The organism is Pseudonocardia sp. NPDC049635 (assembly GCF_040659795.1).
Lineage (GTDB): Bacteria > Actinomycetota > Actinomycetes > Mycobacteriales > Pseudonocardiaceae > Pseudonocardia.
Map to the genome: position 1 here is coordinate 114,704 of NZ_JBFAON010000008.1, position 54,852 is coordinate 169,555.

60 protein-coding genes, 2 tRNA genes and 1 pseudogene (1 of these 63 running past the window's edge) are annotated in these 54,852 nt (G+C 72.8%); 21 read left to right on the forward strand and 42 right to left on the reverse strand.

Annotated elements, in window-relative coordinates; all coding sequences use genetic code 11:
• Positions 1–70: 70 nt before the first annotated feature.
• The 3 genes from AB0J24_RS12625 to folP form a co-directional block, all read right to left on the reverse strand.
• Positions 71–664, reverse strand: coding sequence for a GNAT family N-acetyltransferase (locus AB0J24_RS12625; RefSeq protein WP_358679718.1), 594 nt, complete (start codon positions 662–664; stop codon positions 71–73).
• A gap of 62 nt (positions 665–726) precedes the next feature.
• A complete protein-coding gene (locus tag AB0J24_RS12630) occupies positions 727–1,494 on the reverse strand; it encodes a dihydrofolate reductase family protein (RefSeq protein ID WP_358679721.1) in 768 nt (255 codons plus the stop codon).
• Entirely contained in the window at positions 1,491–2,357 is an 867-nt protein-coding gene (gene folP / locus AB0J24_RS12635) for a dihydropteroate synthase (RefSeq protein WP_358679724.1), read from the reverse strand. Before folP ends, AB0J24_RS12630 begins: the two co-directional genes overlap by 4 nt.
• Before the next feature lie 45 nt (positions 2,358–2,402).
• Here folP and AB0J24_RS12640 point away from each other — a divergent pair, with 45 nt between their 5' ends.
• The 4 genes and pseudogenes from AB0J24_RS12640 to AB0J24_RS12655 form a co-directional block, all read left to right on the forward strand.
• The gene (locus tag AB0J24_RS12640; protein WP_358679727.1) at positions 2,403–2,609 is read left to right on the forward strand and encodes a hypothetical protein; all 207 of its coding nucleotides are present in this window, start codon (positions 2,403–2,405) and stop codon (positions 2,607–2,609) included.
• A gap of 92 nt (positions 2,610–2,701) precedes the next feature.
• Positions 2,702–2,995, forward strand: a complete 294-nt coding sequence (locus tag AB0J24_RS12645) for a type II toxin-antitoxin system prevent-host-death family antitoxin (protein WP_358679730.1) — start codon at positions 2,702–2,704, stop codon at positions 2,993–2,995.
• Positions 2,992–3,411, forward strand: a complete 420-nt coding sequence (locus tag AB0J24_RS12650) for a type II toxin-antitoxin system VapC family toxin (RefSeq protein WP_358679733.1) — start codon at positions 2,992–2,994, stop codon at positions 3,409–3,411. The genes AB0J24_RS12645 and AB0J24_RS12650 overlap by 4 nt, the downstream gene beginning before the upstream one ends.
• 25 nt (positions 3,412–3,436) lie before the next feature.
• Positions 3,437–3,586 (forward strand): annotated as a pseudogene (locus AB0J24_RS12655) (transposase); the annotation flags it as partial.
• A 77-nt stretch (positions 3,587–3,663) separates the two neighbouring features.
• On the opposite strand, the gene AB0J24_RS12660 reads toward AB0J24_RS12655, so the two are convergent.
• Positions 3,664–4,506: a CPBP family intramembrane glutamic endopeptidase gene (locus AB0J24_RS12660; RefSeq protein ID WP_358679736.1), complete on the reverse strand. Its 843-nt coding sequence runs from the start codon at positions 4,504–4,506 to the stop codon at positions 3,664–3,666.
• A gap of 121 nt (positions 4,507–4,627) precedes the next feature.
• Between AB0J24_RS12660 and AB0J24_RS12665 the strand changes: the two genes are divergently transcribed.
• Entirely contained in the window at positions 4,628–4,945 is a 318-nt protein-coding gene (locus tag AB0J24_RS12665) for a 3-keto-5-aminohexanoate cleavage protein (protein ID WP_358680018.1), read from the forward strand.
• Complete coding sequence (locus AB0J24_RS12670; protein WP_358679739.1) at positions 4,849–5,385, forward strand: 3-keto-5-aminohexanoate cleavage protein; 537 nt, start codon at positions 4,849–4,851, stop codon at positions 5,383–5,385. Before AB0J24_RS12665 ends, AB0J24_RS12670 begins: the two co-directional genes overlap by 97 nt.
• A gap of 36 nt (positions 5,386–5,421) precedes the next feature.
• Here AB0J24_RS12670 and AB0J24_RS12675 read toward each other — a convergent pair whose 3' ends face one another.
• Positions 5,422–6,630: an acyl-CoA dehydrogenase family protein gene (locus tag AB0J24_RS12675; RefSeq protein ID WP_358679742.1), complete on the reverse strand. Its 1,209-nt coding sequence runs from the start codon at positions 6,628–6,630 to the stop codon at positions 5,422–5,424.
• A gap of 22 nt (positions 6,631–6,652) precedes the next feature.
• Positions 6,653–7,183, reverse strand: coding sequence for an SCP2 sterol-binding domain-containing protein (locus AB0J24_RS12680; protein WP_358679745.1), 531 nt, complete (start codon positions 7,181–7,183; stop codon positions 6,653–6,655).
• A gap of 97 nt (positions 7,184–7,280) precedes the next feature.
• Here AB0J24_RS12680 and AB0J24_RS12685 point away from each other — a divergent pair, with 97 nt between their 5' ends.
• Positions 7,281–7,937, forward strand: a complete 657-nt coding sequence (locus AB0J24_RS12685; protein ID WP_358679748.1) for a TetR/AcrR family transcriptional regulator — start codon at positions 7,281–7,283, stop codon at positions 7,935–7,937.
• 7 nt (positions 7,938–7,944) lie between these two features.
• On the opposite strand, the gene AB0J24_RS12690 is transcribed toward AB0J24_RS12685, so the two are convergent.
• Both AB0J24_RS12690 and deoC read right to left on the reverse strand, forming a co-directional pair.
• On the reverse strand, positions 7,945–9,369 hold the full coding sequence (locus tag AB0J24_RS12690) for a hypothetical protein (RefSeq protein WP_358679750.1): 1,425 nt from the start codon (positions 9,367–9,369) through the stop codon (positions 7,945–7,947).
• 68 nt (positions 9,370–9,437) lie between these two features.
• Entirely contained in the window at positions 9,438–10,160 is a 723-nt protein-coding gene (deoC, locus tag AB0J24_RS12695; RefSeq protein ID WP_358679753.1) for a deoxyribose-phosphate aldolase, read from the reverse strand.
• Between the two features lie 122 nt (positions 10,161–10,282).
• On the opposite strand from deoC, the gene AB0J24_RS12700 reads away from it, so the two are divergent.
• On the forward strand, positions 10,283–10,876 hold the full coding sequence (locus AB0J24_RS12700) for an STAS domain-containing protein (RefSeq protein ID WP_358679756.1): 594 nt from the start codon (positions 10,283–10,285) through the stop codon (positions 10,874–10,876).
• Here the strand turns inward: AB0J24_RS12700 and AB0J24_RS12705 are convergent.
• Complete coding sequence (locus tag AB0J24_RS12705) at positions 10,765–11,961, reverse strand: GAF domain-containing sensor histidine kinase (protein ID WP_358679759.1); 1,197 nt, start codon at positions 11,959–11,961, stop codon at positions 10,765–10,767. The two genes, AB0J24_RS12700 and AB0J24_RS12705, sit on opposite strands and share 112 nt — an antisense overlap.
• Positions 11,958–12,626: a response regulator transcription factor gene (locus AB0J24_RS12710; RefSeq protein ID WP_358679761.1), complete on the reverse strand. Its 669-nt coding sequence runs from the start codon at positions 12,624–12,626 to the stop codon at positions 11,958–11,960. Before AB0J24_RS12710 ends, AB0J24_RS12705 begins: the two co-directional genes overlap by 4 nt.
• A gap of 119 nt (positions 12,627–12,745) precedes the next feature.
• Here AB0J24_RS12710 and tkt point away from each other — a divergent pair, with 119 nt between their 5' ends.
• The gene (gene tkt, locus AB0J24_RS12715; RefSeq protein WP_358679764.1) at positions 12,746–14,821 is read left to right on the forward strand and encodes a transketolase; all 2,076 of its coding nucleotides are present in this window, start codon (positions 12,746–12,748) and stop codon (positions 14,819–14,821) included.
• A 28-nt stretch (positions 14,822–14,849) separates the two neighbouring features.
• Here the strand turns inward: tkt and AB0J24_RS12720 are convergent, their stop codons facing one another.
• The 17 genes from AB0J24_RS12720 to AB0J24_RS12800 form a co-directional block, all read right to left on the reverse strand.
• Positions 14,850–15,692, reverse strand: coding sequence for a hypothetical protein (locus AB0J24_RS12720; RefSeq protein ID WP_358679767.1), 843 nt, complete (start codon positions 15,690–15,692; stop codon positions 14,850–14,852).
• On the reverse strand, positions 15,689–16,465 hold the full coding sequence (locus tag AB0J24_RS12725) for a DUF6390 family protein (protein WP_358679770.1): 777 nt from the start codon (positions 16,463–16,465) through the stop codon (positions 15,689–15,691). Before AB0J24_RS12725 ends, AB0J24_RS12720 begins: the two co-directional genes overlap by 4 nt.
• Positions 16,462–17,598 carry a hydrogenase formation protein HypD gene (gene hypD, locus AB0J24_RS12730; RefSeq protein WP_358679772.1) on the reverse strand — a complete coding sequence of 379 codons (1,137 nt, stop codon included), beginning with the start codon at positions 17,596–17,598 and terminating at the stop codon, positions 16,462–16,464. The genes AB0J24_RS12725 and hypD overlap by 4 nt, the downstream gene beginning before the upstream one ends.
• A gap of 23 nt (positions 17,599–17,621) precedes the next feature.
• Complete coding sequence (locus AB0J24_RS12735; protein ID WP_358679774.1) at positions 17,622–17,894, reverse strand: HypC/HybG/HupF family hydrogenase formation chaperone; 273 nt, start codon at positions 17,892–17,894, stop codon at positions 17,622–17,624.
• An 11-nt stretch (positions 17,895–17,905) separates the two neighbouring features.
• Positions 17,906–19,018 (reverse strand): hydrogenase expression/formation protein HypE, encoded by a 1,113-nt coding sequence (gene hypE, locus AB0J24_RS12740; protein ID WP_358679775.1) that lies wholly within the window; start codon positions 19,016–19,018, stop codon positions 17,906–17,908.
• Positions 19,015–19,662, reverse strand: a complete 648-nt coding sequence (locus tag AB0J24_RS12745; RefSeq protein ID WP_358679778.1) for an SIS domain-containing protein — start codon at positions 19,660–19,662, stop codon at positions 19,015–19,017. The genes hypE and AB0J24_RS12745 overlap by 4 nt, the downstream gene beginning before the upstream one ends.
• Positions 19,659–20,390: a HypC/HybG/HupF family hydrogenase formation chaperone gene (locus tag AB0J24_RS12750; protein WP_358679781.1), complete on the reverse strand. Its 732-nt coding sequence runs from the start codon at positions 20,388–20,390 to the stop codon at positions 19,659–19,661. Before AB0J24_RS12750 ends, AB0J24_RS12745 begins: the two co-directional genes overlap by 4 nt.
• Entirely contained in the window at positions 20,387–20,638 is a 252-nt protein-coding gene (locus AB0J24_RS12755) for a HypC/HybG/HupF family hydrogenase formation chaperone (protein ID WP_358679784.1), read from the reverse strand. The genes AB0J24_RS12750 and AB0J24_RS12755 overlap by 4 nt, the downstream gene beginning before the upstream one ends.
• On the reverse strand, positions 20,629–23,064 hold the full coding sequence (gene hypF, locus AB0J24_RS12760) for a carbamoyltransferase HypF (protein ID WP_358679787.1): 2,436 nt from the start codon (positions 23,062–23,064) through the stop codon (positions 20,629–20,631). The genes AB0J24_RS12755 and hypF overlap by 10 nt, the downstream gene beginning before the upstream one ends.
• Positions 23,061–24,257 carry an NHL repeat-containing protein gene (locus AB0J24_RS12765; protein ID WP_358679790.1) on the reverse strand — a complete coding sequence of 399 codons (1,197 nt, stop codon included), beginning with the start codon at positions 24,255–24,257 and terminating at the stop codon, positions 23,061–23,063. The genes hypF and AB0J24_RS12765 overlap by 4 nt, the downstream gene beginning before the upstream one ends.
• Positions 24,254–25,159 carry a NifU family protein gene (locus AB0J24_RS12770; protein WP_358679793.1) on the reverse strand — a complete coding sequence of 302 codons (906 nt, stop codon included), beginning with the start codon at positions 25,157–25,159 and terminating at the stop codon, positions 24,254–24,256. The genes AB0J24_RS12765 and AB0J24_RS12770 overlap by 4 nt, the downstream gene beginning before the upstream one ends.
• Positions 25,160–25,211: 52 nt before the next feature.
• The gene (locus tag AB0J24_RS12775) at positions 25,212–26,543 is read right to left on the reverse strand and encodes a hypothetical protein (RefSeq protein WP_358679795.1); all 1,332 of its coding nucleotides are present in this window, start codon (positions 26,541–26,543) and stop codon (positions 25,212–25,214) included.
• Positions 26,544–26,560: 17 nt separating this feature from the next.
• Positions 26,561–26,752 (reverse strand): hypothetical protein, encoded by a 192-nt coding sequence (locus tag AB0J24_RS12780; RefSeq protein ID WP_358679798.1) that lies wholly within the window; start codon positions 26,750–26,752, stop codon positions 26,561–26,563.
• A 60-nt stretch (positions 26,753–26,812) separates the two neighbouring features.
• Positions 26,813–27,631: a hydrogenase maturation protease gene (locus tag AB0J24_RS12785; RefSeq protein WP_358679800.1), complete on the reverse strand. Its 819-nt coding sequence runs from the start codon at positions 27,629–27,631 to the stop codon at positions 26,813–26,815.
• A complete protein-coding gene (locus AB0J24_RS12790) occupies positions 27,628–29,235 on the reverse strand; it encodes a nickel-dependent hydrogenase large subunit (RefSeq protein WP_358679802.1) in 1,608 nt (535 codons plus the stop codon). The genes AB0J24_RS12785 and AB0J24_RS12790 overlap by 4 nt, the downstream gene beginning before the upstream one ends.
• Positions 29,236–29,274: 39 nt before the next feature.
• Positions 29,275–30,246 (reverse strand): hydrogenase, encoded by a 972-nt coding sequence (locus AB0J24_RS12795; protein ID WP_358679803.1) that lies wholly within the window; start codon positions 30,244–30,246, stop codon positions 29,275–29,277.
• 143 nt (positions 30,247–30,389) lie between these two features.
• Positions 30,390–30,917, reverse strand: coding sequence for a DUF1641 domain-containing protein (locus AB0J24_RS12800; protein WP_358679805.1), 528 nt, complete (start codon positions 30,915–30,917; stop codon positions 30,390–30,392).
• Between the two features lie 194 nt (positions 30,918–31,111).
• Between AB0J24_RS12800 and AB0J24_RS12805 the strand changes: the two genes are divergently transcribed.
• The 5 genes from AB0J24_RS12805 to AB0J24_RS12825 all read left to right on the forward strand — a co-directional run bounded on the left by AB0J24_RS12805 (position 31,112) and on the right by AB0J24_RS12825 (position 35,529).
• The gene (locus AB0J24_RS12805) at positions 31,112–32,173 is read left to right on the forward strand and encodes an AraC family transcriptional regulator (RefSeq protein ID WP_358679808.1); all 1,062 of its coding nucleotides are present in this window, start codon (positions 31,112–31,114) and stop codon (positions 32,171–32,173) included.
• Between the two features lie 148 nt (positions 32,174–32,321).
• The gene (locus AB0J24_RS12810) at positions 32,322–32,660 is read left to right on the forward strand and encodes a hydrogenase maturation nickel metallochaperone HypA (RefSeq protein WP_358679811.1); all 339 of its coding nucleotides are present in this window, start codon (positions 32,322–32,324) and stop codon (positions 32,658–32,660) included.
• Positions 32,661–32,662: 2 nt separating this feature from the next.
• Positions 32,663–33,457: a hydrogenase nickel incorporation protein HypB gene (gene hypB, locus AB0J24_RS12815; RefSeq protein WP_358679814.1), complete on the forward strand. Its 795-nt coding sequence runs from the start codon at positions 32,663–32,665 to the stop codon at positions 33,455–33,457.
• Positions 33,458–33,571: 114 nt separating this feature from the next.
• A complete protein-coding gene (locus AB0J24_RS12820) occupies positions 33,572–34,492 on the forward strand; it encodes a class I fructose-bisphosphate aldolase (RefSeq protein WP_358679817.1) in 921 nt (306 codons plus the stop codon).
• A gap of 89 nt (positions 34,493–34,581) precedes the next feature.
• A complete protein-coding gene (locus AB0J24_RS12825) occupies positions 34,582–35,529 on the forward strand; it encodes a calcium/sodium antiporter (RefSeq protein ID WP_358679820.1) in 948 nt (315 codons plus the stop codon).
• Between the two features lie 48 nt (positions 35,530–35,577).
• On the opposite strand, the gene AB0J24_RS12830 is transcribed toward AB0J24_RS12825, so the two are convergent.
• The 4 genes from AB0J24_RS12830 to AB0J24_RS12845 form a co-directional block, all read right to left on the reverse strand.
• Complete coding sequence (locus AB0J24_RS12830; RefSeq protein ID WP_358679823.1) at positions 35,578–36,216, reverse strand: AmiS/UreI family transporter; 639 nt, start codon at positions 36,214–36,216, stop codon at positions 35,578–35,580.
• A 10-nt stretch (positions 36,217–36,226) separates the two neighbouring features.
• The gene (gene fmdA, locus AB0J24_RS12835) at positions 36,227–37,480 is read right to left on the reverse strand and encodes a formamidase (RefSeq protein WP_358679826.1); all 1,254 of its coding nucleotides are present in this window, start codon (positions 37,478–37,480) and stop codon (positions 36,227–36,229) included.
• Between the two features lie 118 nt (positions 37,481–37,598).
• Positions 37,599–37,889, reverse strand: coding sequence for a zinc ribbon domain-containing protein (locus tag AB0J24_RS12840; RefSeq protein ID WP_358679829.1), 291 nt, complete (start codon positions 37,887–37,889; stop codon positions 37,599–37,601).
• Positions 37,890–37,957: 68 nt separating this feature from the next.
• On the reverse strand, positions 37,958–39,043 hold the full coding sequence (locus AB0J24_RS12845; protein WP_358679832.1) for a substrate-binding domain-containing protein: 1,086 nt from the start codon (positions 39,041–39,043) through the stop codon (positions 37,958–37,960).
• Between the two features lie 86 nt (positions 39,044–39,129).
• Here AB0J24_RS12845 and AB0J24_RS12850 point away from each other — a divergent pair, with 86 nt between their 5' ends.
• The 6 genes from AB0J24_RS12850 to paaE all read left to right on the forward strand — a co-directional run bounded on the left by AB0J24_RS12850 (position 39,130) and on the right by paaE (position 43,531).
• Positions 39,130–39,582, forward strand: a complete 453-nt coding sequence (locus AB0J24_RS12850; protein WP_358679835.1) for a MarR family winged helix-turn-helix transcriptional regulator — start codon at positions 39,130–39,132, stop codon at positions 39,580–39,582.
• Between the two features lie 101 nt (positions 39,583–39,683).
• Complete coding sequence (gene paaA / locus AB0J24_RS12855; RefSeq protein ID WP_358679838.1) at positions 39,684–40,646, forward strand: 1,2-phenylacetyl-CoA epoxidase subunit PaaA; 963 nt, start codon at positions 39,684–39,686, stop codon at positions 40,644–40,646.
• Entirely contained in the window at positions 40,643–41,023 is a 381-nt protein-coding gene (gene paaB / locus AB0J24_RS12860; RefSeq protein WP_358679840.1) for a 1,2-phenylacetyl-CoA epoxidase subunit PaaB, read from the forward strand. Before paaA ends, paaB begins: the two co-directional genes overlap by 4 nt.
• On the forward strand, positions 41,020–41,919 hold the full coding sequence (gene paaC / locus AB0J24_RS12865; protein ID WP_358679843.1) for a 1,2-phenylacetyl-CoA epoxidase subunit PaaC: 900 nt from the start codon (positions 41,020–41,022) through the stop codon (positions 41,917–41,919). The genes paaB and paaC overlap by 4 nt, the downstream gene beginning before the upstream one ends.
• On the forward strand, positions 41,916–42,425 hold the full coding sequence (gene paaD, locus AB0J24_RS12870) for a 1,2-phenylacetyl-CoA epoxidase subunit PaaD (protein ID WP_358679846.1): 510 nt from the start codon (positions 41,916–41,918) through the stop codon (positions 42,423–42,425). Before paaC ends, paaD begins: the two co-directional genes overlap by 4 nt.
• Positions 42,425–43,531, forward strand: coding sequence for a 1,2-phenylacetyl-CoA epoxidase subunit PaaE (gene paaE, locus AB0J24_RS12875; RefSeq protein ID WP_358679849.1), 1,107 nt, complete (start codon positions 42,425–42,427; stop codon positions 43,529–43,531). Before paaD ends, paaE begins: the two co-directional genes overlap by 1 nt.
• Before the next feature lie 7 nt (positions 43,532–43,538).
• On the opposite strand, the gene AB0J24_RS12880 is transcribed toward paaE, so the two are convergent.
• The 4 genes from AB0J24_RS12880 to AB0J24_RS12895 form a co-directional block, all read right to left on the reverse strand.
• Positions 43,539–44,690, reverse strand: coding sequence for a DUF6596 domain-containing protein (locus AB0J24_RS12880; protein WP_358679852.1), 1,152 nt, complete (start codon positions 44,688–44,690; stop codon positions 43,539–43,541).
• Positions 44,691–44,696: 6 nt separating this feature from the next.
• On the reverse strand, positions 44,697–45,104 hold the full coding sequence (locus tag AB0J24_RS12885) for a YciI family protein (protein ID WP_358679855.1): 408 nt from the start codon (positions 45,102–45,104) through the stop codon (positions 44,697–44,699).
• 185 nt (positions 45,105–45,289) lie between these two features.
• The gene (locus AB0J24_RS12890; protein WP_085914078.1) at positions 45,290–45,490 is read right to left on the reverse strand and encodes a cold-shock protein; all 201 of its coding nucleotides are present in this window, start codon (positions 45,488–45,490) and stop codon (positions 45,290–45,292) included.
• 388 nt (positions 45,491–45,878) lie between these two features.
• Complete coding sequence (locus AB0J24_RS12895; protein ID WP_358679858.1) at positions 45,879–47,105, reverse strand: acyl-CoA dehydrogenase family protein; 1,227 nt, start codon at positions 47,103–47,105, stop codon at positions 45,879–45,881.
• Between the two features lie 253 nt (positions 47,106–47,358).
• On the opposite strand from AB0J24_RS12895, the gene AB0J24_RS12900 reads away from it, so the two are divergent.
• A complete protein-coding gene (locus AB0J24_RS12900; protein WP_358679861.1) occupies positions 47,359–48,549 on the forward strand; it encodes an acyl-CoA dehydrogenase family protein in 1,191 nt (396 codons plus the stop codon).
• Between the two features lie 87 nt (positions 48,550–48,636).
• Here AB0J24_RS12900 and AB0J24_RS12905 read toward each other — a convergent pair whose 3' ends face one another.
• From AB0J24_RS12905 to gyrA, 7 genes are all read right to left on the reverse strand, one after another.
• Positions 48,637–49,989, reverse strand: coding sequence for a hemolysin family protein (locus AB0J24_RS12905; RefSeq protein WP_358679864.1), 1,353 nt, complete (start codon positions 49,987–49,989; stop codon positions 48,637–48,639).
• 240 nt (positions 49,990–50,229) lie between these two features.
• A complete protein-coding gene (locus AB0J24_RS12910) occupies positions 50,230–50,883 on the reverse strand; it encodes a DedA family protein (RefSeq protein WP_358679867.1) in 654 nt (217 codons plus the stop codon).
• Positions 50,884–51,913: 1,030 nt separating this feature from the next.
• A tRNA-Ala gene (locus tag AB0J24_RS12915) sits at positions 51,914–51,989 on the reverse strand.
• A gap of 35 nt (positions 51,990–52,024) precedes the next feature.
• Positions 52,025–52,135 carry a DLW-39 family protein gene (locus AB0J24_RS12920; RefSeq protein WP_211286625.1) on the reverse strand — a complete coding sequence of 37 codons (111 nt, stop codon included), beginning with the start codon at positions 52,133–52,135 and terminating at the stop codon, positions 52,025–52,027.
• Between the two features lie 37 nt (positions 52,136–52,172).
• A tRNA-Ile gene (locus AB0J24_RS12925) sits at positions 52,173–52,246 on the reverse strand.
• 92 nt (positions 52,247–52,338) lie between these two features.
• Positions 52,339–53,154: a DUF3566 domain-containing protein gene (locus AB0J24_RS12930; protein WP_358679870.1), complete on the reverse strand. Its 816-nt coding sequence runs from the start codon at positions 53,152–53,154 to the stop codon at positions 52,339–52,341.
• Between the two features lie 100 nt (positions 53,155–53,254).
• Positions 53,255–54,852 carry the 3' portion of a DNA gyrase subunit A gene (gyrA, locus tag AB0J24_RS12935; RefSeq protein WP_358679872.1) on the reverse strand. The gene runs 913 nt beyond the window's last position, so the window shows 1,598 of its 2,511 coding nt (coding positions 914–2,511); its start codon lies beyond the right edge, outside the window; it ends in the stop codon at positions 53,255–53,257.

Sequence of the window (54,852 nt, forward strand, 5' to 3'; positions counted from 1 at the left end):
CACCGGCGCGGACCAGGGCCGCACCCCGCCGTCTCCACCGGCTCGGGCCGCGGGCCGCGCCCCGTCGTCCCTACGGGCCGGCGGCCGGCCTGCGACGGCACGGACCGTGCCGTGGCGTCGGCGGCGGCACCGGCACCACCGGGGCGCGGACGACCAGCTCGTACCGGTCGAAGTCGCCCTCGGCGTCCACGACGTGCCGGGCGAACCGGAAACCCGCCCGCCGCGCCACCCCGATCGACGGGACGTTCGCCGGGTCGACGTCGATCGAGATCCGCAGCACGTCCCCCCGCTCGGCGAGGTAACGCGACGCCAGCCGCACCGCGCGCGTCGCCAGTCCTCGGCGCCGGAACGCCGGGTAGATCCCGTAGGCCAGTCCGGCCCGGCGCGCCTCCCGGTCGAGCTCGGCGTCGATCGTCCCGGCCAGCACCGCGCCGCCGTCGACCCGGATGCCGAAGCTGAGCTTGGGCCCGTCGTCCGCCCACCGGTCGATCGCCCGCCGGACGTGCGCCCGGACCGTCGCCCTGGTCCCCGGCCCGCCGTTCAACCAGCGCACCAGCTCGGCGTCCTCCCCGGCGAGGTAGGGCTCCACATCGTCCCAACCGAGGGGGCTGAGGACTACCACACCGTCCGCCAACGTGTTCGAGGGCCGGGCCACGGGTGTCATCTTGCAGCACCCGTCGCCGTCCGTGACCGGCGAGCCCACCCGGTGACCCGAACGGCAGCGTGCTAGCGGACCGGAGGATCCCCGATCGCGTACCGGATCAGCAGCGTGTCGTCGTCGGCGACGACGCTGAGGAGGGTCAGCCTCGCCGGGTCCATCCCCGCTCCGCGCGCGATCCGGCCCGCAGCACCGGACACCAGGAACGGGGCGACGGTCAGCCGGAGTTCGTCCACCAGACCGGCCTCGGCGAGGGTGCCGAACAGGCCGGGGCCGCCCATGCAGTTCACCCGGCGCAGGTCGCGCCGGTCGATCTCGGCGAGGACCGTGTGCAGGTCCACCGTGCCGTCGCCGGTGAGGACGACCTCCGCGCCGGCATCGGTCCAGCTCGCCCGCACGCTCTCCGGCACCGCCGCGCAGGTGAACACGATCGTCGGGATCAGGACGTCGGTGAGCACCGGCGCCGACGGCGGCAGCGAGCGGCCCGTCCCGGTGACGACCGCCGTCACCGGCACCTCGGACAGCCCGAACCGGCGGCGGCGCTCGGCCATCCGCTCCCCAGGGCGCACCCCGGTGAACGCCTCGGCGACGGCCGTCCCCGCGGCGACGAGGACCACGTCGGCCAGGTCGGTGCCCAGCCGGAGCACCACCCGGTCCGGCGGCGTCGACAGACCTGCCGACCGACCCTCGACCTCCACTGCCCCGTCCGCACTCGACACGAAGTTGGCGCACACCCGCAGACGCCCGTCGTCCGGGTAGGCGTAGAGCCGTTCGAGCGCCTCGGTGGTCAGCGGCCCCGCGTCGGCTGTCGGGAAGATCTGGTGGATCGCGTTCACGCGAGGAGTCTCACCGCACGCGCCGGGTTTCGCTCACCGCGCACCGTCGCGACCATCTCGCAGGTCTCCCGGGTGGCCCGCGCCTGGTGGGCACGCACCATCGCGACACCCCGGTCCGCGGCGATCGCGGTCGCCGCGAGCGTGCCGGTGAGCCGCTCCTCCAGCGGGACGTCGAGCGACTCCCCGACGACGGTCTTGTTCGACATCGCCAGCAGCACCGGCCACCCGGTCGCGACCATCGCGTCGATCCCGCGCAGCACCTGGAGGCTGTGCAGGGTGTTCTTGGAGAAGTCGATCGCCGGGTCGATCAGGATCCCGGGGGCCGGCACGCCCGCGGCGACCGCCTTCTCCGCCAGTGCGACGGTCTGTCCGATCACCGAGGACAGCACGTCCGGATAGCGGGGGCGGTGCGGCTCGGTGCGCGGTGTGACGTGGTCGGTGTGCGCGCTGACGTAACCGGCGCCGTACCGGGCGGCCACGTCGAGGATCGCCGGATCCGCGGCCGCCCAGTTGTCGTTGACGAGATCGGCCCCGGCGGCACACACGGCGTCGGCCGGGCCGGCCCGGAAGGTGTCCACGCTGATCACGACGTCCGGGAACGTGTGACGCGCCCACTCCACGGTCGGGACGACCCGGTCGATCTCCTCCGCCTCGGTGACCTCGGCGCCCGGGCTGGCCGGTACCCCGCCGATGTCGATCACGTCGGCGCCCTCGCGGACCACCGCGGCGATCCGGTCCCGGGCGGCCTGCTCGGCGAAGGTCACGCCGTGGTCGTAGAACGAGTCCGGGGTCCGGTTCACGATGGCCATGACCATCGCGCGGTCACGGTTCCAGGTGCGCCCGCGGAACGTCAGGCTCGGCACTCGTCCTCCTCGCGGAACGGCCGGGCCACCTCGTCGGCCCGGCTCGTGCCCCATCTTGACCGGGCCGTGCCGGGACCGGCCACCCGGTGGCGGTCTCGGCGCACCGGGACCGGCCCGGCGGCCACCGCCTCGGAGACCCGGTGGCAGCGGCTCGAGTACGAGGCCGCCGTGCGTCTGCACCAGCTGATGGACCGACCCGGCCCCGCGGCCTACGGCCAGCAGCTCACGACACAGAACGAGGTGTCCGGCTGACCGGTGTCACTTCAGGCCAGTTCGTCCGCCCAGCTCAAAGCCGCGACGACGTCGTCAGGCAATAGGCGCTATCAGAGAGCTATGATAGCGCTATGAGTCAGGAGATCCGGCAGTCGGACCTGCGCAACGACAACGCGTCGGTCATGCGTCGGGTCGCCGCGGGCGAGTCGTTCGTGGTGACCGTCAACGGTCGGCCGGTCGCCGATGTGGTTCCGCACCAGCAAGGAACGGGTAGGCGTCGCTTTGTGCCGGTGTCCGAGCTGGTCGATGCGTTCGCGGCGGAGCCGGTCCTCGACCCGGCCGCGTGGCAGGCCGATCTGGCCGCTGCCGACGAGCTCTTCAGCGGCGACGACATCACCGACCCGTTCGAGGGCGGCCTGCGTTGACCACGAGCGGGCCGCGCCGCGCACTGCTCGACACCTCGGTCGTGATCGACTTTCCGGCCGCCCGGGTCGCGACGGTCGCTGACGAGGTGGCGGTCTCCGCGGTCACGATGGGCGAGTTGCACTACGGCGTGAGCGCCGTGTCGGATCCGGTCGTCCAGATGCACCGCCGGCGGCGCGTGCAGGCCGTCCTGGACCGGTTCGAGGTACTGACTTTCGATCAGGTCGCCGCCGAATACTACGGAGCTCTGGCGACGCTGGTGCGTCAGTACGGGCGGAACCCCCGGCCACGACGGTTGGACCTGCAGATCGCCGCGACTGCGGCGCGACACGGCGTGGCCCTGTTGACCCGGAACGCCGGTGACTTCACAGGCCTCGAGTCCGCGCTGACCGTGATCGACCTGCTGGAGGGGTCGTGACGTTCTTCGGATGGCAGCAACACCCCTGTATCGACGCCGCGACGACGTCCTGGCCTACTTCGACCACCGGGCATCCGACGGACCCACCGGGGCCATCAACGGCCGCCTCGAATCGCTCCGCCGCAACGCCCTGGGATTCCGCAACCTGATCAACTACCGCATCCGGCCGCTACTGCGCTGCGGAGCCCTCACACTCCAGAACCGGAAGAGCCGATTTCCCGCGGGGCCCTGCCGGAACCGAGGAGGGGACCGTCAGCCGGGCGCGGTCCAGTTCACCGGGCCCCGCCACAGCCTGCCCGCGACGGTCGTCGCCGCGCAGAACGCCACCACGGCCGTCGCCAGGATGAAGACACCGTCGTCACTGACCTCGATGTCGACGTAGGACGAGGAGAGGGCCAGCTGCATCACCACCTGGAACGCCAAGTGGAACCCGATGGAGGCCCACACCGAGCCCGCTATCAGGCGGATGCAGCCGGTGACGACCGCCATGCCGAAGAACAGGACCGAGCGCTCGAGGAACACCCCCCAGCCGGCGGTGACGACCCACAGCACGGTTCCGAAGATCGAGAAGAGGACGGCCTGCACCAGAACGGCGACCCAGGGCGCGACGACCGAGGTGAGGTTCCGGTAGACGTAGCCACGGAAGACGAGCTCCTCGGGGAACGCCTCGTAGCAGAACACGAGCACGACCAGCAGCAGGATCGCGCCGACGAGCTCGGCGGCCGAGGACTCGAGCCGGATATCCAGCCAGCCAAGTGCGATCGCGACGACGAGACCGCCGGTGGCCGGGAGGAGCCAGGTCAGCGCGCCGTACAGGGCGTCGCGCCAGGCCTGCCCCCCGCCCCGGAGCCCCAGCGAGGACACCGGGCGGTGGTCCACGTACCGGCACAGCACCAGGACCAGCGGCACCGCGAGGACGAAGGCGCCGACGGCGTTGGTGAGGTGCTTCGCGAGCGACATGCCCTCGCCCCACAGCGCGGTGCTCAGCCGGGTCACCCCCAGCCAGATGAGCAGCGTCCCCGCGGTCGCGATCGCGAGACGTAGCGTCAGCGATGCGGGAGCGGTCGAGCCCCGTTGCGGGGTGGAACGTGACATGGGCCGACGGTAGGACCCGGGGCCTCCCGACGGACCTGCCAGAAGTCATCGTGACGCTGCGGGGCCCGGTTCTCGTAGGATGATCTTCCGACGGACGACCGACCGGGCGGAGAAGCCGCGAATGCTGGTGAAGGCGTGCGTCAACGGAAACCGCCCACCGTCGGGGCACTCCGGCCCACCCACCTCGGCCGTCGACATCGCGGTGCAGGTCGCGGCCTGCGCCGCCGCCGGCGCCGGTGCCGCACACGTCCACGCGAAGGACGGTCGCGGGCGGGACACCCTGGCGGCCGAGCACGTCGATCCGCTCCTCGACCTCGTCCGGGGCCGTGCGCCCGTCAGCCGGTGGGGCTCACCACCGGGGCGTGGATCCTGCCCGACCCCCGGGACCGGGTGGCGGCCGTCCGGTCCTGGGCCCGGCCCCCCGACTTCGCCTCGGTGAACTGGCACGAGGAGGGGGCGGAACGGGTGGCGGCCGCCCTGCTGGACCGCGGTATCGGCGTCGAGGCCGGTCTGTGGGACCTCCGGGCCGCCCGTCGGTGGGCAGCATCGTCCCTGCGTGGCGACTGCATCCGGGTCCTCGTCGAGCTTCCGGCCGGGCTCGCCCACGCACGGTGCGTGGAACAGGCGGACCGGATGCTGGAGCTCGTCCGGGAACACAGCGCCGACGCGCACATCGTCCTGCACGGCGCGGACGACACGGCCTGGCCGATGTTCGATCACGCCGTCCGCAACGGGCTCGGCTCGCGGATCGGGTTCGAGGATGTCACCGTCCTCCCGGACGGCACGCCTGCGGTGACGAACGCCGAGCTGGTCACGGTGGCGCTCGCCCGGGCGGCCGGGGCCGGCCCACGACCGTCGGACGGCCTGCACACGGCCTGATCATGGCCCGGTCCGGACCTCCGGTGGGGCCGGGAGTCAGGCCAGGTGCATCCCCGAGATCGCCCGGGCGATGACGAGCTGCTGGATCTGCTCGGTGCCCTCGAAGATGTCGTAGATCTTCGCGTCCCGGTGCATCCGCTCCACCGGGTGCTCGCGGGAGTACCCGGCGCCGCCGAGGATCTGGATGGCCCGCTCGGTGGACCACACCGCGACCCGGCCGGCCTTGAGCTTGGACATCGAGCCCTCGCCGGCGGTGAAGGGCACGCCGTTGCGGCCCATCCAGGCGGCCCGGTGCACGAGCAGCCGGGCGGCGTCGATCTCGGTCTTCATGTCCGCGAGGGTGAACGAGATCGACTGGTTGGCGATGATCGGCCGGCCGAACGCGACCCGCTCCCTGGCGTAGTCGAGGGCGTACTCGTAGGCGGCCCGGGCGATCCCGATCGCCTGGGCGCCGACCGTCGGCCGGGACAGCTCGAAGGTCTGCATCGCGGCGGAGCCCGTGGACCGCTCACCGGACCGGGCTCGGGCGAGCCGCTCGTCGAGCTTCTCCTTGCCGCCGAGCAGGCAGGAGCCCGGCAGTTTCACGTCGTCGAGGAAGACGTCCGCGGTGTGTGACGCCCGCAACCCCATCTTCTTGATCTTCCGGGTGGACTCCAGCCCCGGGGTCCCCGGTGGGACGACGAAGGCCGCCTGCCCCTTGCCGCCCAGCTCCGGGTCGACGACGGCCTGCACCACGTGGATGTTCGCGATGCCGCCGTTGGTGGCCCACGCCTTCTGGCCGCTCAGCGTCCACTCGTCGCGGGCCTCGTCGTACACCGCGCGGGTGCGCATGGCCGCGACGTCGGAGCCGGCCTCGGGCTCGGACGAGCAGAACGCGCCGACCTTCGGGTCGGAGGCGTCGCCGTAGCACTGCGGGATGAACTCGACCATCTGCTCCGGGGTGCCGGAGGCGAAGATCCCGGCCACCGCGAGGGTGGTGCCGAAGATCGCCATGCCGATGCCGCCGTCGCCCCAGAAGAGCTCCTCGTTGACCAGCGGCATGGACAGTCCGGTCTCGTCACCCCAGAACGACGCGAGCGTCTCGAAGTTGTAGAGCTCGATCTTCGCGGCCTCGGCCAGGATCGGCCACGGGGTCTCCTCGCGCTCGTCCCACTCGGCGGCGGCCGGGCGGACGACGTCGGCGGCGAACCCGTGCACCCATTGCTGCAGCTCGCGGTGCTCCTCGGACAGTTCGAAGGAGGTCATGACGCGGCCCCTCGTTCTCTCGTCAGGCTGACGGGATCTGGAACATCTTCGGCAGCGCGGTCGCGAAGCCGACGTCGCCGGAGACCTTCAGCTTGCGCGTCATGAACAGGGTCACCGGGTTCGCGTTGTTGGTGACGATCTTCAGGAACTCGGTTCCGGGCATCGTCAGGGCGGTCCGCGGGTCCTCCGAGGTGCCCTCGGTGACCGTGCAGGTGCCACCGCTCAGGACGGTCTCGAAGCTGTCGACGACGTCGCCGTCGGTGATGTGCCAGTGCACGACCTGACGGTTCCCGCTCGCCCCCTTCGACGTGTAGAACTCGCTCATCCGCCCGAAGATCGCCTGCAGGACGGGGCGGCGCACGTCGGAGGCCATGACGGTCGCCAGCTGCTGCTTAGAGGCCCCCTTCACCAGGCGGGCGAACAGCGACGGGTCGACCTCGGCCGGGTCGCCGTCGCGCAGGGCGGTGCCCAGCGTGGCGAGCAGCTGTTCGTCGGACAGGCTCTTCGGGTCGATGCTGCGGCCCAGCTCGTTGATGTCGACCGTGTCGGCCATCGGTCACTCCACCTCGTCGTGGTCGAAAATGTCCGGTACTTCCAGTACCAGGTTCGCCTGGACGGTACTTTACGCATGAGTAGGTAAGGTGTCGAGTGTGGTCCCCCCGACGAGCGCCACCGGCCGGCGCCGACGGCTCCCGCCGGAGCAGCGCGAGCGCCAGGTGCTCGACGCGGCGGTGCGCGTGTTCTCCCGGGTCGGCTTCCACGACGCGTCGATGGACGACGTCGCAGAACAGGCCGGACTGTCGAAACCGATGGTCTACACGCACGGCGGCGGCTCCAAGGAGGAGCTGCTGCGGCGCTGCATCCGGCGCGAGGCCGACCGGTTGCTGACCTCGGTCGCGCAGGCCGCGGGGGCCAGGGCCGCCCCGGGGGAGGACCGGGCGACCGAGGACCGCTTGCGGCGTGGCCTGCGCGCGTACTTCGCGACGCTCACCACGCACCGCGACGGCTGGTCGGTGCTCTACCGGCAGGCCCGCACCGGAACGCTCGCCGACGAGGTGCACCGTGCCAGGGCCAGGATCGTCGACCGGGTGGCCGAGCTCCTCGCGGCCGAGCTGCCCGGCCCGGACCCGGCGGACACCCGGACCCTCGCTACACCGCTGGCCGCCGCCCTGGTCGGTGCGGCGGAGGGTCTCGCCGACTGGTCCGCCTCGGGCGGCACGGAGGATCCGGAGGCGCTGACGGAGCTGCTGCTCGCGCTCGTCTGGACCGGACTCGCCCGGCTGCGCGACCACCGACCGGAGCCGTGATCCCGGGTCAGCGCTCCGGGGCCGGACGCGTGACCAGCCTGCGGGTCCGGTCCGGCAGCCGGTCGACGATCCGCCCGATCCGCTCCGTGGTCCCCTGCAGCGGGGCGAGCGCGTCGGCGAGCACGCCGATCTGGCGGTCGAGCGCGTCGATCCGGGCCGCGACCGAACGCAGGTCCGGGGCGACAGTGGTGAGCTGGTCGGCGGCCTGAGCGAGGTTCGCGTCGAGCGCGGCGAGACGGGGTCTGCGCTCACCGTCCTCACCGGCCGGGTCGGCGACGACGGACGCGAGCCGGTGCACCGCACCGCTCTCGTCGATCGAGGCGGCGAGCGCGGACAGGTCGGTACGCACGGTCGCGAGCGCACGGAGCGGCTCCACCGCACCGGACAGCGCGGCGAGATCGTCCCGGGTCCGCGCGAGCTCGCGCAGCGGCTCCACCGCACCGGCGAGCGCGGCGAGATCCTCCCGGGTCCGCGCCAGTTCGCGCAGCGGCTCCACCGCACCGGCGAGCGTCGTGAGGTCGTCGCGGGTGGCCGACAGGGTCTGCAGCGGGCCGACGGCCTCGGCGAGCCGGGCCAGATCGTCACGCGCGGCGGCCAGTGCCTGCACGGCGGGAACCGCGTCGGTGAGCGACTCCAGGTGCGCACCGGCGCTCGCCAGATCGTGCAGCGGACCCGCCGCACCGGCGAGTGCGGCCAGGTCCTCGCGAGCCCCGGCGAGTGCGCGCAACGGCTCGGCCGCGCCGGCCAGTTCGTGCAGGTCACCGCGCACCGCGGCCAGCTCCCGCAGCGGCTCCACCGCCGTGGCCAGCTCACGCAACGGGCCCACCGCATCGGACAGCTCGCGCAACGGGCCCACCGCCACCGCCAGCTCCCGCAGCGGCTCCACCGCCGTGGCCAGCTCGCGCAACGGGCCCACCGTCGCGGACAACTCCTGTAACGGCTCGACCGCTGCTGCCAGCTCCCGCAGCGGGCCCACCGCCTCCGCCAGCTCCCGCAGTGACTCGACCGCCTCACCCAGGTCGCGCAGGGGGCCGACCGCACCGGCCAGGGTCCCGAGGTCCCGCCGTGCCCCGGCCAGCTCGGTCAGCGGACCGGCCGCGGTCGACAGCTCCACCACGGCCGAGGTGAGCCGGTCGATCCGGTCGACGGTCCCCGGGTCGTCCCACAGGGTCACGACCCGCCCGAGGACGTCGTCGAGCACCGGCGCGAGACCGGTCAGTGCCGTGTCGACACCGGCGATCCGGCGGGGCAGCGCGGCGACGTCCGCGGCGAACCGCGGCATCGACTCGACCGCACGGGGCGCCTCGGCGAGCCAGCCGGGGAGCCTGCGACCGATCTCGACCGCGGCTCCGACGGTCCCGAGTGCCGCACCGATCAGCGTCCCGGTGACCCCTGCGGGCGACCACGGGGACGGGCGGGGCTGCTCTGCCATCGGTCTCCTCCGGTTCACGGGCGCGTTCGCCGGGCCAGCCTCCCAGATCGGGTGCCGTCGCGTACCGCTCAGTACGAGGTGTCGTCCACCCGGGCCCGGGTGGAACCGCCGGCGTCCCGGTCGGCGGCGTCGGACAGGATCGTCGCGGTCCCGCTGGTGCCGAACCGGGTCACCCCGGCGGCGTGGAACGCGAGCACGGTGTCCAGGTCGCGCACCCCGCCCGAGGCCTTCACCCGGACCGACGGACCGACGCTGCGCCGCATCAGCGCGACGTGCTCGGGCGTCGCACCGCCACCGGCGAAACCGGTGGAGGTCTTCACGAACGCCGCTCCGGCCCGTTCGGCGACCCCGCACCCGGCGACGATCTCCTCGTCGGACAGCAGTGCCGTCTCCAGGATGACCTTCACGATCCGGCCGCCTGCGGCGCCGACGACGGCGCGGACATCGCTCTCGGCGTCGTCGAGCAGGCCGCTGCGCAGCCACCCCACGTTGATCACCATGTCCAGCTCGGCGGCGCCGTCGGCGATCGCGGCGCGGGACTCGGCGACCTTGGCCGCGGTGCTGGTGGTGCCGTGCGGGAACCCGATCACGGTGCCGACCGCGACGCCGGTGCCGTCGAGCCGGCTCACGGCGTGCGCGACATCGCCGGGACGGACGCAGACACTGAACACCCGGTACCGGGCGGCGACGTCGAGCTGGGCGTCGACCTCGGACCTGGTCAGCTCCGGCTTGAGGATCGCGTGGTCGATCATCCCGGCGATCTCGGTGGCGGTGAGGGTCGGGACGCGCACGAGGTCCCCTCTCTGCGACGGCGGGTGCACGACGAGGCTACGCGTACCGCATGCGGTCACGGCCGGTCCTTGCCATGCTGGCCGTGGACCGGACCCACCGGTCGCAGGAGAGGCGGTCGGTCGTGGACGAGCAACGGAACCACCCGGCGCCAGCGCCCGCCCACCGTCGGGACACCGGGCCCGCGCTCCGCTTCGAGACCGCCCGGCACCCCTCCGGTGCGACCGTCCTGCGCGCGATCGGCGCGATCGACGACGAGACCTCCCCCGACCTCTGGGTCGAGCTCGGGATCCGGTCCGAGCAGGCCGACGACATCGTCCTCGACCTGTCCGGTGTGGACGTCCTCGGGACCGCGGGGCTGGCCGCGCTGCTGGAGTCCCGGGACCGGCTCGACGCCGAGGGCAGGCGGCTGCGGATCCTCTGCGGCACCGGCCGTGCGGCCCGGCGGGCACTGCAGGTCACCGGCGCGATGGAACAGTTCGAGGTCCTCGACCGGCTGCCCGACGGGCCGGCCGGCTCCCGGGACACCGTGTTCGGCGTGCCCGATCCGGACACCCGGCTCGACGGCAGCCCGCGCACCGGCGGGGGGGTGAGCCGACCGGCGCCTCACCCGTCGGGCACCGTCACGGTCACCGTGGTGCCGGTCCCCGGCCGGGACCGGATCCGGAGCCGGCCACCGACCAGTTCCGCGCGCTCGGTCATCGAACGCAGACCGTAGGCCTCGTCGGGTCCGGGCCCGGCCGGCGCACCGCTGTCGAAGCCGACCCCGTCGTCGCTCACCTCGAGGCGGGCGATGCCGCCGGTGACCTCGAACCGGATCACGGCCGCCGAGGCCGCCGCGTGCTTGACGACGTTCTGCAGACACTCCTGAGCGATCCGGTACAGCGCCACCTCGACGTGCTCGGGGAGACGCCGGTCGGTCACCTGCGCCTCCACCGGCAGCTGGGCGGTGGACCGGGCGAGGCTGTCGAGCGCACCGGCCAGGCCGAGATCGTCCAGGATCGGCGGCCGCAGGCCGCCGATGGCCGAGCGCGCCTCGTCGAGCGCCAGGCCGAGCAGGTCGCGGGCACACCCCAGCTGGGCGGCCAGCTCGTCCCCGTCGGCCGCGTTCGACGCAGCGTCCAGGTGGTACGACAGGCTGATCAACCGCTGTGAGATGCCGTCGTGGATGTCGGCCGCCATCCGGCGCCGCTCCGCCTCCTGGGTGGCGACGACCCGCTCGACGAACAGCTCGTGGCTGCGTTCGCGGGCGGCCAGCCGCCGGTGCAGCCGGGCCTGGTGCAGCGCTCCCGCGACCAGCCGTCCGATGCTGCGCAGGAGCTCGACGTCGCGGCCGGTGAACGCCCGGCGGGCCACGCTGTGCACGTTCAGCACGCCGACCAGGTCACCCGGGTCGAGCTCCATCGGGATCGAGGCCATCGAGGTGAAGTCCGCCCCGCGCAGCGCCGGGATCGGCACGTAACGGGGGTCCCGTTCCTTGTCCTCGACGATCACGACCGGTTCGCGGTTGCGGGCCACCCAGCCCGAGACGCCGGTGCCCAGCGGCAGCCGGACCCGGCCGACCTGCCCGTCGAACGGCGGGGTGGCGCCGGCCAGGGTCAGCGACCGGTCGGAGTCGTCGAGCACGTGCACGAAGCACACATCGGTGGCCGTGGTCGCGGTGATGATCCGGGCGACCTCGGCGGCCAGCCGCTCGACGTCCGGGCCGGTCGTGGTGAGCCGGATGACGTCGAGCAGCAGCGCCACCTCGTCGTCCGGGTCGATCAGCGCACCGACCGGGTCGAGCGGACGCGGCCCGCTCACCGGAAGATCCCTTCGCGCAGTGCTGCCGCGACCGCGCCGGTCCGGTCGCCGACGTCCAGCTTGCGGTAGATCGAGCGCAGATGACTCTTGACCGTCTCGTCGCTGATCACCAGGCGGCCGGCGATCGCACGGTTCGACATGCCCGTCACCATGTGCGAGAGGATCTCGCTCTCCCGCTGGGTCAGCCCGTGCCTGCTGCCCGGCCAGAACTCGTTGCTCTGCATCCGGGCGGCGGTGTCCACGGCGCGGGCGGCCATACCCGGATCGAGCACGGTGGTGCCCGCGTGCGCGCTCTCGATCTGGCGCACCAGGTCGGCCCCGCCGATGTCCTTGAGCAGGTAACCGCAGGCTCCGGCGCGCACGGCCTGGAACAGGTACTGCTCGTCGTCGTGCACGGAGAGCAGCACGATCCGGCTGGCGGGGTCGCGCTGGAGCACCCTGCGGCACAGGTCCAGACCGCTGCTGCCGCGCATCCGGACGTCGCACAGCACGATGTCGGGGGCCAGCCCGGTGATCACCTCGACCGCGTCCTCGGCCCCGATGCAGTGCCCGACCACCCGGACCCGGCTGCGGAACGCTCCGAGCATCGCCTTCAGTCCCTCGACCACCATCTCGTGGTCGTCGACCAGTACGACCCGGATCGGGCCGGATCCCCGGGTCACCATGGCCGGATCCTAGGTCCGCGAACGCCGCCCGGGGATCCCCCGGACTTCCCCCGACGTGGGGGACGAGAACGCGATCCGCGGATTCCTACGGTCGATCCGCCACCCACGAAAGGCGCGTGATGACCGAGAACCGGAGCCAACAGGTCCTCCACCCGTTCGACACGCCCCGGGACGTGCCGGACCGCACACCCACCACCGACCTCGACGAGCTCGCCGCCCACACGATCCGGCTGCTGACGGTCGACGCGGTGGAGGAGGCCGGGAGCGGGCACCCCGGCCTGCCGCTGGGCGCCGCCCTCCCGGCATGGGTGCTGTGGTCGCGGCACCTGCGCCACGACCCCGCCGACCCGGGCTGGCCGGACCGGGACCGTTTCGTGCTCTCCGCCGGGCACGGCTCGATGTTGCTCTACGCGTTGCTGCACCTGACCGGCTACGACCTCGGCCTCGACGACCTGCGCCGGTTCCGCACGACGGGATCCCGCACGCCGGGCCATCCCGAGTACGGGATCACCCCCGGCGTGGAGACCACCACCGGCCCGCTGGGGCAGGGGATCGCCACCGCCGTCGGGATGGCGCTCGCCGAGCGGATGCTCGCCGAGCGCTGCAACTCCGCGGAGCACCCGGTCGTCGACCACCGGACCTGGGTGCTGGCCGGCGACGGCTGCCTGATGGAGGGCGTCAGCCACGAGGCCGCGTCGCTGGCCGGGCGGCTCGGTCTCGACCGGCTCACCGTGGTGTTCGACGACAACGACGTCACCATCGACGGGCCCGCCACACACAGCTGCACCGACGACGTCGAGGCCCGTTTCCGGGCCTACGGCTGGCACACGGTGCGGGTCGAGGACGGCACCGATGCCGCCGCGCTGGACCGCGCCTACACGGCCGCCCGCGCCGAGACCGGCCGGCCGACCCTGGTGTCGGTCCGGACCACGATCGGTCTCGGCGCACCCGGGGTGGAGGGCACGCCGAAGGCGCACGGCAGCCCGGTCGGCCCGGCGGCGGTGCGGGCGATGCGGGCCGCCGCGGGAATGCCGGACACGCCGTTCGCCGTCCCCGCCGAGCTGAGCAGGTCCCTCGCCGGACTGCGCGAGCGGTGGACGGCGGCCCGGCGCGAGTGGACGGAGCTGCACGGGCGGTGGCGCGCCGCCCGTCCCGCGGCCGCGGCGGTGTTCCCGCTGCGTGCAACGCCGGTCCTGGACGACCTGCGCGGGCTGCGACGGCTCGCCGGTGCCGCGGACCGACCCGGCGCGCCGAGCGCCGTGGCGACCCGGCGCGCCTCGGCGGCCGCCCTGCGTGCGGTCGCCGACGCCTGTCCCGGCCTGGTCGGTGGCTCCGCGGACCTGGCCTCCTCGACCGGGACGGTGCTGCCCGGTGGTGACGTCGGCCCCGGTTCGTTCGCCGCACGGACCGTGGCGTTCGGCATCCGGGAGCACGGGATGGCCGCGGCGCTGAACGGGATCGCCCTGCACGGCGGGCTGCGGCCGTTCGGCAGCACCTTCCTGGTGTTCGCCGACTATCTCCGCCCGGCGCTGCGGCTGTCGGCCATGATGGGGCTCCCGGTCACCTACCTGTTCACCCACGACTCGGTGCACGTCGGTGAGGACGGGCCGACCCATCAACCGGTCGAGCAGCTGGAGTCGCTGCGGCTGATCCCCGGCCTGACCGTGCTGCGCCCGGCCGACTCCGCCGAGACCGCGCTCGCCTGGGAGATCGCCGCGACCTCCACCGACCGGCCGACCGCGGTCGTGCTGAGCAGGCAGGACCTCCCCGAGCTCGGCTCCGGGGACCTCGACCGGATCCGCGAGCACGGGTTCCGGGTGGTCGGCACCGACCCGGCCCGGCCGGACGTCGTGCTGGCCGCCAGTGGCTCCGAGGTCGGGCTGGCCTGCAAGGCCGCCGAGCTGCTGCGTGCCCGCGGCACCGCGGCGCGGGTGCTGTCGGTGCCGTGGCGGGAACGGTTCGACCGGGCCCTCGACGCCGGGCAGGTCCCCCGGCCCGCGGTGCCGGTGGTGTGGATCGAGGCCGGCGTCCCGACCGGGTGGCGGGCGCTCGCCCGGCCCGGGGACACGGTGATCGGGATCGAGTCCTTCGGGCACAGCGGCCCCGGCGCCGAGGTCGCCGCGCATCTCGGTCTCACCGTCCGGGCGGTCGCCGCGGCGGCCCTGCGCTCGATCGGCCGCACCCCGCAGGGGTGAGCGGCCCGTACCCGGTGTCCGCACCGGCTCAGCGGGGCGCCGGTTCGGGGGTGAGCAGCCCGGGGTCCACGACCGCCCGGGCGGTCACCGAGGTGAGTGCCGCGTCGAGGACCAGTGCGGCGTCCGCCGCGCCACCGTCGCCGAGGACGACGGCGGCGCTGTCCGGGCCCTCCCGGTGCGCCATCAGGAAGTCGTAGAGCAACCAGTCCACCGCGCAGGCGACGGTCAGCGGATCGGCGGCGGCCGAGCCGGCGGCGTCGAGCACCGAGCGCAGTGCCTCGCGGTGCTCCCGGCGGGCGGCGTCCTTGTTCACCCCGGAGCTGTCGAACAGCAGCGTCGACAGCGTCAGCGGCAGCCGCCTGCCGTCCTCGGTGCGGACGACCCACCGCCCGCCTGCCCACGGCCGCGCCGGATCCACCCGGCACATCTCGCCGAACCCGCCGACCACACCCGGGCCGGGCCGGTCCAGTTCGTCGTCCAGCGGTGCGGGGCCGAGCAGACCGAGCGGCGCACGGGCCCGGACCGAGACGAGCGTGCTGGTGCCGACGATCTGCCCGGTCCGCACGTCCGGTTCCACACCCAGCTCGCGCGAGGCCAGCACGACGTCGTGCACCAGGCGGTCGAACACCCGGTACAGGGTGTGCAGCGACTCGCGCTCGGCGGCGTCGGGGCGTCGGCCGCCGCCGAGCAGCTCGCCGTAGCGCCGTGCCGCGTCGATCAGGGCGTCGTCCAGCGCGGCGAGGTGGGTGGCGACGAGGCGGTCCGGTTCGTCGTCGGTGGTGACCAGCGTGCGCAGCGTCGTGGGCGTGCCGTCCGGGCCCGCCCAGGAGAATCCGATCTGCTCGTCGGTCTGCAGGATCCGTGGTCTCACGTCACCCTCCCCTTCCGTTCGCTCCGCGCCGCCACCCGGAGCAGCCGTCGGTTCGTCCGCTCCAGCTGGCGGACGGTGCTCGCCCGCAGCTCGTGCAACCGGCTGCGTTCGAGGCGGCCGCAGATCCGGCCCCAGTGCAGTGCGACCGCGTCGTCGACCCGCAGCCCGGGGGCCGGGGCGTAGCCCTCGACGACCGCCGGGATCCGGGTCACCACCGGCTCGGCGAGCCGCAGCGCGCCGCCGACCAGGCTCAGCGGCCGGTACCGGACGTCGACCTCGTCACCGCGGAGGGCGAGCACCGTCGCCCAGGTGATCCGGCAGCTGTCCAGGACGTGCAGCGGGTGCTCGTCGGCCCCGCGGCCCAGCAACCGGGTCCAGGGGTAGACGCCGAGGACGTGGAAGGCGTGGTTGCCGGCGGCCTCGTCGAGCAGGTCGGCGGTGAGGTGCGACCAGTAGTGCCCGGCCTGCGGGCCGATCACGGCCAGCAGCTCGGCGCCGAACGCCCTCGGGTCCAACCGCTCCCCCACCCCGCCGCCGAACCAGTAGGACTCGACGACCCGTGGGTCCAGCGGGTCGTCGATCCCGGCCATCCGGGACAGCACCTGCAGGTAGGGCCAGGCGCCGGAGAACCGGCGCGCCGCGGCCCGGACCTGTGCCGCCGTCCCGGTGCGGAGCACGTCGCCCGCCGGTGGTCCGCAGTAGCCGAGGTGGTTCGGCGCGTAGGCGTAGCGGGCGAACAGCTCCGCCCCGGCGTCGGTGGCCGCCGCCGTCACCCCTGGCCGACCAGCTGGGCGGCGTCGCGGTGCATGCGCCCGAAGTTGTAGTAGGCGGCGCACGCCCCCTCCGGGGAGACCATGCAGGTCCCGATCGGGGTCTCGGGGGTGCAGGCGGTGCCGAACACCTTGCACTCCCACGGTTTGAGCACCCCCTTCAGCACCTCGCCGCACTGGCAGGCCTTGGGGTCGGCCACCCGGACCCCCGGCAGGTCGACCCGGCGCTCGGCGTCGAACTCCGCGAACTCCTCGCGGATCGCGAGCGCGCTCTGCGAGATGAACCCGAGCCCGCGCCACTCGAAATGCGGACGCAGCGTGAACACCCGGCCCAGCAGTTCCAGCGCCGCCGGGTTGCCGTGCTCGTCGACGACCCTGGAGTACTGGTTCTCGACCTCGCAGCGGCCCTCCCGGATCTGGGTCAGCAGCATCGCGACCGAGGCGAGGATGTCCAGCGGTTCGAATCCGGCGACCACCAGCGGCTTGCGGTAGACCTCGGGGACGAAACGGTACGGCGTCGTCCCGACGACGGTGGAGACGTGCCCGGGCCCGAGGAACCCGGACAACCGCAGGTCCGGCGAGTCCAGGATGGCCTTGATCGGCGGCACAATCGTCACGTGGTTGCAGAACACGCTGAAGTTCCGCACCCCCAGCTCACGCGCCCGGACCAGGGTGACCGCGGTGGACGGCGCGGTCGTCTCGAAACCGATCGCGTAGAACACGACCTGGCGGTCGGGGTTGTCGACGGCGATCTTCAACGCGTCCAGCGGCGAGTACACGAACCGCACGTCGCCGCCACGCGCACGGGCGTCGAGCAGGCTGCCGTTCGAACCGGGGACGCGCATCATGTCGCCGAAACAGGTCAGGATGACCTCGGGCTGCTCGGCCAGCCAGATCGCGTCGTCGACCCGGCCCATCGGGATGACGCAGACCGGGCAACCCGGCCCGTGCACCAGCTCGACGTTGCCGGGCAGGAGGTGCTCGATGCCGTGCCGGTAGATGGTGTGGGTGTGCCCGCCGCACACCTCCATGAACTTGAAGTGTTCGCCCTCGCTGCGCGGCTCGGCGAGCCGCCCGATCGCCCCGAGCAGTGCCCGGGCTGCCGCGGGGTCGCGGAATTCGTCGACGAATCGCATGGCTGCTCCGTGGTCGAAATGTGTCAGACGATGGACGACGAATCGAGTGCGTCGATCTCGTCCTGATAGCTCTCGCCCATCTTCTGGACGGCGTCGAGGGTCAGCAGGGCCTCCTTCTCGTCGATACGCGCCATGGCGAATCCGACGTGCACGAGAACCCATTCGTCGACGGCCGGGAAGTCCCGTTCGAGCAGCCGGACGCTGATCGTCCGCTGCACGCCGCTCACGTCGACCTTGGCGAGACAGTTGGCCCGGTCGGTGATCTCCACGATCCGTCCGGGGATGCCGAGGCACATGAACTCTCCTCTCAACAGATCCGGGGCAGCGGGTCGCCGACGAGCGTGTCGACGATCCGGGTGCCGCCGAAGCCGGTCCGGAGGACGACGGTGTCCGCGGGTTCCGCGGTGACGCTGCCGATCACCACGGCGTCCGCGCCGAGCGGATGGGCACGCAGCGCCGCCAGACCGGCGTCCACCTCGTCCGGGGCGAGCACGGCCAGGAACTTGCCCTCGTTGGCGACGTAGAGCGGGTCGATGCCGAGCATCTCGCAGGCCCCGGCGACGACCGGGCGGACCGGCAGCGCCTCCTCGTCGAGCACGACGCCGAGCCCGCTCGCCACGGCCAGCTCGTTGCAGACGGTGCCGACCCCGCCACGGGTGGGGTCGCGCAGCCACCGGGTGGACGGCGCGGCCGCGAGCAGGTCCGCCACCGCCCCGGCGACCGCCGCGGTGTCGGAACGGATGTCGGCCTCGATCGCCAGGTCACCGCGGGCCAGCATGATCGCCATGCCGTGGTCGCCCATGAACCCGGAGAGCACGACCCGGTCGCCGGGGCGCACCGCGGCCGCGGACAGCGTCCGGCCGTCGGGCACCGACCCGACCCCGGTCGTGGTGATGTACACACCGTCCGCCGCGCCCTGCGGGACGACCTTCGTGTCACCGGCGACGATCGTCACCCCCGCCTCGGCGGCGGCCGACGCCATGTCCGCGACGATCTCCTTCAGCTCGGCGATCTCGAGACCCTCGGCGAGGACGAACGCCGCGGTCAGCCAGGCCGGGACGGCCCCGGCCATCGCGAGGTCGTTGACCGTTCCGTGCACGGCGAGATGCCCGATCGACCCGCCAGGAAAGCGTCGTGGCGACACCACGAAGGAGTCGGTGGACACCGCGATCCGCTGCCCGCCCGGTGGGGCGAGCACCGCGCCGTCGCCGAGGTCGGCCAGTGCCGGGTTCCGGAACGCCTCCAGGAAGACGGCGTCGACCAGGGCCTGCGAGGACTTCCCGCCGGCACCGTGGGCGAGCGTGATCCGCTCCTCGCGCAGCCGTGGCCTGCGTCGGCGGAACGCCTCGATCCGGTCGATCACCTCGCCCTCGGCGAACCCCGGACCGGACTCCCGGTACTGCTGCACGGTCCCGCTCATCGTCGCTCCTCCCGCATCCGGTGCACCGCGGACCACAACCGGTGGCCGAGCAGCGCCTGTGCCTCCTGGATCCGGTGCACGCTCTGCGACCGGACCACGAAGCAGACGTCGAGGTCGGTGCTCGTGGCGAACGATCCGCCGTCGTAGCCCGCGAACCCGATCGTGAACATCCCGCTCCGCCGGGCCTGTGCCAGTGCCGCCGTGAGGTCCCGGGAGCTGCCGCTGGTGGACATCGCGACGGCGATGTCGCCGTCCGCACCGCGGGCGATCAGCTGCCGGGCGAAGACCAGGTCGAAGCCGACGTCGTTGCCGAGCGCGGTGAGGATCGCCTGGTCGGCGGTCAGCGACCAGGCCGGCAACGGCCGGGCACCGGCGGGCGGGTGGGCGAACAGCGCGGCGAGGGTGGCGGCGTCGGTCGAGCTGCCGCCGTTGCCGAAGGTGAACATCCGCCCGCCGGCGGCGAACCGTTCGGCCACCGCGGCGGCGGCCCGCTCGACGTCGGCCGCGCAGTCCTCGGCGGTCGCGCGGCGCAGCCGGGCGCTCTCGGTCGACTTGGCGACCGCGGAGGCGGCGAGATCGGCCAGCAGCGGGCCCGGGTCCCGCTCCCGGGCGTCCAGGAACGGGTAGAGGAAACCGGAGCTCATCGGGTGCCCTCCGCACTCAGCACGCGCAGCGCCGCCCCGGCGTGCACCAGCAGCAGGTCGTCGCGGCGGACCCGCCCGACCAGGTCGACCACCACCTCCTGCTCGCCGTCCGGGGTGCGGACCAGCGCGGTCGACCCGGTGCCGGGATCGGTCACCTCGACCACCCGGCCCTCGTCGCTGCAGGTCACACACACCTCGTCGGTGCAGCCCTCGGTGGTGAGCAGGCCGGGATGCTCGAAGCAGACGTGCGTGAGCTCCCACAGCAGGTGGTAGAGCAGCACGAAGCCACCGGTCGCCGGCTGCGCCGGGTCGGGGTCGTCGTGCCACAGGACGTGATCGGCCGACCCCGCGGGCGGGCGCGCACCGTGCCCGATCCAGATCGTGGTCGCGCCCCAGGCGGGCGCCCGGCGGGCGATCTCCCGGACGTACGGGTCCGCCGCGTCCGCGACGGCGAGCACCACGTCGCCCGGGCGCACCGACAGCCGCGCGGTCGCGACCGGGTCGCGGTCGGTGAGGGCGACGGCCGGCAACGCCCTGGCCCCGACGACCACCGGGTGGACGAACTCGACCGCGACGTGCTGCGCGTGCGGCTCCCAGGCGGGCGCCACACACCACAGGGTCGCCCCGGTGGAGAAGCGGCGGGCCAGTGTCAGGGCGGCGGCCGCGAGGTCGTCGGCGAGTTCGGGGGCGAGGCCCGCGTCCGTCCCGGTCTCCGGTGCGGTCGTCACGAGGACACCCCCCGGTCCTCGAGGACGCCGTACTCGACCATGGTCCGCAACGTCGCCATGGCGGCCGCCTCGTCGACATGGCTGAGCGCGAACCCGGCGTGCGCGATCGTGTACTCCCCGACCTGCAGGTCCGGGACGTAGGCGAGGCAGAGGTCCTGTTCGGTGTCCGGGAAGCGGACCCGAGCCATGCGGGCGCCGGTCTCGGCGTCCCAGACCCGGATCACCTGCCCGGGGATTCCTAGGCACATGGGCTGGACCCTCCTGGTCGTGCGTGGTGGTGGACGGCGGACGGTCCCCCGGAGCCGGGTCGCTCCGCCAGGGCCGTCAGTACCGCTGTCGCAGCCTGGCCGAGCGCCAGACCGCCGTCGTTGGGCGGGACCACCCGGTGGGTGAGCACCTCGTGCCCGGCGGCCTGCAGCCGCCGCCGGGTCTCCCGCAGCAACAGCACGTTCGCGAAGACGCCGCCGGTCAGGCCGACCGTCCGTCGACCGGGGGCGAGGACCGCGACGGCCCGGACGACGGCGTCGGCCAGCGCCCGGTGGAACGCCGCGGCGAGCTCGGCCGGCCGGATCCCGTGCCGCAGCCCGGCGACGATCCCGCGGATCACCGGGCCCGGATCGAGGACGCCGTCGGGGCCGACACCGAACCCGGGCACCGGCCACCGGGACCGTCCGCCCGGTGCCGCGCCCGACGTCGCGGTCGCGGCGAGCGCCTCCAGCTCGATCGCGGCCTGACCCTCGAACGCGATCCGGTGCCGCACGTCGAGCAGGGACGCGACGGCGTCGAACAGCCGGCCGACACTGCTGGTCGGCACACAGCCCACACCGCTGTCCAGCTGGGACTCCAGCGCGGCCCGCTCGGCGGCGGAGGTGGCCCGCACCGGGGCCAGGTCCGCGGTGCGGGCCACCCCGGCCGCGCGGGCGTGCACCAGCGCCATCCGCCACGGGTTGCGGACCGCGGCGTCACCGCCGGGCAGCGGCACCGGTGCGAGGTGGCCGGCCCGGGTGAACCGGTGACCGTCCGCTCCGACCAGCAGGATCTCCCCGCCCCAGACGGTGCCGTCGGTGCCGTGACCGGTCCCGTCGAAGGCGACGCCGACGACCGGGCTGCCCAGCCGTCCGTGCTCGGCGAGCAACGCCAGCACGTGCGCGTGGTGGTGCTGCACGAGATCGGGTGGACGGTCCCCGGCGAGCCGTTCGGCCCGGCCCCGGGTGAGGTAGCCGGGGTGCAGGTCGGCGACCACCCGCTCCGGACGCCCGCGCAGGGCGGTGAGCCGCTCGACGGCCCGGTCGAACGCGAGGGTGGTCTCCAGCGATCCCATGTCACCGACGTGCGCCGAGCAGAAGGCGTGCCTGCCGTCGGTCAGGCAGAACGTGTTCTTGAGCTCGCCACCGACGGCGAGCACCCGCGGCCCGGTGACCCCCAGGTCGATCGGCAACGGGGCGTACCCGCGGGACCGCCGGATCGGCAGTTCCTCGCCGTCGACGACCCGGACCACCGAGTCGTCGCACGGCACCTCGATCGGCCGGTCGTGGTCGAGCACCGCGTCGCACAGCCCCGGCAGCCGGTCACGGGCGTCAGCGTCGGTGTGGCACAGCGGCTCGTCGCTGAGGTTCGCGCTGGTCAGCACGATCGCGTCCGGGACGGGGGCCGGGTCGCCGGGGACCGGCGCGAGCAGCAGGTGGTGCACCGGGGTGTAGGGCAGCAGCAGTCCGAGCAGCGGGTTCGCCGGTGCGACCTGTTCGGCGACCGGCGCCCCGGGCCGGCGCTCCAGGAGCACGACCGGCCGCTGCGCCGAGCCCAGCACCGCCGCCTCGTCCGGGGAGATCCGCGCGTAGCGCCGTGCGGTGTCGACGTCACGGACCAGCAGTGCGAACGGCTTGCCGGTTCGGGCCTTGCGCCGGCGCAGCTCGGCCACCGCGACGGCGTCGTCCGCGGCACAGGCCAGGTGGTAGCCACCGATCCCCTTGACGGCGACGATCCGGCCGGCCGCGAGGGCGCGCTGCGCCGCGGCGATCGCGGCGTCACCGGTGCGCCCGTCCTCCGCACAGCGGCCGGCGTCCCCGGCCGGCCCACCGTGCGCGCACCGGTAGGTCAGGACCGGGCCGCAGTCCGGGCAGGCCACCGGCTGGGCGTGGAAGCGCCGGTCGGCCGGATCGGCGTACTCGGCGGCGCAGCGCTCACACATCGCGAACCCGGCCATCGTGGTGGCCGGGCGGTCGTAGGGGAGGCCGCGGATGATCGTGAACCGCGGGCCGCAGTCGGTGCAGGTGACGAACGGGTGCCGGTAGCGGCGGTCGGCCGGGTCGAACAGCTCGCGGAGGCAGGCGGCGCAGGTGGCGACGTCCGGGGGGACCGTGGTCGCCGCTCCCCCGGACGCCCGGCTCCCGTCGATCCGGAAGGCACCGGCGCCGGTCGCCCGCAGGTCGGTCCAGTGGACCGACTCGATCCGCGCGAGCGGGGGCGCCTCGGTGCGCAGCCTGCGGTCGAACTCGTCGAGCGCGGCGGGTGGGCCCTCGACCTCCAGGAACACCGCCGCGGAGTCGTTGCCGACCAACCCGCCCAGCTCCAGCGCGGTGGCCAGCCGGTGCACGAACGGACGGAACCCGACGCCCTGGACGACGCCGGTCACCACGGCCCGGCGACGGAGGGCACCGGCGGCCGGGGCGCTCACGAGCCCGCCTCCGTGCGGTGCCACAGCACGACCCGGTTGTTGCCCGAGTCGCACACCGCGAGCCGGTCGCCGTGCAGGGACAGTCCGTAGGGCCAGCACAGCGTGTCGTCGAGCACGGCCGCCCACCGGTTCTCCCCGTTGCCGGCGAAGTCCGGCTGGGCCAGCACGTGCCGGGCGCCGCGCCCGTCGGTCGGCACCGTGTCCCACAGCAGCACCCGGTTGTTGGCGGTGTCGGCCACCGCGAACCGGTCGCCGCACGGGTCGAGGCAGGCCGAGTAGGGGAAGCGCAACCCGGCGGCGGTCTGCGGGGCGTAGGGCCACTCGTCCCCGGTGTCCAGACCGGGCTGGCCGATCGCGAAGCCGGCGGGCCGGTCGGCGTCCGGGGCGGGTGCCCAGCCCAGCACCCGGTGGTTACCGGCGTCGGCGACCAGCAGCAGACCGTCCCGGCCGGTGACCGCGTGCGGCCACCGGAAGCTCGCCGGGCCGACGCCCTCGCCGCGGTTCTCCTCCCGCGCTGCCGGGCCGGGCTGACCGAGCACGACGTCCGCGGGGCGTCCGGGGCCGGGGATCCCGCCGTCCCAGCCGAGCACCCGGCGGTTGCCGGTGTCGGCGACCCAGAACCGTCCGTCCACGATCCCGACGCCGAACGGCCAGTAGAACGTGGCCGCCGAGCAGGCGCCGCCGGCGTTCGGTTCGACGCTGTCCGGGCCCGGCTGGCCGAGCACCAGGTCGGGGGCGACGTCGTCGGAGCGCGGGACGGAGTCCCAGACCAGGATCCGGTGGTGCCACGCGTCGGCGACGACCAGCCGCCCGTCGTGCACCAGCACGCCGGTGGGCAGGTTCATCCCGTTCGCCGGGCCGCGTCCGCCCGCCGCGCGGCCCTCGGTGGTCGCGTCCGGCTGGCCGAGCACGACGTCGGCCGGCTGCTCGTCGGTGTCCGGCCCGCCGTGCCAGAGGAGCACCCGGTGGTTGCCGGTGTCGGCGACGGCGAGCAGGCCCGGGTCCAGGTGCACCCCGCGCGGCGAGTACATCCAGGACCGCGAGGGCGTCGCCGAGGGCAGGGCCAACCCGCCGGTCGCGGGTGCGCCCAGCCGGACGCCCGGTGCCCAGCCACCGGCCAGCGCCGGGTCGGTGCCGGGATCGACGCGTGTCGGGCGCCCGCCGATGCTGTGCCGGACCGTCAGCCGGCTCACGGTTCGGCCCGGACCCAGACGGTGTCGCGCTCGACCCGCATCGGGAGCCGTTCGAGCTGGGCGCCGGGCGCGCTCAGGCACTCCCCGGAGCCGGCGTCGAAGCAGAACCCGTGCCACGGGCAGGTGAGCGTGCCCGCGGTGACGTCGAGCAGCGCGTCGTCGAGCGGGAGCCCCTCGTGCGCGCAGGCGTTGCGGAACGCGGCGAGCCCGTTGTCGACGTTCACCACGACCAGCGAGGCCCGCCCGCCGGGTGTGTCCACCTCGACCGGGTGCACCGCCCCCACCGGGAACTGCGCGGTGGACCCGGCCCGCGACCAGCCCTGGGTCGCCGGGTCCGGGCCGATCCGCAGCTCGTCGAGCGGGATCAGGGTCGGCGACGGCTCGTTCGGCAGCACCTCGACGGTGGTGATCTCCGGTACGCCCTCGACCAGGCTGGACTCGACGAGGTTGCGCAGCGTCACCGAGGACATCGAGCAACCGTTGCAGGCACCCTCCAGCCGGACGAACGCGGTCGCGCCCTCCACCCGGTCCAGCAGCACGTTCCCGCCGTGGCTCGCCAGCTGCGGTCGCACCCCGGCCAGAGCCCGTTCGGCCCGGACCGACGGGGGTTCGCGCACGATCCCGTGCAGCGACAGCAGCATCCGCACCACCGGCTCGTCGGCCAGCTCGAACAGGGCGGGCCGGGTCGCCTCGTCGGCCTTGAGCCGGCGGACGATCTGCACCAGCCCGGCCCGATGCACCGCCTCCAGCGCCGCCCGCAGCTCCTCGGCGGCGGCCCGCGCGGCCGGGTCGAGGTCGGCCAGTGCGCTCACGGCACGGTCGACGCGGCCGGCGAGCTCCTCGAAGGTCGGTTCGGTGCCCGGCTCGGCAGCCGGGGCCGTGGGGGATACCGAGGTCGTCATGGCCGTTCCTCGCTGTGGTGGTGGGTGGTCCGTCGTCCGGGGCGGGCCGGGATCAGCCGGGGGCCGGTGCCGGTGCGTCGTGCTCGGCGGTGCGGGCCAGTGCGGTCTGCCGGGCGATCTCGTCGAGCACACCGCGCACCGCGCGCACCGACGCCTCGTCGGTGTGCTCCTCGAACAGGAAGCGCGCCTCGTAGAGGCGGGCCTTGGCGTCGTCGAACGCCCCGAGGTGGGCGAGGACGGTCCCCTGGTTGCTGAGCACCCTGGCCCGGCCGAGCGGATCGGCGTGCCGGTCCCGGGTCTGCAGCACCGCCTCGTAGATCTCGACGGCGTCGACCAGGTTCTCCTCGCGGTGCGCGGTCGGGCCGTAGACCAGCGAGTTGGCGAGGTTCAGCTGCAGGCTCGCCCACTCGGCCGGGTGGTCCTCGCGGGTGTAGACGGTCAGCGCCGCCCGCAGCGACTGGGCCGCGATCCCCAGCCGCAGCTGCCCGGAGGCCTCGACCATCGGCATCGTCAGATAGGCCGTGGCCAGTCCGGCGTGCGCCGCGGCCCAGGTCAGCGCCGCGTCCTCGCGGCGCACCAGCTGCAGCGCCGCGTGGTAGTGCGGGACGGCCCGGTTCAGCATGTCGGGCCGGTCGTCCGCCTGCTCGTGCAGCGCCCCGGCCAGCTCCAGGTGCACCTCGGCCCGGCCGACGGCCACGCCGTCGGCGTCGTCGAGCAGGGCCAGCGCCTGCTCGAAGCGGGCCACGCAGCCGAGGTCACCGTGTTCGCGCAGGATCCCGGCGGCGGCCGCGTGCAGCAGGCCGGCCAGCGGCGGTGACACCGGTGCGGCCTGCTCGACGGCCCGGTCCAGCAGGGCCACGGCGGCGGCGGGCCCGTCGGTGCCGAGCACGTGGGCGGCCTGCGCGGACAGCACGAGCGCGCCGATCTCGCCGTCGGCCACCTCGCCGTCGGCCACGTCACCGTCGGCCACCGCGCCGGACGAGCCGGGGGGCTGGTCGGTCCGGCCGAGCGCGAACAGCACCAGGTCGACCAGCACACCGAGCTCCCCCAGCTCCCGGCGGAGCCGGTCCGGGTCGGTGCCGCGCGGGGCCGGCGCGTCCGGGTCGAGGACGAAGCGGTTGTACCGGGCGACCGGTCCGGGCTCGGGATCGGCGTCCAGCACGGCGAGCGCACCGTCCCGGTCCCCGGCCAGCGCCAGCTCGTGGGCACGCAACCGGTCCGGCCAGCGCGCCGGCACCCGCCCGGCGAGCAGGTCGAGACGGGCCGGGTCGGTGTCCGTTCCGGCCGGTACCAGGAGGTACCCGAGCGGCAGCGGCAGGACGCCGAGCGGCTGCGGTCGGGTGAGCAGCCCGGCCGGGCCGGGATCGTGCGGTCGGTCGGCCATCTGGGGGTCCCTCGTGTTCATCGCTGGTCTCGCTGGTCTCGTTCGGCGGCGCGGCGGATCAGCCGGGCGGAGATCCGGGCCCGTGCCTCGGTCGGATGGGAACTGATGCGCTTGCGGACCACACCGTCGGCGAAGACGACGACGATCTCGACGACCCACCGGCCGCGCTCGTGCACGACCTCGGTGTGCACGTCCAGTGCCTCGTCCACGGGGCTTTCCGGACGGGGCGTGGCCCCGGGCCGCTCGTCCGGTGTCCCGCTCATCGCCGGTCACGTCTCCCGGAGCGGGATCCGCAACGCCTTCTGCTCGTCGTCCCATGCGGTCGGGCGCGGCCCGCTGACCACCCGCTCCCCCAGCACCTCCCGGACGAGGACCGACCGGTCCCCGGCCGGGTTGCGCTGCTTGAGCAGCAGGCCCCCGCTGCGCGGGCCGGTCAGCGGGACCAGCCAGAGGTCGTCGTCGCGTACCGCGGCGACCGCCGCGTCCGACGGGAACCGGCCGGCCGCGAGCCGGGCCGGCAACCGCAGGTAGCCGTCCGGGGTGAACTCCACCGGGTCGTCCGCGCCGGCGTCGGGCCGGAGCTCCGCGAGGTACTCCCGCTCCACCATCTCGATCACCTGTTCCATCCCTCGCCGCACCGGCTCGGACAGCTCGGCGCCGAGCTCCACGCCTGCCACCTCGATCAGGAACACCGTGATGTCGTCCGGGCAGGCCTCCGCCAGCGCCCACCGGGCCAGTGCGATCGCATGGTCCCAACGGAACGAGTGCGTGTGCACCCCCTCGAGCGGAGGCAGGTCGGCCAGCTCGGCGCCCGGAACGCGGAACACGGTGCCCGGGTCCGAGCCGGTCGCCGCAGCGTCGACGACGACGACGCGATCGGCGCCGCGCATCTGGAACGCGACGTCCATCCCCGCGGTGCCGCCGTCGACCAGCCGGGCGCCGTCCGGGACACCGCGTTCCCACAGGTGGCGCACGAGCACCGGGCCGACCCCGTCGTCACCCCGCAGCAGGTTCCCGCAGCCGATCACCAGCACGGCGCAGCCGGGCGGTTCCAGGTCCGGGGGTTCGGTGGCGGACGTCGGACTCACACCATTCCGTTGACGACGAACTTCGACAGTTCCCGCCCGGTCCTCCCGTCGTAGGCGTGCACGGTGCACACCAGGCAGGAGTCGAAGCTGCGCGCCACGTGCCCGAGCTCCACCGGGTCCTCGGCGTCCACGATCGGCGAGCCGACCAGCGCGGACTCGATCGGGCCCGCCACCTCGGCGCCGTCGCGCGGCCCGATGTTCCAGGCCGTCGGCGTGATCACCTGGTAGTTCTTGATCTTGTTGTCCTCGATCACGATCCAGTCGGACAGTGCACCGCGGGCCGCCTCGGTGGAGCCGAAGCCCTTGCCCTCCGCGTACTCGGTGGGCTTGGTGTAGAAGCTCTCCTTCAGGTCCAGCTGGTCCAGCCAGTTCCGCACCCACGAGTAGTACTTGGGTGCCTCGTGCATCCGCGCCAGCTGGCGGACGAACACGCTCGGCCCCATCTTGGCCACGATGTCGACGAACAGCGGGTCCTCGTCCTGGTGGGCGGCCGCGCCCGGCGCGCCCGCCGCCATCCGGCGGGCCAGCGGCCCGGCCTCCAGCGGGACGTGCCCGAGGCCCGGGACGTCGTAGCGGGGCGACTTCGCCCAGCTGTACTTGCCCTGCTGGGCACCGACGGCCGGGTCGATCGGGTTGGTCTCGCCCTCGAACGGGTGCAGCGCGCCGGTGCCCTCGTAGAACGAGTGCGTGACGTCCTCGGTGACCCGGGCCTGGTCGAAGGCGTGCCAGGTGCCACCGGCGTAGATGCCGGAGCGGCCGATCAGCGCGTCGTTGCGCCCGTCGATGGTCGGGTTCTCGTAGCGCGACGGCTCGAAGTAGGTGCCGGTCGCCAGGAAGTTCCCGACCCCGCGGCCGTAGCGGTCGAGCCCGATGTCGAGCGAGTAGCGGATGAAGAAACCGCAGTCGCTGTTGTAGTGCGACTCGTTCTCCTCGACCCAGGCCAGCACGTCGGACCAGGTCCGGTTCTCCAGCCAGCGCTCCACCGAGCAACCCAGCCACTGCTTCTCGAGCCAGTTGTCCTTCCAGTGCTCGAAGATCGCGATGGACCGGGTGACGTCGGCCAGCGTCGGGGCGCACATGACGCCCCCGGGCACCATGAAGCTGGAGTGCGGCCACTGCCCGCCGAAGATCGCGTAGACCTCGACCGGCTTGGCCGAGAGGACCACCCCCGGCTGGTAGCTCGTACCGACGTAGGGGGCGAACCGGCGGACGGCCTCCTCGTACAACGCGGACTTCGCGTAGTTCTTGTTCGTGAAGTCGATCGCGAACAGCGCGTAGAAGTACCGCGGGATCGACTGCAGCGTCTCCGCGGCCTGGCAGATGTTGCGGATCAGGGTGGCGTTGGGCGGCATGTGCGTCTTCCATGCCGTGTCCAGCGCATAGGCCGACTTGTAGAGGTGGCTGCCGCCGCAGATGCCACAGATCCGCGGGGTCACGATCAGGCCGGCCTGGGGGTCCTTGCCGCGCAGGATCATCTCGAAACCGCGGAACATCGCGGCCTCGGTCCAGGCCGAGGTGACGACGCCGTCGTCGACGGTCACCCGGACGTCGAGGTCGCCCTCGACCCGGCCGAGCGGGCTGACGTGGAGATCGAGTGTGGTCATGGTGGTGGGTCCTTTCGGAGCGTCGGTCGGGACGGCCGGTCAGACGACGAACATGTCCTCCTTGGACCACTGCGGCGCCGCGATCTTCGCTGCCGCGGCGTGCGCCATGTAGGTCAGGTGGTCGCTTCCCTCGGGGACCTCCTTCGGGATGGCCCCGCTGACCTTCTGCGTCTTGAACACCGTCCCCGGTGCGAGATCGAAGTGCGGGAACTCGGGCTCGGTGCAGCCCAGGCACGGCATGCCGGCCCTGGTCTTCGACGACTGCCGGTTCCACAGGATCCGGTTGCACGGCGAGTGCGTCATCGGCCCGCGGCAGCCGAGCTCGTAGAACAGGCAGCCGGTGCGGGTGCCCTCCCCGAACGAGTACGTGGACTGCTTGTACTCGAAGAACTGGACCCGGGTGCAGCCGGTCTGGGTGAAGGACTTGAAGAACGTCTCCGGCCGGTGCATGTCGTCGAGCGTGATGTCGCCCGCCCGGCCGGTGGCGAGCGCGACGAGGATCTGGGTGATCCAGTCGGGGTGCGCGGGGCAGCCCGGCACGTTGATCACCGGTAGCCCCATCTTGGACTTGAAGTCGGGGCCGAGGAACCCGCCCTTGGCCCGCTTGTGGAACTGCAGTCCGGTCGAACCGGACGGGTTCGGCTCCATCGCCGGGATCCCGCCGAAGCAGGCGCAGTCACCGATGGCGACCACGATCTGCGCCGCCGCGGCCAGGTCGGTGACCCAGTCCTTCATCGGCCGGTCGGCGAACATGTCCATCCGCCCGGAGCCGTCGGGCGCCTCGATGACGGTGCCCTCGAACACGAAGATGTCCAGCGGGCGATCGCCGTTCACGCAGTCCCAGAAGACCTTCTGCGCGTTCTTGCCCAGCTCCAGCCCGAGCGACGGGTGCCAGACCAGATCCAGCCCGAAGTCGACGATCAGGTCGACGACGTTCGGTTCCTCGGCGTTGAGGAACGACATCGTGTTCCCGCTGCACGCTCCGCCCTGGAACCACAGCACGGACGCCATGGGGGACTCCTCTCGGCAGGCTCGCCGCGCGGCGGGCCGTGTGGTGGGCCGGCAGCCGGGCCGCCGGTGCGAATCTGTTCGGAAGTGTGGTTTCTGTTCGGAAGTGTGGTGGTGGGAGTGCGGATGTGGTGGTGGGAGCGCGCTCAGGTGAGGCGACGGCCCAGTGCACGGGCCGTCTCGACGAGGACCGCGAGTCCGCGGGCGACGTCGTCGTCGCGCAGCGTGCGCAACAGCCCGAACACGCCGGAGGGCGGAGCGGGTGCCGCCGACGCACGCTCCCGGCCCGCCACCAGTGCCTCACCGAACAGGACCAGGGTGTCCGCCGTCCGCGGATCGGTCAGCAGCGACGAGGTGAGCAGGGTCTGCAGCTGCGGGGTCGCACCGGCGACCCCGCCGGACAGCGTGGCGAGGCTGCCGACCAGCCCTCGCAGGTCGACGTCCGCCAGCTCCGCCGGGAGACCGACCGACCGCAGGTCCCGGACTCCGTCGGCGACGGCCTCGGTGATGACGTCGCCGCGCCGGACGAAGCCGTCGAGCGACTCGACGAGCAGCGCGAGCAGGTCGGCGTGCTCGAGGATGTCGCCGAGCGCGGCGGCCACCTTCGGGTCGTCCAACCGCTCCGCGAGCCCGTCGGCCGGCGACCGCGCGGCGAGCTGACCGTTGACGGTCACGGGGTCCTCCTCGGTGCTGGGCGGATGTGTGAGGCGAGGCACAAGGCTAGGCCCGAAGACGGACCCGGCCTATCTCTTCTGCGCAGCGACTGTCGTGATTGCGCTGACCTTGTGACGGTCATGCGCTGTTCTCCGGGACGGACTTGCGTGCAGGGTGGAGGATTCCTCGCGGATCACGGAGTTGTGAGCGGCTCATGTCACGTCTGTCCCGACTGCGCTCGATCGACATCCGGCGAACCCGGGGGCCCGTCCGACGAAAGGTCCGGTCCCGCGGCGTCCCGCCGGCACTGGCCGAGCACGAGATCTTCTACTCGGAGGAGCTGTGGGAAGCGGCTTTCATGGTCGGCAAGGTCCTGTCGGCCGCGACGCTGGACCTGCGCCGACCGGAGGAGCCCGGGTTCGCGGCGAGCTTGTTCGGCGTCCAGCTCCGCGACATCAGCCTGCTGTACCTGGACCTGACGGTGGCCGCGACGCTGGACATCCCGGCCCTCGGGCCCTACTTCACGGTCTGCATGCCGACCAACGGCCGGGTGGTGTGCGAGCACGGGTCCGGAATCGCCTTCGAGGCGAACACGGTGCGTGCACTGGTCACCAGCCCGGGCACCGCGCTCACCATGCACTTCGACCACGACTCGCCGATCCTGGTGCTCCGGATCGAGGAGCAGGCCCTGCTGGCATACCTGACCCGGCTGCTGGGCCGGCGGCTCCCGCACCCGATCAGCTTCGCCCCGGAGTTCGACCTCGCCGCGGAGCCTGCGATGCGGTGGAACACCGCGGTGCAGCTGCTGCACGCCGAGGTGTTCTACCCGGACTCGCTGGTCCAGCACGGCCACGGGATCGGGGCGGTCGAGGAGCTGCTGATGTCCAGCCTGCTGTACCTGCAGCCCTCGAACTACCACGCCGACCTGACCCGGCCCACGAACTCCACCGGGCGCCGGGTGGTGCGCGAGGCCGCCGAGTACATCGAGGCGCACCTCGGCGAGCGGATCTCGATGGCGACGCTCGCGGGCAGCGTGCACATGAGCGTGCGCTCGATCCAGCAGGCCTTCCGCGACGAGCTCGGGATGTCCCCGGTCGCCTACATCCGGGAGCGCAGACTGAACCGGATCCGCGACGAGCTGACCGACGCGATGCCGGGCGACGGGGTGACCGTCACCGCCGTCGCGCAGCGGTGGGGCTTCCAGCATCTCGGGAGCTTCTCGGTGGAGTACCGCAAGCGCTGGGGCGAGTCCCCGTCGGAGACGCTGCGCCGCTGAGCGTCGCCGGCCCGGACCTCACCGGCCCCGAACGTCACCGGCCTGATCATCACCGACCCGAACGCCGCCGACCCGACGCCGCCGACCCGAACGTCACCGCCCTGATCGTCACCGCCCAGATCGTCACCGCCCACCCGGAGGAGCCGTCGTGCACGAACTGTCCCTGTGCCGCTCGATCGTCGGGGTCGTCGAGCGGCATGCCGACACCGCACGCGTCCGGCGGGTGAACCTGCAGGTGGGACATCTGCGACAGGTCGTGCCCGCGACGTTGGAGTACTGCTGGTCGCTGGTGAACGCCGACACGCCGCTCGGTGGCTCGGAGCTGTGCATCGAGTCGGTGCCGGCGCGGATCCGCTGCACCGTCTGCGCGGGGACCAGCGAGCTCGACGCGCCGGTCCTGGTGTGCACGCACTGCGGCGGGACCGCGGTGCAGGTCGTCACCGGGGAGGAATTCCTCATCACGTCCCTCGAACTCACGGAGGCCTGACCATGGGTCGATTCCACCGCCACGACGACGCGCACGGCCACGGCCACGGCCACGGCCACGGCCACGGCGAACACAGCCACAGCGAACACAGTCACGGCGGGCACCCGCACGGGGACCACTCCGGTTACGACACCGGGCCGGAGAGGGTGAGCGTGCTCGAGCGCATCTTCGACGAGAACGACGCCACCGCCGCCGCCAACCGGGCGGACTTCGAGTCGGCCGGGGTCACGGTGGTCAACCTGATGTCCTCACCCGGCGCCGGCAAGACCTCGCTGCTGCGGGCCACCCTGCAACGGCTGGCCGGCACCCCCCGGATCGGGATCGTCGAGGGCGACATCGAGACCAGCCTGGACGCCGACCGCCTCCACGGGCTCGGCGCCGCGATCACCCTGGTGAACACCGGCAACGGGTTCGGCGGCGAGTGCCATCTGGACGCCCCGATGGTCCGCTCGGCGCTCCCCCGGTTGCCGCTCGAGGAGCTCGACCTGGTGATCATCGAGAACGTCGGCAACCTGGTCTGCCCGGCCGAGTTCGCCGTCGGGGAGCACTCCAGGGCGATGGTGTTCTCGGTGACCGAGGGCGAGGACAAGCCGCTCAAGTACCCGGTGATGTTCCGGTCCGCGGACCTGATCGTCGTGAACAAGATCGATCTGCTGCCGCACCTCCCGTTCGAGCTCGACGACTTCTACCGCAACCTGCGCGCGGTCAACCCGGGCGTCGCCGTCGTCGAGACGAGTGTCGTCACCGGCGCCGGGATCGACCGGTGGTGCGACTGGCTCACCACCGCCGGGCGGTGACCGGCGGATACCCCGCGGGATCCTCCGCTGCGGGGAGGCCGGGAGCCGCTCGCCGGGCCTAGCGTCGCGGCACGACCGGTGGCGCGGTGCCGGCGGTCGTCGAAGGAGGTGCCCATGCACGGGCTGCGGACGACGGCGAGTGCACTCGTCGAGCATCCCCGGGGGATCCTCGCGCTCGACGCGGGCCCCGGCGGCCCGGACGGGCACGGGTTGCGGCGGCTGGTCGCCACGACCCCCGGCCTGCAGGAGTACGTGAGCGGGCTCGTCCTCCCCGCGTCGTCCTTCCACCCCGGTACCGGGCCGGGCATCGTCGCGGGCGTGCGGGCCGATCCCGGCCGGGTCCCGCTGCCCGGTGCACCCGGTGAGACCGTCGTCGGTGGTACGGACGGACTGCCGGAGCGGATGGCCGGGCACGCCCGGGCCGGGGCCCGGTTCGTGGTCTGCCGGGCCCGCACCGTCGCCGGCGCCTCGGTGTGGGCGGTCCGGTCCAACGCGAACGTGCTCGCCCGGTACGCGCGGGCGGCCCAGGACGCCGGGCTCGTCCCGCTCCTGCACTGCGGCATCGCCCGGGACGGCACCCACTCCGCCGACACGGCCGCGACCACCCTCGCGGCCCTGCTGACCCGGCTGGTCGCAGAGCTCGACGACGCCGGTGTGGATCCGCGGGCGACCGTGCTCGGTCCCGGATCGGCGCTGCCCGGCACGGGGTCCGGGCAGCGGGTCGATCCGGTGCATCACGGCGAGCTGACCCGGGAGGTGCTCCGCTGCGTGGTCCCGTCCGGGTTCGCGGGGATCGCGCTGCACACCGGCCCCGACGGACCGGACGACGGCGCGGGCCTGCTGGCAGCGGCCCAGGCACCGGATCCGAGCCGGCCACTGACGTTCTGCCTGGGGCGGAGCCTGACCGCTCCGGTCGCCCGCCGCCTGCGCGGACCCGGTGGCGCCCCGCAGGGCGCGCGGGTGGAACTGCTCGGCGCGGTGCAGCGGATGTCGGCGGTGCTGCGTCCCGTCCGGCCCCGGCTGCGGATCGCCTGATCCTCCCCGGGTGCGGCGACGCCGGCTCCCCACCGGGCTGGGACGCTGGCCCCATGTGCCTGCCCGCCACCGGTACGGGGTGATCCCGCGTGCACGCGATCCTGCTCGGACTCGGCGGTCTCGCCCTGTTGCTGTCCGGCGCCGAGTTGCTGGTGCGGGCCGGTTCACGGCTCGCGAGCCGGCTCGGGCTGTCCCCGATGATCATCGGCCTGACCGTCGTCTCGGTCGGGACGAGCCTGCCGGAGCTCGCGATCGGCATCGACGCCGCCCGCTCGGGCAGCGCGGGCCTGGCCACCGGGAACATCGTCGGGACGAACCTGGTCAACCTGCTGTTCGTGCTCGGTCTGGGCGCGCTGCTGCGGCCGGTCCTGTTCAGCAACCGGACGCTGCGGTTCGACCTGCCCGCGATGGTCGTCGCGACGCTGCTGTTCTTCGTGCTGGCCCGGGACGGCTCGCTGGGGCCGGTGGACGGCGCACTGCTGGTCGCCGGGGCCGTGGCCTACACGGTGCTGATCTTCCGGACGAGCCGGCGGGAGGACGTGGCCGTGGAGGCCGGGGCCGGCGGGGCGGGCGGTGGCCCGGTCCTGCAGCTGCTGGTGCTCGCCGTGTCGATCGCGCTGGTCGTCGTCGGCGCCGAGTTGCTGGTCGACGGCGCGGCGCAGGGGGCGCGGGCGTTCGGGGTGGACGAGGCCGTGATCGGGCTGACCGTCGTCGCGATCGGCACCTCGGCACCGGAGCTGGTGACGATGCTGGTCGCGATCGTCCGCGGCGAGACCGGGCTGGCGATCGGGAACCTGGTCGGCTCCAGCGTGTACAACATCGCGCTGGTCCTGGGCGTCACGGTGCTCGCCGCGCCGGGCGCGTCGATCGACGTCCCGCCCGACGTGGTCGACGCCGATCTGGTGCTGCTGGCGGTCGCGACCGTCGGGACCGCGATCGCGATGCGGACCGGAGCGAAGCTGACCCGGTTGGAGGGAGGCACGCTCGTCGCCGTCTACCTGGCGTACCTCACCTGGCTGATCCTCTCCCGCACGTAGCGGGCCGCGGTCGGTCCCGACCGCGGCCCGCCCCGTGCGGTGCCACGCTCAGGCGCGCACGGTCCGGTCCTGCGCCGGGGCCGCCGGTACCCCGTCCGACCGGCGTCCGAGCACGACGTAGAGCGCGCCGTAGACGACGACGCCGAACACCGCGAGGGCCACGCCGAGCGTGCCTGCCCACTGGTCGTACGCACCGGTCAGCAGCAGCAGTGCCGGGAACCAGGCCGTCACCCAGCCCTGGATCGCACAGACCGCGCCGGTGTAGCGACCGAGTCGCTCCTGCTTGAGACCGAGCAGCAGGAAGAACAGCAGCCACAGGAACGCCCAGTGCAGCCAGATCACGCCGAATCCCGGGTCCGCGAAGCGGGTGAAGTTCACCCAGGAGAACACCAGCGCGGACAGGAACACGAACAAGCAGAAGTAACCCAGTCCGCTGCTGTCGAGTCCGAGCGTGAGGTTCAGCGCGACGTAGAGATAGGTGAACGAGAACAGGTACAGCCCGGAGGCGAACAGGATGGCGTTCGCGTCCCCGTCCGCGGTGAAGATCAGATAGGTGGGGGTGACGATCTGCAGCCCACCGACGAAGAAGTTCATCGGTGCGGCCGAGCGCGCCTCCACCCATCCCAGCAGCATCACGCCGTTGATGAACAGGACGGCGCCGACGAACAGCAGACCGACGGATCCCATCGCCGGTACCTCAGCCCCGGGCCACCGGGACGCCCTGCCCCGGGTCGATCTTCGCCGGGCCGTCCTTGCCCGGGCGGACGTCGAAGTCGAAGATCTCGGTCGGCAGGTAGACCGTGGAGCACGAGTTCGGGATGTCGACGACGCCGGACAGCCTGCCCTCGATCGGCGCCGCGCCCAGGATCATGTAGGCCTGGATGGGCGAGTAGCCGAACTGGGTCAGGTAGTCGATCGCGTGCAGGCAGGCCCGCTGGTACGACAGGTGTGAGTCGAGGTAGCGCTGCTCGCCGGACAGGGTCACCGAAGTACCGGAGAACGCCAGCCACTCGCTGTACTGCGGGTCGGTCCGGCCGGGCATGAAGATCGCGTTCTCGGCGACGCCGTACTTCTCCATCCCGCCCTTGATGACGTCGACGTGCAGGTCCATGAACCCGCCCATCTCGATCGCCCCGCAGAAGGTGATCTCACCGTCGCCCTGGGAGAAGTGCAGGTCGCCCATCGACAGCTTCGCGCCGTCGACGAACACCGGGTAGAAGACCCGGCTGCCCCTGGTGAGGTTCTTGATGTCCTGGTTGCCACCGTTCTCCCGCGGCGGCGCCGTGCGGGCCGCCTCATCGGCGGCGCGCTCGAAGTCGGCGCCGGTGAGCGTGCCGAGGATCGCCGAGTCCGGGTTCGGCGGCAGCGCCAGCGGCGGGACGCGCTGCGGGTCGGTGTCGATCAGGGCCTGCTCGCGGGCGTTCCAGGTGCGCAGCAGCTCGTGCGAGGGCGCGGTGCCCATCAGCCCGGGGTGCACGATGCCGGTGAAGGACACGTGCGGGACGTGCCGGGAGGTGGCGACCCCGCCCTGGAAGTCCCAGATCACCTTGTAGGCGTCCGGGAACTGCTCGGTCAGGAAGCCGCCGCCGTTGCCGGTGGCGAACACGCCGGTGTAACCCCAGCCCTGCCCGGCGAGCGGACCGGAGTCCTCCTGCGGGATCGGGCCGACGTCGAGGATGTCGACGATGAGCAGGTCACCCGGCTGTACGCCCTCGACGTGGATCGGGCCGGAGAGCACGTGCACGCCGGCGAGCGGGGCGTTGAGGATGTCGTCGGCGGAGTCGTCGTTGCGGATGGCCCCGTCGAACCACTCGCGACAGTCGACCCGGAAGCTGTCGCCGGGGCGTACCCGGACCTGCGCCGGGACGTCCGGGTGCCACCGGTTGTGGCCGACGATCTGCTGCTCGGTGAACTTCTTGCGGGAGTCGAGCGGGAACACGTTCTTGGGCATGGCGAACGCACCTTCATCTCATCGGTGACCGGCCCGGAGGGACCGGGGCGGACGGGACAGCGCGGCGGGCCGGTGGCCCGTCGCGAGTAGCGGTCCGGGTGTGGCTCGGACCGGCGGTTCAGGGGCGCGGGAGGCCCCGGGTACGGGGATCGAGGCGGGTGGTGGCCGGGCGCGGTCCGGTGCCCGCCGACGGCAGTGACGTGACGACCTGCGGCTCGGTCCGGCTGGCCTCGGTGCGGTCGATCAGGGCCATCCGGTTCCGGTCGGCGAGTCCGAGCATCGGCGGGGTGATCAGCCGGTCCGCGACGGCGCCGCAGGCCGGGCAGGACAGGGTCGCCGGAGCGGTGCCGATCGGCAGCCGGACGTCGACCGGACCGTCGGTCCCGCACCGGTACGTGTAGGTCGCCATGACAGCCTCGCTCGGTCAGGAAATAATTTCCTGGGAAAGCTATAGCGGAGCGCGCATGGTGTCAACGGTCACAGCTGCTGGATGACGTCCCAGCTCAGACCGTCGGCGGCCGCGAGGAACACCCGCTGCTGCAGATGCCGGTCCCGCAGCTCGACCGTGCCGCGCGGGCTTTCGTAGGACAACCCGTCCGACACCGCCAGCATCGACCGCACGTCGGTCGACCCGGCCCGGCGCATCAGTGCCGTCAGCAACCGCACGCCCTCGTAGCAGGACTCGCCCAGGCTGTTCAGCACCGGTGCCTCCGGGCCGAAGCGACGCGAGTACCAGGCCGCGAAGTCGAGCCCGGAGGCGGTGGCGAGGTCCTCGAAGTAGCCGGCCGAGGTCATCAGGCCGCGGGTGTTCTCGGCCCCGGAGGCGAGCAGCACGTTCTCGTCGATCAGCGAGCTGAACCGCAGGATGTCGCGGTCCATCCCGACGGCGGCGAACGCCTTGTTGAACTCGACGGCGTCGTCGCCGATCAGCAACATCAGTACCGCCTCGCAACCGCTGCGCTCGACCCGCCTGACCACCGCGTCGAACCGGGTGGTGCCCAGCGGCACGTACATCTCGTCGCACACGGTGCCGTCGATCCGCCGCAGGTAGCGGCGGGCCGCGTCGGCCGATCGGCGCGGCCAGACGTAGTCGTCGCCGACGATCGTCCAGCGCCGGACACCGACCGTCTCGGCGAACCAGTCCAGGGTCGGACCGAGCTGCAGGTCGGGCGTCTCACCGGTGAGGAAGACACCGGGCCGGTGCTCGCCGCCCTCGTAGAGCGCGGTGTAGGCATACGGCACCCGGCCGCCGATCGCCGGCGCGACGGCCTCGCGCACGGCCGAGATGTGCCAGCCGGCGACGGCCTCCACCGTGCCGGCGGTGACCAGCGCGGCGACCTCGCGCGCGACCTCGGCCGGTGCGGCGCCGCCGTCCACCGGGAGCAGGCGCAGCTCCCGGCCCAGCACGCCACCCTCCTCGTTGGTCTCCTCCATCGCCAGCGTCCCGCAGCTCTCACAGGACGGGCCGAAGATCCCGGCGGGCCCCTGCAACGGGACGACGAGCGCCATCGTGAGCGCATCGCGCCGGCGCGCGGGCGGCAAGGTGAGACGCGATGGCGCCATGCGGCTACGCTAGAGGGGTTCGACCTGCATGTACTGGTCTGTTCGGGGGGATGGTCGAGGCTGATGTCCGACCGGGGTGCGTTCAGGTGAACGACGAGACCCTGCGCCTGCTCTCGATGGTCGAACGTGCTGCCACGCAACGACTCGACGACGCGTTGCGCTCCGCGGGAGCGGACCTCGACCAGTGGCGGGTGCTGTCACTGCTCGCCGACCGGGGCGGTTGCCCGATGAACGTCGTCGCCGAGCACGCGTTGCTGCTGGCACCCAAGTGCTCCAAGCTCGTCGACCGCATGGTGTCGGCGAACCTCGTGCTCCGCAGGCCCGACGAGCACGACCGGCGCCGGGTCCTGATCTTCGCCTCGGCCCGCGGCCGGGAGGCGCTCGCCCGGTGGGACGCCGCCGTGGCCGCCGTCCGGGAACGGTTCGCCGAGATCGTCGGCCCGGACGTCGCGGTGCTCGACGAGCTGCTGCGCAGGCTCGCCGGTGGCCTGGCACCGGCAACCGCGCCGGACCCGGCGACGGCCCCGCCGGCGGGCTGAGCAGACCCCGGCCCGGCGGGTCACACCACCCCCTCTTGCGCTCGCACGCGCACTGGTCCACCCTCTAGACGAACGAACATTCGGTCGCTGGAAGGTGGATCGTGACGACGGCAGACCCGCACACGCCGGAGAGCCTGCAGGCCCGGTTCGACGCGACGATCGCGGCTGACCAACGCATCGAACCGCGGGACTGGATGCCGGAGGCCTACCGGAGGACCCTGATCCGCCAGATCGCCCAGCACGCGCATTCCGAGATCATCGGCATGCAGCCGGAGGGCAACTGGCTGCTGCGGGCGCCGTCGTTGCGGCGCCGGGCGATCCTGCTGGCCAAGGTGCAGGACGAGGCGGGTCACGGCATGTACCTCTACGCCGCCGCGGAGACCCTCGGGGTGGATCGCGAGGAGCTGACCGAGAAGCTGATCGACGCGAAGCAGAAGTACAGCTCGATCTTCAACTATCCGACGCTGTCCTGGGCCGACATCGGGGTGATCGGCTGGTTGGTCGACGGTGCGGCGATCGCCAACCAGGTCCCGCTGTGCCGCTGTTCCTACGGGCCCTACGCCCGGGCGATGATCCGGATCTGCAAGGAGGAGTCGTTCCACCAGCGCCAGGGTTACGAGTCGCTGCTGGCGATGACGGCGGGCACCGAGGCGCAGCGCGAGATGGTGCAGGAGGCCACGAACCGGTGGTGGTGGCCGTCGTTGATGATGTTCGGCCCGGCTGACGGCGACTCGCCCAACACCCGCCAGTCGATGGAGTGGGGCATCAAGCGGCACACCAACGACGAGCTGCGCCAGCGGTTCGTGGACATGACCGTTCCGCAGGCCGCCGCGCTCGGTGTCACGCTGCCGGACCCGGACCTGCGTTGGAACGAGGAGCGGCAGGCGCACGACTTCGGCGAACCGGACTGGTCGGAGTTCACGGCGGTGGTCTCGGGCGCGGGGCCGGCCAACCAGCAGCGGTTGGCGCACCGGCGCCGGGCGCACGAGAACGGCGCCTGGGTGCGGGAGGCCGCGCAGGCCTATGCGGACAAGCGGGCGGCGCGGGCGGAGGTGGGCGCGTGAGCTCCACCGAACCCACCGGGGGCCACGTCGCCGAGGGCGGGCACGGGGCCGTTCCCACCACCGGTGTCGACACCGGCTCCGGGCGGCGGCCCTCGCGCCGGTCCTGGCCGCTCTACGAAGTGTTCGTGCGCGGCAAGCGGGGTCTCAATCACGTGCACGTGGGCTCGCTGCACGCGGCCGACGACGAGATGGCCCTGCACAACGCCCGTGACGTGTACACCCGGCGCAACGAGGGTGTCTCCATCTGGGTGGTGCGGGCCGATCTGATCACCGCGTCGAGCCCGGAGGAGAAGGACCCGTTCTTCGCGCCGTCCGCGGACAAGGTCTACCGGCACCCGACCTTCTACACGATCCCGGAGGAGGTGCCGCACCTGTGAGCGGATCGGTCTACGACGCCCTCACCGAGGAGGGTGACGACCCGCGCTGGGCGTTCGGCTCCGGCTTCTCCGACGCCGGGGCGGACCTGATCGCACCGGTGCCCGACGGCGTCGACCCGGCCGACCTGGCCGAGTACTGCCTGATGCTCGGTGACGACGCGCTGGTCTACAGCCACCGGCTAACCGAGTGGGTCTCGAACGCTCCCGAGCTGGAGGAGGAGGTCGCGCTGGCCAACACCGCTCTCGACCTGCTCGGCCAGGCCCGGGTCCTGCTCTCCCGGGCCGGGCACGTCGAGGGGTTCGTCGCCGGGCGCACCGCCCGCACCGAGGACGATCTCGCGCACTGGCGCGACGTCGCACAGTTCCGCTGCGTCGGGCTCACCGAGCCCTCCGACGATCTCGACTTCGCCCGCTGCGTCGCGCGCCTGCTGGTGTTCTCGGCCTGGCGCCTGGCCCTGTTGCACCGGTTGCAGGGATCGGCCGATCCGGTGCTGGCCGCCGTCGCCGCGAAGGGCGTCAAGGAGCTCACCTACCACCGTGACCACGCGGCCCGCTGGGTCCTGCGCCTCGGCGACGGGACCGCGGAGTCGCACGCGCGCATGCAGGCCGGCCTGGTGTGGGTGTGGCCGCACCTCGACGAGCTGTTCCGCACCTGTGACGTCGAGCGGCGGCTGGTCGCCGCCGGTGTCGCCGTCGATCCCGCGCGGACCCGCGACGAGGTGCACGCCGTGCTGGACCAGGTGATCACCCGGGCCACGCTGACCCGGCCCGAGGTTCCCCCGACCGGCACCGTCGGAGGCCGCGGCGGGCGCCAGGGCGTGCACACCGAGAAGCTCGAGCACGCGCTGGTCGTGCTGCAGAGCCTGGCCCGCAGGCACCCGGGGGCGACGTGGTGAGCGAGGTGCTGCCCGGGCTGGGTGCCCGCGACGTGGTGGCCGCCGTGGTCGACCCGGAGATGCCGATGCTCACCCTGGACGATCTCGGGGTGATCCGCTCGGTGACCGAGCACGAGGGTCGGGTCGCCGTCACGATCACCCCGACCTACTCCGGTTGCCCGGCGATCGAGGAGATGCGCGCCGACATCGCCGGTGCGCTGGCCGCGGCCGGGTACGGCCCGGTCGAGGTGACGACGGTGCTGTCCCCGGCCTGGAGCACCGACTGGATCAGCGAGGCGGGCCGGCGCAAGCTCGCCGAGGCGGGCGTCGCCCCGCCCGGTGCGGCCGCCGCGCACCCGCCCGGTCCGGTCCCGCTGACCCTCGACCCGCCCTCGACCGTGGTGCGCTGCCCGCAGTGCGGCTCCCCGGCCACCGTGGAGCTCTCCCGGTTCGGCCCGACCGCGTGCACCGCGCTGCGCCGCTGCACCGCCTGCCAGGAACCGTTCGAGCACATGAAGGAACTCTGATGCTGCTCACCGAACCCGGCACGACCGACGCCCCGACCGATCTGCCCGCGGGCTTCCACCGGCTGCGGGTCGCCGACGTCGAGCGCCTGTGCGACGACGCCGTCGCGATCACCTTCGACGTGCCCGAGCACCTGCGCGCCTACTACACCTTCCGGCCCGGCCAGTACCTGACGCTGCGGACCGTCACCGCCGACGGGGAGCAGCGCCGGTCGTACTCGATCTGCTCCCCCGCCGGCGCCGCCCCCCGGGTCGGGGTCCGCCGGGTCGACGGCGGCCTGTTCTCCGGGTGGCTGGTCGACCGGCTCGCCCCGGGCGACCTGGTGGAGGTCGGCCCCCCGGCCGGGTCGTTCACCCCCCAGCAGGCCCCGGGCACCCACCACGGTCTCGTCGCGGCCGGCTCGGGGATCACCCCGATGCTCTCGATCGCGGCATCCGTGCTGGCCGCGCACGACGACACCCACGTCACCCTGGTCTACGGCAACCGGCGCACCGACACGGTGATGTTCACCGAGGAGATCGCCGACCTGAAGAACGTCCACGGGCCGCGGCTGCACCTGATCACCGTGCTGTCCCGCGAACCCACCGAAGCGGAGATCGTCAACGGCAGGCTCGACGCCGACCGGCTGCGCAGGCTGTTCACCGGGCTGGTCGACGTGCACGACGTCGACCACTGGTGGCTGTGCGGTCCGCTCGGGATGACCGAGGACGCCCTCACCGTGCTCACCGAGCACGGCGTCGACCGCACCCGGGTGCACCGCGAGCTGTTCTACGTCGGTGAACCCCCACCGGAGCCGCACCGCGCCGAGGACGACCCGGCCCCCGACGGCACCGGGAGCGAGGTGACGATCGTCCTCAACGGACGCTCGACCACGCTGAGTCTGCCCCGCACCGAGTCCGTGCTGGACGCCGCGCAGGAGGTCCGCGGTGACCTGCCCTTCGCCTGCAAGGGCGGCGTGTGCGGCACCTGCCGGGCGAAGGTCACCGCGGGTGAGGTCGAGATGCGGCGCAACTTCGCCCTGGACGACGACGAGCTCACCGCCGGCTTCGTGCTCACCTGCCAGAGCCGGCCGGTGTCGGCCACCGCGACCGTCGACTTCGACGCCTGAGCTGTGCTCAGCCGCGCAGCCGGGTGTTGAGCCGCGCGGCCTGCCGGATCAGGTGGTCGCGCTCGCCGAGATCGGTCGCCTTACGGGCCGCCTCCGCGTACAGCGCGGCCGCCGCCGCCCGGTCCCCGGCGCGCTCGGTCAGGTACGCGCGCGCCGCGGTGTGCCGGGGCAGCGATCCGTCCAGTTCGGCGAGTGCCGCCAGGCCGGCCCGTGGACCGTCGGCCTCGCCGAGCGCGACCGCCCGGTTCAGCCGGACGACGGGACTGCCGGTCAGCGCGACGAGCTCGTCGTACCACCCGACGATCTGCACCCAGTCGGTCTCGGCCGCGGTCGGTGCGTCCGCGTGCAGTGCCGCGACGGCGGCCTGCGCCTGGTACTCGCCCAACCGGTCGCGGGCCAGCGCGGCCTGCAGGACCGTCACGCCCTCGGCGATCATCGCGGTGTCCCACCGGTCACGGTCCTGCTCGGCGAGCAGGACCAGGCTCCCGTCCGCCGCCGTGCGAGCTGCGCGCCGGGCATGGTGCAGCAGCATCAGCGCGAGCAGCCCGGCCACCTCGGGGTGGTCGAGCCCGGCGGCGAGCCGCCGGGTCAGGCGGATCGCCTCGACGGCCAGGTCGACGTCACCGGTCGCGGCGTACCCCTCGTTGAACACCAGGTACAGCACCCGCAGCACGACGGCCACATCTCCGGGCCGGTCGAAGCGCACGTCCGACACGGTGCGTTTGGCCCGGCTGATCCGCTGCGCCATGGTCGCCTCCGGCACCAGGAACGCCTGCGCGATCTGGCGGGTGGTCAACCCGCCGACCGCGCGCAGCGTCAGCGCCACCGCCGACGACGGCGTCAGGGCCGGGTGGGCGCACAGGAAGTACATCTCGAGCGCGTCGTCGGTCCCGGTGGCCGGGCCCGGGGGCGGCTCGGCCTCCACCAGGTCCTCACGCCTGCGGCGGGCCGTCTCCATCCGGGCCCCGTCGAGGAACCGCCGCCAGGCCGTGGTGACCAGCCATCCCTTGGGGTCGCGCGGCGGATCCGACGGCCAGACCCGGACGGCATCGACCAGTGCCTCCTGCACGGCGTCCTCGGCGGCGGCGAAGTCGGCGCCCCGGCGGACGAGGACCGCGGTCACCGCCGGGGTGAGCGCCCGCAGCAGGGCCGCGTCCACCGTCGGTCACTCCTCGATCGCCGGCGGCCCGGTCAGGAACGGGCGCAGCTCCAGCCACTCGTGGATCGGCTTCCCACCGGCGCCGGGCGCCGCCGACAGCTCCCCGGCGAGCTCCACCGCCCGCTCGTAGCTGTCGACGTCGATCACCATCCAGCCCGCGATCAGGTCCTTGGTCTCGGCGAACGGCCCGTCGGTGACCGGGGGACGGCCCGCACCGTCGTACCGGACGAAGGTGCCCTCGGGGGCGAGCGCCTGCCCGTCGACGTACTCACCGGTCGTCTCCAGCCGGTTCGCGAAGTCCTGCATGTACTGCACGTGGTCGGTGATCTCCTGCGGGGTCCACTTCTCCATCGGGACGTCGTTCACCGATGCCGGGGCTCCGCGGTAGTGCTTGAGCAGCAGGTACTTGGCCATGGTGGCTCTCCTCGGTGCGGTCGTGACCCATTCTGGTCACGTTCACGGCGGGGACGGAGCCGGTTGCGCGTTCTCGACGGCCCGGACACCTACAGAAGTATGACCTGCATCACACGGCCGGGAACGACGACGGCGGTGGCACCCCTCCGAGGAGAGATGCCACCGCCGTCGTGTGTCGAGGAACGTCAGATGGTGACGTTCGAGGCCTGCGGGCCCTTGGCGCCCTGGGTGACCTCGTAGGTCACGGCCTGGTTCTCGGAGAGCTCACGGAAGCCCGAGGCGTCGATCGCCGAGTAGTGCACGAAGACGTCGGCGCCGCCGTCATCGGGGGCGATGAATCCGAAGCCCTTTTCGGCGTTGAACCACTTGACGGTACCGGTGGCCATGGGGATGACTCCTTGTTGCATAGCTTGTCGACGGAACAACCACGTCATGCGGCTGCCCGGGTCACTGCGATTCCCAGACGGCAGCCAGCCAGAGCTACACCACAGACAGCGAATCCACCCGCATCATCCCGCGAGCGCGCTCAGAGAAACGAACTTCAGAACTTACGGTGACCGATCATCACGCTACACGCGACCGACCGTGCGACCAACAACGATCACCCGGGGAGGCCGCGGGCGGTCACCGTGGGCCGGGCCGGGCAGCCCTGTCGTGTGTGGACCGGGGCACCTGACCGGCGATCGACCTGCAGTCATCCGCCCGTGCCGATCGCCCGCCCGGGCTCTGGTGATGTACACCACAGTGCCGACCGGGGCCGACCGGGCCGGGCGGTCAGCGCACGAAGGCGCTGTGCCCCGTGACGGCCTTGCCGACGATCAGCGTGTTCATCTCCCGGGTGCCCTCGAACGAGTACAGCGCCTCGGCGTCGGCGAAGTAGCGCGCGATCCCGTTGGACAGCACGATCCCGTTGCCACCCACCAGCTGCCGGGACATCGCCACCGTCTCCCGCATCCGGCTCGCGCAGAACTCCTTGGCCAGCGCCGAGTGCGCGTCGGTCCCCCTGTCCTCGTCGATCAGCTGTGCGCAGCGGACGGCCATGCCGAGCGAGGCGGTGACGTTGCCGAGCATCGTGACGAGCAGGTCCTGCATCATCTGGAAGCTGGCGATCGGCCGGCCGAACTGCTCGCGCTGCTTCGCGTACGACAGCGCCAGCTCGTAGGCCGCCATCTGGGTGCCGACCGCGCCCCAGCAGGCGTTGGCCCGGGTGCGTCGCAGCACCGCACCGGCGTCGGCGAACGTGCCGCGCCCGCCGGACAGCCGGTGCGACTCGGGCACCCGTACCCGGTCGAGCACGATGTCGGCGTTCTGCACGATCCGCAGCGACTGCTTGCCCTCGATCTTCTCCACGGTCAGGCCGGGCGTGCTGCCGGGCACGACGAAGCCGCGCACGGCACCGTCGGCGCCGGGATCGGTGTCGCGCGCCCAGATCACGATCAGGTCGGCGAACGTGGCGTTGCCGATCCAGCGCTTCTCCCCGTCGAGCACCCATTCGTCGCCGTCGCGGGTGGCGGTCGTCTCCATGCCACCGGCGACGTCGGAGCCACCGTGCGGTTCGGTCAGCCCGAACGCGCCGATCTGCTCCATCCGCGCCATCGCCGGCAGCCAGCGCTCCCGCTGCTCCGCGGTCCCGCAGGCGGAGATCGACCCCATCGCGAGCCCGGCGTGCACACCGAAGAAGCTGTTCACCGACGGGTCGATGCGGGCGATCTCGGCGTGCAGGAAACCGAGGAACACCCGGCCGGCCGGCGGGTCGGTGTAGGCGGCCCCGGCCAGGTCCAGCCCGGCGAAGCCCGTCACCAGCTGCATCGGGAACTCGGCGGCCGCCCAGGCCCGCTCGACCACCGGGGCGACGTCGGTCGCCAGGAACGCGCGCAGCCGGCGCAGGGCGGCGTGCTCGTCGGCGGACAGCAGATCACCGTAGTGGTAGAAGTCGGCGACGTGCGGTGCGTCCGGATCCAGGTCGAGCGTCGGGACGGGCAGCGAGGAGCGTAGCGGCATCGGAGTCTCCAGGTGGGCGCGGTCGGCCGTCGGTCCGCCCGCACGAGCGTCGTGCCGAGAGCCTGCCGGACGGCCGCGGATGTCCTGGCCCGATGGTGACGGGCCCGACGGTGCGCAGCCACTCGTCCGCGTCCGGACCCGGCGATCGAGGACAGCCGCCGCCGGTGGTCCGACGAGGCGCACCACGGCCCGGCCCGGCGGGCGGCCGGCGCCGCTCGTGGACATGTGATCGATTTCGGCCGACCATCACGACATGCCCCAGACATCGCTGTCGACCGCCGACGTGACCGCCGAGGACTTCGAGCTCATCCGGCGGCAGGTCCGTGAGTTCGTCCGCACCGCTGTCGTGCCACGTGAGAACGAGATCATGCGGACCGACCGGATCCCGGACGACCTGCGGTCGGCGGCCGCGGAGATGGGATTGTTCGGGTACGCGATCCCCGCCGAGTGGGGCGGGATCGGCCTCGACCTGACCCAGGACGTCGAGCTCGCCCAGGAGTTCGGCTACACGACGCTGTCGCTGCGCTCGATGTTCGGCACGAACAACGGCATCGCCGGGCAGGTGCTGGTGGGGTTCGGCACCGACGCCCAGAAGCGGGAGTGGCTCGCGCGGATCGCCTCCGGTGAGGTGGTCGCCTCGTTCGCGCTGACCGAGCCGGGCGCCGGGTCCAACCCGGCCGGGCTGCGGACCCGTGCCCGCCGCGACGGCGATGGTGACGACGCGGACTGGATCATCGACGGGCAGAAGCAGTACATCACCAACGCCCCGTCGGCCCATCTGTTCGTCGTCTTCGCCCGCTACACCGAACCGGGGCCCGGCAATCCCGGGATCGCCGTGTTCCTGGTGCCGGCCGACGCGCCCGGGGTCACCGTCGGCCCGAAGGACGCCAAGATGGGCCAGGAGGGTTCGCAGACCGCGGACGTGCACCTCGACGGTGTCCGGGTCCCGGCCGAGGCTCTCGTCGGCACCGACCCGGCCGCCGGGTACCGGGCCGCCATGACGTCGCTGGCCCGCGGCCGGGTGCACATCGCAGCCCTGTCGGTCGGCACCGCGCAGCGCGCCCTCGACGAGTCCGTGGCCCATGCCGCGCAGAGCACCCAGGGCGGGCGACGGATCGGCGACTTCCAGCTGGTCCAGGCCCACCTCGCGGACATGGCGACCGGGGTGATGGCCGGCCGGGCGATGGTGCGCGACGCCGCCCGCGCCTACGTCGACGGCACGGACCGCCGGATCGCGCCGTCGGCGGCGAAGCTGTTCTGCACCGAGATGGTCGGCAGGGTCGCCGACCTGGCCGTACAGGTCCACGGCGGCGCCGGTTACATGCGCGAGATCCCGGTGGAGCGGATCTACCGGGACGTGCGGCTGCTGCGCCTCTACGAGGGCACCAGCGAGATCCAGCGACTGATCATCGGCGGCGGGCTGGTCCGGCAGGCGACCCGGTGACGACCGTCCCGGGTGTCGGGGCGTTCAGCGAGCTGCCCACCCGCCGCCCGTGCGACGGGCCACCGCCGGCGTCGACCGGGCCCGGGTTCAGTTCTCCGGGGAGGCGGACTCGCCCGCCGACCGGCTGCGCTCGTCGGGTGCCGCCGCCCCGGACCGGGCATCGTCGTACGGCGTGATGTGGACCTGTGCGATGCGGTGCCCGTCGGTGGCCGTCACGACGAACCGGTGACCCAGCGCGTCGACGGTGTCACCGACGACCGGGACCCGCCCCAGCTCGTGCATGACGAATCCACCGAGGCTCTCGAAGGGGCCGTCGGGGAGCACGACCCCGGTCTGTTCCTCGACCTCGTCGCGGTGCAGGAGGCCGTCGGCGTCGAAACCGCCGTCGGTGCTCTGCCGCGACGGGGCGGTACTGGGGTCGTACTCGTCACGGATCTCACCGACGATCTCTTCGACGAGGTCCTCGACGGTGACGATTCCGTCGGTGCCGCCGTACTCGTCCACGACCACCGCGAGGTGACCACCGCCGCGACGCATCTCGCTCAGTGCGCCGAGCACCGACTTGCTGCCCGGCAGCATGGTCACCGGCCGGGCCAGCTCGCCCACGGTGCGCGCGTCGGCGTTGCCGGTGTGGTGGCTGCTGAGGATGTCGCGCACATGAACGACGCCGACGACGTCGTCGACGGTGTCGGCGATGACCGGATAGCGGGAGTGGGGCCGGTCCAGGACCTGCGCGGTCGCCTCGTGCAGCGGTGTGGTCGCGTTGAGGAAGTTGACCTCGGTGCGCGGCACCATCACCTCACGGACCACCCGGTCCGTCGCGGTGAAGGCGTCGGTGAGCAGGCGTCGCTCCTCGGGGTGCAGGCCGTCGGCGGTGCGGACCATGTCCCGCAGTTCCTCCTCGCTGACCTGGTCACCGGGGGTTCGGGGGTCGATGCCGAGCAGTCGGACCACGGCGTTGGTCGAGCGCGACAGCAACCAGATCAGTGGCCGGGTCACCGTGGCGAGCCGGTCGAGTGTCCCCGCCGTGGCCTGGGCGACCATCTCGGGCCGCTGGAGGGCGAGCCGCTTCGGGACCAGCTCGCCCACGACCAGCGACAGGTACGACACCAGCGCAGTCACCAGGATCAGTGCCGCCGCCGACGCGATCGCCACCGGCAGACCCCACCCGGCGAGTACGGGCTCCAACCGCACCGCGATCGTCGCGCCGCCGTAGCTGGAGGCGAAGAACCCGGCGAAGGTGACCCCGATCTGCACGGCCGAGAGGAACCGGTTGGAGTCGCTGCGCAGACGCGCCACACGCGCGCCCCGCCGGCCGCGCTCGGCCATGGCCGACACCTGCCCGGACCGCAGCGTCACCAGAGCGATTTCCGCCGCCGCGAAGAAGCCACCGATCAGCACGAACAACAGCACCAGGGCCAGGTTCAGCGCTACATCCATGCGCTGAAGTCTGACAGCAGCGCGAATTCGGGTGCTTACGCGGCACAACCCAGGGTGTGGGGAGCCCGCGGTGTGGGGAGCCCGCGGTGCGCGGGCCTGCACCCCGATGAGCTCCGCCCGGCTGCTCCGGAACGGTATCCGGGCCTCCTGCGCCGCTGCACGGGTGCGCGAGAGTCCTGAACCGCGCGCTCGGCCGGGTCTACGTCGTGGCCGTGCTCACCCCGGTGCTCACCCCGGTGCTCACCGTCGGACCCGTGGGATCGGTCGCGTCACCGGTTCGCCCACGGTGGCCAGGGCGCGCCGTGCGCGCAGCTTGCGGACGACCAGGACGACGACGAGGGCCAGCGCGAGAGCGGCGACGGCGTAGGACACCGGCCCGAGCGCCTGGTCGACCACATGCCAGTTCTCGCCGAGCTGCCACCCCAGCCCGATCAGCAATGCGTTCCAGATCGCGCTGCCGATGGTCGTCAGGACCGTGAACCGGACCAGGGGCATCCTCGCGACCCCGGCCGGGAGCGACACCACACTGCGCAGCAGCGGGATACACCTGCTGCCGAGGACGAACGCGTTGCCGAAGCGGTCGAACAGGTCACGTCCACGTTCGAGGTCCTTCTGGCTGGACAGCACGAACCAGCGCTTGCCCGCGAGCTCGTGCAACCGCTCGTATCCCAGCCAGGCCCCGAGCCCGTAGAGCACGTACGCCCCGGCCACGGCACCGACCGTCGCCCCGAGCCAGAGCGACACCGCGCTGAACGCGCCCTGAGCGGCGCGATAGCCGGCCAACGGCAGGATCGCCTCGGACGGGATCGGCGGGATGATGTTGTCGAGGAAGATCAGGAGCCCGACGCCGACAGCACCGAGCGCGTCGATGACCGAGAAGACCCAGTCAGTCACCGCGTCCTCCCCGGACTGATCCGGAGTAGCAGGTCAGAACTCACCGACGTCCCCTCCGAAGCCCTCGGACCCGCCACCGGTGTCCAGGCCGTCCGGCTCCGGCGCCGACTCAGCAGCAGGTTCCTGCTGCTCCTCGGCGGCGAGGTCCTCGCCGCCGGCCGGGGCGTCGCCGAGGAACGCGTCCGCGACAGCGGTTCCGATGAACGCGCCCGCGACACTGGCAGCAACGACCCTGCGATCACGCTGCCCATCCCGGGGCCGCCACGTCCGCCCCCGAGCGTGCGCTCCATCGTGCCCGGGTTGCTCATCTCCGCGCGTGTGACCATCCGCGTGAGCGGTTGCGGATCACTCGAGGTCGCCCGCTCCGCCTCCGGGACCGAACCCGACAGCTCGGCCAGCACCCGCTGCCGCTGCTCCGGGGTCAACGTCGCGAACGCTTCGGCGTGTGCCTGCTCCACCGTGTCCGGCGGCGCCGTCCGCAACATGCAGCGATAGCGCTCGACCGCGGCCCGGTCGGGATCCTGTTGCACGGCCGCAGGGGCGGGCGACGGCGGAGCAGGAGGCGGGCCTGCCTGCTCACCCCCGCCCAGACGTTGCCTCAGCCTGTCGAACAACCCCACGGTCGTTGCCTCCGATGCGTCGTGGCGTACTCGGTGTCGGTCTGAAACTAACGAACCCCGGCTGCGCCCGGTTCCGCACACCACCACGGGCAGTAGTCACAGTGGGGCCGGGGTCATGTGGACCGCGCCATCCCCGGGGATCGGACGCGGTCACTGCACGACTGCCGCCGATCCCGCGGTGCGGCGTGCCGGGTCGCCGACCTCCACCCGCACACAGCGGCATCACCGGCGATCGCCTCGGGGGCGGACGTGAAGGTCGTCCAGACGATGCCGGGGCACAAGACCACCGCTCACGTCGGACCTGTACTGGCCCCTGTTCCCGGACCGGCTCGACGACATCGCCGACCGGCTGGGCTCCGCGGCATGTACCCAGGACGATCAGGAAGAGAGCTGAGAAACGGCGTACCTGCTGGTGGAGACGAGGGGAATCGAACCCCTAACCCCCGCCTTGCAAAGGCGGTGCTCTGCCAATTGAGCTACGTCCCCGGGTGGGTCGGACCCACCGTACCCGGTGGACGGGTTCAGCGAGTCGTCGCCTCGTGCCAGAGGTCGTCGGACCCGACGCCCCGCAGCCGTGACCAGCCGACGTACGCAGCACCGGCCACCAAGGCCAGAACGAGCAGCTTCTTCATCGACGTCTCCTCACGAGCACTTCGGAGGCAGGAAGTGTGGGCCTAGCTGGATTTGAACCAGCGACCTCATCGTTATCAGCGATGCGCTCTAACCAACTGAGCTATAGGCCCTTGCGACAGGAGGAACACTACCTCACGGGGTCGAGCGGGTTACCGGCGGGGTCCGGAGCCGGGCCCCGCCGGAAGCCGTGCGGAGCAGGCCCTCAGTCGCGCTCGGAGAGGGTGACCTCGACTCCGCCGACGAGGTCGGCGGCGACGTTGTAGACGAAGGCCACGATCGTGATGGCGACGGCGAACAGCAGGCTGTTCACCGCACCGACGACGGCGGCGAGCCCGAACACCCGGCCGGCGCTGATCAGCGTCCCGCCGGTCTCCTCCTGCCCGGTGACCAGGTCGGCGTAGGTGCCGTTGAGCCGGTCCCACACGCCCATCCCGCCGAGCACGCCGTAGAGCACACCCGCGGCGACCATCCACACCAGCCACAGCACGACCGCCAGCGCCAGCGCCATCTTCAGCACCGACCACGGGTCGAGCCGCTTGAGCTGCAGCAGCGCCTGGCGCGGCGGGCGGTTACGGACCGACGCGCGGGGCGCCTCGACCCCACCGGCCTCCCGCTGCTCCGGCTCCCGGACAGCGGTCGCGGTCGCTCCGGCACCGGCCCCGGGCGCGGTGAGGAACGCCGTCGGCGCCTCGCTCAGCAGCGAGTCCGCCACGGTCGGCTGCTCCGCCTCGAGCGGCTGCTCGTTCGGGTCCGGCACCCGGCGCCACGGCGGCGGGGCGGCGCCTGCCGGATCGACCGCGGCGGGCTCCTCCGCCACGGGTTCGGTCCGCGGGACCGGGCTCGGCGCCACGTCCGCGGGCCGTGCGTCGGTGAGCCGTCCGTCCGGGGTCGGTGCGGCCGGTGGGGTGCCGTCGGCGGCCGGGGCGGATCCGGCTGCCGGAGCGCCGGGCTGGTCCGCGTCGGTGGCGACGGTGCGGCCCTCGTCCGGCGACGACGGGGTGCGGTCGTCGGTGCTCACGAGCTGGAGCTCTCCTCGCTTGTCGTCGCTGCAGTGCTGCAGGCGATCCGAGCCGGTCGGCGACGTGGGGGCCGGTCATGCCGACCGGCCCCACGATCGCCTACGCCTGCTGGCCCGGGTCCTCCTCGGTCTCCTCCGCGTTGCGGGCGACCGCCAGCAGCGTGGAACTCTCGCCCAGGTTCATCAGACGGACTCCCTTCGTCTGCCGGCCGGCCTTCCGCACCTCGCGGGCCGAGGTCCGGATGACCCCGCCGGTGGAGGTGATCGCGTACAGCTCGTCGTCGATCCCGACGATGAGTGCACCGACCAGCGTGCCACGGCGACGGTCGTACTGGAGCGTCAACACTCCCTTCCCGCCGCGACCCTGCACCGGGTAGTCCTCGATGGGGGTGCGCTTGGCGTAGCCACCGGTGGTGGCGACCAGCAGGTAGGTGTCCGGGCGGATCACACCGAGGGCGAGCAGCTGGTCCCCGCTGTTGAAGCGCATGCCCAGCACCCCGGACGTCGCCCGGCCCATTGGGCGCAGCGCGTCGTCGGTGGCGGTGAACCGGATGGACTGCCCCTCCGCGGAGACGAGCAGCAGATCGTCCTCGGCCGAGCAGAGCACGGCACCGACCAGCTCGTCGTCGTCGCGCAGGTTGATGCCGATCAGGCCGCCGGTGCGGTTGGAGTCGAAGTCGGTGAGCCGCGACTTCTTCACCAGACCGTTTCTCGTCGCAAGGACCAGATACGGCCTGGCCTGGTAGTCCTTGATCTGCATGACCTGGGCGATCTCCTCGTCCGGCTGCAGTGCCAGCAGGTTCGCCAGGTGCTGACCGCGGGCCGTCCGGTTCGCCTCGGGCAGCTCGTAGGCCTTGAGCCGGTACACCCGTCCGCGGTTGGTGAAGAACAGCATCCAGTCGTGCGTGGAGCAGACGAAGAAGTGGGCGACGATGTCGTCCTGTTTCAGCGCGGCACCCTGCACGCCCTTGCCGCCGCGCTTCTGCGCCCGGTACAGGTCGGTCTTCGTCCGCTTCGCGTAGCCGGTCCGGGTGATCGTGACGACGACGTCCTCGACCGCGATCAGGTCCTCGTCGGTGACGTCACCGTCGTAGCCGACGATCCGGGTGCGCCGGTCGTCACCGTGCTTCTCGACGATCTCGAGCAGCTCGTCGCGCACGATCGCCCGCTGGCGCTCCGGCCGGGCCAGGATGTCCTGGTAGTCGGCGATCTCGCGCTCGATCTCGGCCAGCTCGTCGATGATCTTCTGCCGCTCCAGCGCGGCGAGGCGCCGCAGCTGCATGTCCAGGATCGCCTGGGCCTGGATCTCGTCGACGTCGAGCAGGTCGATCAGGCCGGCCCGGGCGACGTCGACCGTCTCCGACGCCCGGATCAGGGCGATGACCTCGTCGAGCGCGTCGAGCGCCTTGACCAGACCACGCAGGATGTGGGCCCGCTCCTCGGCCTTGCGCAGCCGGTAGCGGGTCCGCCGGACGATGACCTCGATCTGGTGCCGCACGTAGTGCCGGACGACCTGGTCCAGGCGCAGTGTCCGCGGCACGCCGTCGACGATCGACAGCATGTTCACACCGAAGCTGTGCTGCAGCTGGGTGTGCTTGTAGAGGTTGTTCAGCACGACCTTGGCGACCGCGTCCCGCTTCAGCGTGATCACGATCCGCATGCCGATGCGGTCGCTGGACTCGTCGACGATCTCGGAGA

What these genes read in the sequence shown, in the direction of transcription:
- AB0J24_RS12735 (WP_358679774.1), bottom strand. Translation starts at nt 17,894, where the DNA reads ATGTGCCTCGGCATCCCCGGACGGATCGTGGAGATCACCGACCGGGCC.
- AB0J24_RS12775 (WP_358679795.1), bottom strand. Translation starts at nt 26,543, where the DNA reads ATGGCCGACCGACCGCACGATCCCGGCCCGGCCGGGCTGCTCACCCGA.
- AB0J24_RS12890 (WP_085914078.1), bottom strand. Translation starts at nt 45,490, where the DNA reads ATGGCCACCGGTACCGTCAAGTGGTTCAACGCCGAAAAGGGCTTCGGA.
- AB0J24_RS12665 (WP_358680018.1), top strand. Translation starts at nt 4,628, where the DNA reads ATGCTGGTGAAGGCGTGCGTCAACGGAAACCGCCCACCGTCGGGGCAC.
- hypB (WP_358679814.1), top strand. Translation starts at nt 32,663, where the DNA reads ATGGGTCGATTCCACCGCCACGACGACGCGCACGGCCACGGCCACGGC.
- AB0J24_RS12920 (WP_211286625.1), bottom strand. Translation starts at nt 52,135, where the DNA reads ATGAAGAAGCTGCTCGTTCTGGCCTTGGTGGCCGGTGCTGCGTACGTC.
- AB0J24_RS12770 (WP_358679793.1), bottom strand. Translation starts at nt 25,159, where the DNA reads ATGACGACCTCGGTATCCCCCACGGCCCCGGCTGCCGAGCCGGGCACC.
- AB0J24_RS12645 (WP_358679730.1), top strand. Translation starts at nt 2,702, where the DNA reads ATGAGTCAGGAGATCCGGCAGTCGGACCTGCGCAACGACAACGCGTCG.
- fmdA (WP_358679826.1), bottom strand. Translation starts at nt 37,480, where the DNA reads ATGCCCAAGAACGTGTTCCCGCTCGACTCCCGCAAGAAGTTCACCGAG.
- AB0J24_RS12675 (WP_358679742.1), bottom strand. Translation starts at nt 6,630, where the DNA reads ATGACCTCCTTCGAACTGTCCGAGGAGCACCGCGAGCTGCAGCAATGG.
- AB0J24_RS12660 (WP_358679736.1), bottom strand. Translation starts at nt 4,506, where the DNA reads ATGTCACGTTCCACCCCGCAACGGGGCTCGACCGCTCCCGCATCGCTG.
- paaE (WP_358679849.1), top strand. Translation starts at nt 42,425, where the DNA reads ATGCTGCTCACCGAACCCGGCACGACCGACGCCCCGACCGATCTGCCC.
- AB0J24_RS12805 (WP_358679808.1), top strand. Translation starts at nt 31,112, where the DNA reads ATGTCACGTCTGTCCCGACTGCGCTCGATCGACATCCGGCGAACCCGG.
- AB0J24_RS12690 (WP_358679750.1), bottom strand. Translation starts at nt 9,369, where the DNA reads ATGGCAGAGCAGCCCCGCCCGTCCCCGTGGTCGCCCGCAGGGGTCACC.
- AB0J24_RS12795 (WP_358679803.1), bottom strand. Translation starts at nt 30,246, where the DNA reads ATGGCGTCCGTGCTGTGGTTCCAGGGCGGAGCGTGCAGCGGGAACACG.
- AB0J24_RS12710 (WP_358679761.1), bottom strand. Translation starts at nt 12,626, where the DNA reads ATGGTGACCCGGGGATCCGGCCCGATCCGGGTCGTACTGGTCGACGAC.
- AB0J24_RS12625 (WP_358679718.1), bottom strand. Translation starts at nt 664, where the DNA reads ATGACACCCGTGGCCCGGCCCTCGAACACGTTGGCGGACGGTGTGGTA.
- AB0J24_RS12745 (WP_358679778.1), bottom strand. Translation starts at nt 19,662, where the DNA reads ATGAGCTCCGGTTTCCTCTACCCGTTCCTGGACGCCCGGGAGCGGGAC.
- hypE (WP_358679775.1), bottom strand. Translation starts at nt 19,018, where the DNA reads ATGAGCGGGACCGTGCAGCAGTACCGGGAGTCCGGTCCGGGGTTCGCC.
- AB0J24_RS12900 (WP_358679861.1), top strand. Translation starts at nt 47,359, where the DNA reads ATGCCCCAGACATCGCTGTCGACCGCCGACGTGACCGCCGAGGACTTC.
- AB0J24_RS12790 (WP_358679802.1), bottom strand. Translation starts at nt 29,235, where the DNA reads ATGACCACACTCGATCTCCACGTCAGCCCGCTCGGCCGGGTCGAGGGC.
- AB0J24_RS12905 (WP_358679864.1), bottom strand. Translation starts at nt 49,989, where the DNA reads ATGGATGTAGCGCTGAACCTGGCCCTGGTGCTGTTGTTCGTGCTGATC.
- AB0J24_RS12885 (WP_358679855.1), bottom strand. Translation starts at nt 45,104, where the DNA reads ATGGCCAAGTACCTGCTGCTCAAGCACTACCGCGGAGCCCCGGCATCG.
- AB0J24_RS12680 (WP_358679745.1), bottom strand. Translation starts at nt 7,183, where the DNA reads ATGGCCGACACGGTCGACATCAACGAGCTGGGCCGCAGCATCGACCCG.
- AB0J24_RS12755 (WP_358679784.1), bottom strand. Translation starts at nt 20,638, where the DNA reads ATGTGCCTAGGAATCCCCGGGCAGGTGATCCGGGTCTGGGACGCCGAG.
- hypD (WP_358679772.1), bottom strand. Translation starts at nt 17,598, where the DNA reads ATGCGATTCGTCGACGAATTCCGCGACCCCGCGGCAGCCCGGGCACTG.
- AB0J24_RS12895 (WP_358679858.1), bottom strand. Translation starts at nt 47,105, where the DNA reads ATGCCGCTACGCTCCTCGCTGCCCGTCCCGACGCTCGACCTGGATCCG.
- AB0J24_RS12830 (WP_358679823.1), bottom strand. Translation starts at nt 36,216, where the DNA reads ATGGGATCCGTCGGTCTGCTGTTCGTCGGCGCCGTCCTGTTCATCAAC.
- AB0J24_RS12845 (WP_358679832.1), bottom strand. Translation starts at nt 39,043, where the DNA reads ATGGCGCCATCGCGTCTCACCTTGCCGCCCGCGCGCCGGCGCGATGCG.
- AB0J24_RS12820 (WP_358679817.1), top strand. Translation starts at nt 33,572, where the DNA reads ATGCACGGGCTGCGGACGACGGCGAGTGCACTCGTCGAGCATCCCCGG.
- AB0J24_RS12840 (WP_358679829.1), bottom strand. Translation starts at nt 37,889, where the DNA reads ATGGCGACCTACACGTACCGGTGCGGGACCGACGGTCCGGTCGACGTC.
- tkt (WP_358679764.1), top strand. Translation starts at nt 12,746, where the DNA reads ATGACCGAGAACCGGAGCCAACAGGTCCTCCACCCGTTCGACACGCCC.